The following is a 55,951-nucleotide window of genomic DNA, read 5'->3' on the forward strand; positions in this document are numbered from 1 at the left end:
CCGAAAGACGTCTGGTCGCAGATCTGGTCGAATAATCCCAACGAGCGTCTCAACAGGGAGATCCGTCGCCGGACCGACAGCGTCGGCATCTTTCCGAACCGGGACGCCATCGTCCGCCTCGTCGGCGCGGTCCTGGCCGAGCAGACCGATGAGTGGGCTGAAGGACGACGCTACCTCGGGCTCGAGCTCCTGAATCGCTGCCGTCTGAGCCTCGTCCCCGACACCGGAGAGGAGATCGACACCGAAGACCCCGACCTTGCCCTGTCCGCTTGACCAACCCCAGCTCGATCGATCACCCGAGCGTTACACCACTCCACGGGACTTGACCTTGGGGTCGGCAGCTTCCGTGAGGGCGGACTGCAGCCCGCCGACAAGATGAGCGATCATCGAGTGGTCCTGTTCCAGGAAGCGCAGTGTGTCGCGTAGATGAGGGTAAGCGGCCGCGATCGCAGGGAACAGCTCGCGATCCTCTCCTTCGTGGTGCCCGATGAGTGCCGTGCAGAATCCGTGGCAGAACAAGAGCAGCTCGCGGCCCGCAGCCTCGGGAAACTGGCCGGACGCAGCGGCGTCCTGCGCCACTCGCAACGCCTTGCGCAGGCGATCGTGCACCTGACGCAGCTCCGCAGACCAGGCGACGAGCCTGGTCCGCTCGCCGGTCCCGGGCGGCCCGGACGCTGCTGCCCGGTGGTCAGCGCGAACAGCACGCGCATCCGGATGGTTGTTCCGGGACCCTGGCCCGGTGATGTCGCCCTCAGTCACGTGAGGGCGAAGGGGGCGACATAGACATGTCTTCCTCCTTCAGATCCCACGCCTCCATGCCTGACACGGTCTGCCACCGGCACGCGACGCTCCCCGCAGAATACACGGCCGCTGGCGCAGAACAACACCCATCGGAGCGAGACGTTCCCGTCGTCCAGGCCTTCATGTCGCACCGATCTCGAGGCGCGGCCATTCCTCGAGGTCGCTGAGCAGCCGCCGGTCGTGCGTCGCGACGACGACCGCTGCGCGGGTCGCGCCGAGCGCCTCGGTCAGCTCGTCGACGAGCGGGATCGACAGATGGTTCGTGGGCTCGTCGAGGATCAGCACGTCCGGGCGCTCGGCGAGGCGCAGCGCGAGGTCCAAGCGCCGTCGCTGACCCTGAGAGAGATCGCGCACTCGGGTCCCGACGGAGCCACCGGGCAGCAGCCCGAGGAATCCGAGGGAGGCGGTGTCGCGACCCGAGAGGATGCCTGACGAGCTCAGCCGACCGATGTGCTGCTCGAACACCTCGCCCGCCGTGCGCGACGCGTCGTCGACCTCGGTCTCCTGCGCGACGAGCACCACGCGCGCGCCGTTGCCGGTCCGCACGGACCCGGTCGTCGGCTCCAACCTTCCCGCTAGGGCGGCGAGCAGCGTCGATTTTCCCGCGCCGTTCGGCCCCGTCACGAGCAGGCGATCGCCCGCTGACAGGTCCAGGGTCACGGGGCGCGTCAACCGATTCTCGACGGTGACGTCGTCCGCGCGCAGCAGCACGCCGCGGCCAGGATTCAGGGTCGGGAAGGAGAACGCGAGCGGCGGGGCCGGGACTGCCACGCGGTGGGCCTCCAGTGCCCCCTGCGCTCGCGCGACCGCCTGCACGACGCCCGGCGCGCGGCTCTGGCGCTGGTGCTTGCCGGTGCCCTTCGGCGGACGCCAACCGGTCTGCAGGCGGTCGCGGGCGGACTGGGCGGCGGTGGCTAGGCGCGCGTGCTCGAGCTGCTGATCCGCATGCTCCTGCTCCCACCGCTCGCGCTCCGCGCGCCGCCCCTCCTGCCAGCCGGCGTACCCACCGCCGTAGCGGCGCGGCTGACGATCGCGCGACGGATCCAGGTCCAAGAACTCCTCGCACGTGTCGGCGAGCAGCGCGCGGTCGTGGCTGACGACCACGACGCCACCGCGATGCTCGCGGATCCGCCGGGTGAGGAAATCGAGCCCGTTGGCGTCGAGATGGTTGGTCGGCTCGTCGAGCAGAAGGAAGTCGTGCTCGGCGCCCAGCAGGCACGCGAGCCGCACGCGGTAGCGCTGGCCGACCGACAGGGTGGCGAGGTCGCGCTCACGGTCCGTGCAGGCATCGAGCGCCTCGAGCGCGGCATCGACTCGTCGATCCGCGTCCCAGGCATCGAGCCGGACGGCCTGCTCGAGCGCGTCCGCGTACGCGTCGTCGGCGCCGGCGGCGTTCGACGACAGGGACTCGGTCGCATGCTCCAGGGCACGCAGCGCGGCGTGGGAGGGCGCGACGGCCTCGCCGATCAGGTCGCCGACCGTCGTGCCGGGCGCTACATCGAGCTCCTGCTCGGCGACGCCGATCGAGCCGGCGCCGCGCACCGTGCCCTCGTCGGGAGCGAGCGTGCCGACGAGCAGGTGCAGCAGGGTCGTCTTGCCGCGGCCGTTCTCGCCGACGATCGCGAGTCGTGAGCGCGGCGACACCGTCAGATCGACCGCGTCGAGCACGCGGCGCCCGCCGCGCGTGATGCTGACGCCCGACGCGGTGATCTGTGCGCGATCACCGGCAGGAAGGGCGAGGGAATCCGAGGATCCGTGTTGAGGAAAAGGGGTGAGGGACAAAATCGTCTCCGTGGCTTCGTTGCGGAGCCGGGCGACGATGCGCAGACAGCACGAAACACCGCCCGGCGATGACCGGAACGGCGGAGCGGGGAGCGGATGGACTCGGGCGCCGCCGTCAGGCGGCGCGGCGGAGACGCATCGACGCAATGCCCGCGATATGCGCGGCGGCGAAGTTCCTCATGTGAACAGGATATCAATCCCCCATTATGATCGCCCCATGGCAACTCTGAGCGACGTCGCCGCGCGGGCCGGGGTCTCGGTTTCAGCGGTATCCCGAGTCTTGAGCGATGCGCCGGAGACACGCGTCAGTGACGAGACGCGAGAGCGGATCAAGCAGGCTGCCCGCGATCTCGACTACCGTCCGAACTCGGCCGGTCGAGCGCTGCGGTCAGCGCGCTCAAACGTTATTGCGCTCGTGGTGCCGGATCTCATCAATGCGATCTTCATCGAGCTTGTGCGCGGGGTCGAGGATGCCGCGATCCAGCATGACTATCTCGTCCTGATGGGGCGCACGGAAGACCTCGAGCCCGGCGACGAGCGGGCGCGCAAACTCCTCGGCGAGGGCCGCGTCGACGCACTCCTGTTGCAACCGGGCGACCGGCCGAACGTCGTCGACGCGATCGCAGGATTCGCCGAACAGAAGCCGGTCGTCATCCTCAATTCCGTCGAGGCGAACACGCCGGGATCCGCCACGATGCCCGACGATGTTGGCGCGCGCGTCGCCGTGCGACACCTGATCGACCTTGGACACGAGCGCATCGCCTTCGCCGGCGGCGTGCCCGAGAATCCGACCAATGTGCGCCGCGAGTGCGGCTTTCGTTCCGAGATGGCGTCGGCGGGGCTGGGCGTCAATCCGGATCTCGTCACGTCGTTCGGTTATACGGCCGTCGATGGTGAGCAGGCGGCCGATGCGCTGCTGAGCGACGAGCGCCGACCGACCGCGATCTTCGTCGCGAACGTGAACGCGGCTATCGGCCTGCTGGCCCGCGCCCGCCGTCTTGGCGTTGCGGTTCCGGGCGATGTGTCGGTGGTGGCGTTGCACGACTCGTGGACCGCCGAGAACTCGTGGCCCCCGCTGACGACCGTGAAGATGCCGTGGTACGAGCTCGGACGCCGCGCGTTCGGCGAGGTGCATAGCCGAATACAGGGCGAGGATCCGTCGGGCATCGTCGTGGATGACCCCACTCCCCGTCTCATCGCGCGCGAATCGACCGGGCCGATCGACCCGGGCCGAAGGCCCTAGCGGGTCGCCTCTTGTGCACTGCGCGGATCGTGTGCATAATTACGTGAGCAAACGTTTGAGCGAACGTGGTGCTGTTCACAGAAGAACCACCCATTCACCAGCCGTGGGAGCAATCAATCGATTGTCTCGCCAGGCCGCTGAACCTGGCGAGCCCATCGAAGTGGAGAAGACAAGTGGAAGACCACGTAGACAGGCCGTTGGACGGAATCACGGTCCTGGATTTCAGCCAGTTCCTGGCGGGTCCGGTCGCGGCGATGCGCCTCGCGGACCTCGGCGCGCGCGTCATCAAGATCGAGCGCCCGGGCACCGGCGACATCGGCCGCACCCTCGCGTTCGCGGGCAGCGTTGCCGATGAAGAGACGGTGTCGTTCCACGCGATGAACCGCAACAAGGAGGGCATGACAGCGGATCTGAAGAATCCCGCCGACCTCGACCGCGTGAAGGATCTCATTGCGCACGCCGACGTCATCGTGCAGAACTTCCGTCCCGGCGTGATGGAGCGCATCGGGCTCGACTACGAGTCGGTGCGCGAATTGAATCCGCGCCTCGTCTACGCGAGTGCGACCGGGTACGGCAACGACGGCCCGTGGAAGGATCGCCCCGGGCAGGATCTGCTCGCGCAGTCGCTCTCCGGTCTGCCCTGGTTGAGCGGATCCGGGCATCAGGGGCCCGTGCCCGTCGGTCTGTCGATCGCGGATCACCTGACGAGCTGCCATATCGCGCAGGGTGTGACGGCGCTGCTGCTGCGCCGCGAGCGCACCGGGAAGGGCGGGCTCGTCGAGACGAGCCTGCTCGAGGCGATGCTCGACCTGCAGTTCGAGATGCTGAGCGTGCACCTGAACGACCCCTCGGTCACGGTCGCGCGCGGCGGTGACCGGTCGGGGCACGCCTTCCTCGCGGCACCGTACGGCACGTACCCCACGGGCGACGGATTCCTCGCGCTCGCCATGAACCCGCTCCCGAAGCTCGGCGAGCTGCTCGGCATCGACGAGCTGATCACGTTCACCGAGGACGAGGCGTGGTCGAAGCGCGACGAGGCCGAGGGGCTGCTCGCGGCGCATCTAGCGACGAGGCCCACGCAGGATTGGCTCGACATTCTCGACGCCGCCGACGTCTGGTGCGCGCCGGTGCTCACGCTCGAAGAGCTCGTGGCGCACGACGGGTTCTCCGCGATCGACATGGTGCAGGAGGTCGAGCGCGGCGGATCGCTCACCCGGTCCGGTGAGCAGCTCACCCTGAAGACGACCCGCGGTCCGCTCCGCGTCGACGGTCACACCCTGACGAGCGACGTCGCCTCACCGAAGCTCGGCCAGCACGACGCCGCGCTCCGCGAGGAGTTCGGGTGGGAGGCCGGGGCATGACCGTGCTGCGGGGCATGACGTGGGACCACCCGCGCGGCTACGAGTGCATCGTCGCGGCCTCGGCCGAGTATGCGCGCACGACCGGCGTCGAGATCCGCTGGGAGAAGCACCCGCTCAGCGCCTTCGAAGAGGCGCCGATCGAACAGCTCGCCGCACACAACGACCTCATGGTCATGGATCATCCGCACATTCCGCAGGCGGCCGAGGCGGGGGCGTTCGCGCCGCTCGACGGGCACGGTCACGACGACGCCCTCGCTGCGCTCGCCGCGCAGTCGGTCGGTGCCTCGCACGCCACCTACGCCTATGACGGCCGCCAGTACGGTCTCGCGACGGATGCCGCCGCCCAGGTGGCCGTGTACCGCCCTGATCTCATCGCGGATCCGCCGCGCGACTGGGATGCCGTGCTCGAGCTCGCCGCGGAGGGCCGGGTCGTCTGGCCGTCGAATGCAGTGCATGCGCTGTCGAGCCTCGTGACACTCACCGCGAACGACGGTGCCCCTCCGACGAGCGAGCCCGGCGTCTTCCTCGACGAGGAGGCCGCGCGGGGCGCGCTCGAAACCATGCACCGCCTGGCCGAGCTGGTCCCGCAGGAGAACCTGTCGCAGAACCCGATCGATGTGGCCGAGATGCTCGCGACGAGCGACACCTACGTCTATGCACCGCTGTCCTACGGGTACGTGAACTATTCACGACCGGGCTTTCGCGCGAACCGGCTGCAGCACATCGACATCCCGGCGGGCGCATCGGGCGTATCGGGGTCGCAGCTCGGCGGAGCGGGGATCGCCGTGTCGGCCTCAGCGCGAGATCTCGACGCCGCGCGCGCGTTCGCGATCTGGCTCGCGTCGCCCGACGTGCAGCGCGGGGTCTACTACGACGGCGGCGGCCAGCCCGGTTACGCCCCCGCGTGGGACGACGACCGGCTGAACGATGACAGCCTCGACTTCTTCCGCGGCACTCGGGCGACCCTCGAGGGGGCCTCGGTGCGGCCGCGGTTCAGCGGCTGGCCCGAGTTCCAGAACTGGGCATCGGTCTGGGCGAACCAGGCCCTGCGCCGCGAGATCACCGACGAAGAACTGCTGCGCCGATTCCGGGACGCGGCCGAAGAACTGTTGACGAGGGACTGACATGCGATTCGAAGACCGTTATTTCGACGACTACGAGGTCGGCGAGACGCGCACCACGACGGGGCGCACGATCACCGAGGCCGACATCGTCACGCACGCCGGGCAGACGGGTGACTTCTTCCCGCACCACATGGACAAAGAGTGGGCCGCAACTCAGCCCTTCAAGAAGCGCATCGCGCACGGCACGCTCGCCATGTCGATCGCGGTGGGGCAGACGGCCGGCGACATCAACCCGCAGTCGATGAGCTACGGGTACGACCGCGTGCGCTTCATCGCGCCGGTCTTCATCGACGACACGATCACCGTCACCGCCGAGATCACGGCCAAGCGGGACCACGCCAAGCGTCCGGACGAGGCCGGCTACGTCGATGAGCTCGTCAGCGTCGTGAATCAGGACGGGCAGACCGTGCTCGTGCTCACCCACATCTATCTCGTGAACAAGCGCATCGCGGCCTGATCTCCCCCGCGCGACGGATGTGCGCGGGGGAGAGCACGGCCAGCATGGAAGCATGAACGCCGCAGATCTGTTCTCACCGCACGATGTCAGACCCGGAATCCCGCCCGCCCGCGTGCCGTGGGGATCCGTCGGGATTTTTCTCACGATCGCCATCGTGCTCGGGTGGATCGTGTGCCTCCCGCTCTGGTTCGGCGATGGCCTCGCCTCGCCGATGTTCCAGCTGATTGCAGCGGCGCTCATGGCGACCCCGACGATCGCGGCGCTGATTCTGGTCTTCACAACTGTGCCGAAGGGCGGACGCGCGCGGTACCTCGGCCTTCTGCCGTTCCGGCCGGTCGGCCGCAAGATCCTGCTCTTCCTGCTGTGGCCCGTCTTCTTCCTCGCGATCGCCTTCGGCGCGATGCTCCTCGCCTCGGCCCTCGGGTGGAGCGAGTTCGACGCCGACCTGACGATGCTGCGCGAGCAGCTCGCCGCCCTCGGCACCGACGACGTGCCGCTCTTCCTCACGATGCAGTTCCTCGCCGTGCCGCTGGTCGTGATCCAGGGAACCGTCACCGCGTTCGGGGAGGAGCTCGGGTGGCGCGGCTACCTCACGACCGCCCTGTCGCCGCTCGGCTTCTGGCGCTCCGCGCTCATCATCGGCACGGTGTGGGGCGTGTGGCACGCGCCCATCATCCTGCTCGGCTACAACTTCAACCGCACCGACCTGCTGGGCGTCGTCTACATGGTCGTCTTCTGCCTCGTCGTGGGCGTGCTGCTGCAGTGGAGCAGGTACTTCACCCGCAGCGTGTGGCCGGCCGCCGTCGGGCACGGTGCGCTGAACGCCACGTTCACCTACCCGCTGTTCTGGGCGACGCCCGACTTCGACGCCGTCACCGGATCGGCGCTCGGCGCCCCCGGCTGGATCCTCATGGGCGCGGTCATCGTCATCCTCATCGCCTGCCGGGCGTTCCGCCCCGAGCGCGACTGGACGCCGAAGCGGGATCCGCGGTTTCAGATCTCGTCGAAGGGCACCGAGGCGTAGGCCGCGCGCACGCGGTCGAACGCCGGATGATCCGTCGGCCAGGTGACCTCATCGATCGACGCGATCGGCCGGATCCCCGCACCGGATCCGCTCGCGAACGCCGCGTCCATGCGGGGGAGGTCGTCGAGGGCCACGGTTTCGGACGCCCCACCGACCAGCGTTCGGGTGACGCCCTGCAGGGCATCGCCATCGGCCCAGATGACGTCGCCGTCGTGCACGAAGCCCAGGTTCCAGGTGGGACCCTCGGACAGGCGCCCGGCGGCGTCGACGAAGACCGCGTCGTCGAAACCGGCGCGCTGGGCGAGGCGCCGCTCGTAGAGGGATCCGAAGAGACCCGTGTGCTTGATCTCGGGGCTCTGCCGCCCGAACCGGGTCGAGCGCACCCGCAGCGGTGACGGCGATCCGGACGGTGCGCCGCGGGGCGAGACGAGGATCCGCGGCGACGCATCGGCTCCCGGCCGCTCGAGGGTGAGCGACGGATCGAACAGCGTGACGCGCACGATCACGTTCTCGGGCTCGTCGGCGATCGCCTCGCGGATCCGCCGCCGCACCAGATCCGTGTCGAGCGCGATGTCGAACAGCGCGCGGCCATCGATGACGAGACGGTCGAGGTGTCGGGCCAGGCCGCGCACGCCGCCGCGGTGCACCCGCATGGTCGTGAAGTGCGCGAGGCCCGCGAACGCGAGGGCCCGCATGTCTGCGGCAGAGGGCGGGAGGCCGTCGATCAGCTCCATGGCTCCAGTGTGGCACCCGCACGAGTACGGCACACGGCGCCGATCTGCGGCTTCACCGGCCGGATCCGGGCGCTGCCGCGCCGATCTGCCGTAGTTGTGCACCAGGGGCGCGGCAGAATGGAGCCATGCCGCGCCCGCGCGTCCTGCTCGTGGACAACTACGACTCCTACACCGGCAGCCTCGAGCAGCTGATCTGGGAGGTGTCGGGCGCGCGTCCGCACCTGGTGCAGGCCGATTCCGTCGACCTCTCGGCGCTCGGTGCGTACACCCACATCGTGCTGGGGCCCGGACCGGGCAACCCGCACGAGCCCGCCGACGTGGGGCGGGCGTTCGCGCTGCTCGAACACGCGCGCGTTCCGGTGCTCGGCGTCTGCCTCGGGTTCCAGGAGATGATCATCGCGGCGGGCGGATCCGTGGTGCGCGCCCCGCGCCCCGCGCACGGACTCGTCGACACCGTCGCCCATGACGGATCCGCGCTGTTCGTTGGGGTGCCCGAACGCTTCGTCGCCGTGCGGTATCACTCGCTCATCGCGAGCGAGCCCGTGCCGTTCCGGATCACGGCTCGGGCGCACGACGGGGCCCCGATGGCGGCCGAGTGGCCGGAGCGGCGCTGGCACGGCGTGCAGTTCCACCCCGAGTCGATCGAGACGGCGCACGGGGCGCGGATGATGGAGAACTTCCTCGGGGTGCGGCGGCCCGAGCGCCCGCCGGCCGTGTCGCCCGGGAAGCGCCCGGCGCCCTCCTGGCGCTGCTGGTCGCACCGGATCGACGGCGCCGTCGACGCGGACGCGCTGTTCGCCGACCTCTACGGTGCCGCGCCGAACGCTGTGTGGCTCGACAGCTCGCAGCAGGCTTACGGCATGGGGCGCCACTCGATCATGGGCGCCCCCGAGGGGCCGCGCGACGACGTGCTCTCGGGCCCCGACGTGTGGAGCGAGCTCGACCGTCGCCTGAGCGCCCACCCGGTTGCCCCGGCGCCGGGGCTTCCGTTCGTCGGCGGATACGTCGGGCACATGCCGTACGACGCCAAGTCGATCGGGACGGGCGGCGATCTCGCGGCCCAGCTCGTGCACCTCAGCCGCTTCGTCGTGATCGACCACGCGGATCCGTCCGTCACCGTGGTCGCGGTGGGGCCCAACGAGGACCGGGAAGACGCGCTCGCGTGGATCGGCGCGACGCGGGAGCGGATCCGGCGGGTGCCGCGTCTGCGGCCGGTGCCTGCCGCGGCACCCGCGGGCACCGCGATCGCCTCCGTCACACGCGACGGCTACGTGCAGCATCTCGCGCAGGTGCGTTCCTGGCTCGAGGCCGGCGACTCGTACGAGGCCTGCTACACGTACCGATTGCGGTTCCCGTTCGACGGATCCGGATTCGACGCGTACCGGCGGCTGCGCCGAGCCAATCCCGCGCCCTACTCGGCCTACCTCCGGCTGCCCGGTCGCGAGATCCTGTCGTGCTCGCCGGAGCGGTTCCTGCAGGTCTCCGCGGACGGCGACGCCGAGAGCAAGCCCATCAAGGGGACTGCGCGGCGGCGTGCCGGTGCCGACGATCACGCGGCGGCGTCGGCGCTCGCCGCGGATCCGAAGACGCGCGCCGAGAACCTCATGATCACGGACCTGCTGCGCAACGACCTGGGCCGCATCAGCGCGCGCGGATCCGTCGAGGTGCCCTCGCTGATGGCGATCGAGAGCTACGCGAGCGTGCACCAGCTCGTGACGACGGTGCGCTCGCGCCTCGAGGTGAGCGGGGTGCGCGCGGCGCAGGCGCTCTTCCCTCCCGGATCCATGACCGGCGCGCCGAAGCGGCGCACGGTCGAGCTGCTCGACGAACTCGAGGCGGCCCCGCGCGGCGTCTACTCCGGCGCCCTCGGGCACTTCTCGCGATGCGGATCCGTCGACCTCTCGGTGGTGATCCGCACGGCCGTGGTGGAAGCGGGCGAGGCGTCGATCGGCACCGGCGGCGCCATCACCTTCGACAGCGACCCGGAAGCGGAGCTCGACGAGACGATCGCGAAGAGCGGGGCGGTGCTGGCCGCGTTCGGGATGGGGCATCCGTGGGGGTGATTGTGTCCCAAAAGAAGGATTCTTATCCTGTTCGTGCTTTGATTGCGCAATTATGTATACACTCGGGGCATGGTCACCGTTGAGCAGCAGTCCCCCGGGAAGGCGAGCGATCGCGCGTATGCGACGCTGCTCGACGAGATCCAATCCGGTACGCTGCCGGCCGGCGCTGTGGTCGCCGAGGCCGAGCAGGCCGCTCGGCTCGGCGTGAGCCGCACGCCGATGCGCGAGGCGCTCCGCCGCCTCGCCACCGACGGCCTGATCGTGCAGCAGTCGCCGCGCGTCACGGTCGTCGCGGGCATCGACAAAGCCGATATTCGCGCCCTGTTCGAGATCCGCCGCGCGCTCGAAGAGTCGGCCGCCCGGCTTGCCGCTGAGCGCGGCGATGCGGCCGTGTTCCGCGCGATCGCCGACGAGCTTGCGGGCGTGCACCTCGAGAGGGACGCCGACCGCGACCGGTACTACGAGCTCATCGGCCGGCTCGACCGGGCGATCGACGACGCCATCGCCAACGACTACATCGCATCCGCTCTCCGCACGGTGCGCGCCCACCTGGTGCGCGTCAGGCGCCTGGCGCGCGACCACCCCGAGCGGCTCGCGGCGTCCGTCGCAGAGCACCGCACGATCGCCCGGGCGATCGCCGACCGCGACGGATCCCTCGCTTCCCATGCGACGCACGTGCACCTGCACAACGCGCTCGCGAGCATTCTGCAGAACCCCGACATCGAAGGATGACCATGACCGTCTTGCACCCTGTTCGCACGTACCGCAGCGACGAGAACCTCCCCCACGACGAGCAGCTCGCATGGAAGATCGCCCAGGTGGCCGTCGATCCGGTCGAGGTCGAAGAAGCGGTGACGGAGATGATCATCAACCGCGTGATCGACAACGCCGCCGTTGCGGCGGCGTCGCTGACCCGCGGCCCGATCTGTTCGGCACGCGCGCAGGCGCTCGATCACCCCGTCTCGCGCGGCGGTGACGGATCCACGATCTTCGGTCTTCCGCTCGGCACCTGCACGAGCCCCGAGTGGGCGGCGTGGGCGAACGGCGTCGCGGTGCGCGAACTCGATTACCACGACACCTTCCTCGCGGCCGAGTACTCGCACCCCGGTGACAACATCCCGCCGATCCTCGCCGTCGCCCAGCACGCCGGATCCGACGGCCGCGCGCTCGTGCGCGGCATCGCGACCGGCTACGAGATCCAGATGGACCTCGTGCGCGCGATCAGCCTGCACAAACACAAGATCGACCACGTCGCCCACCTCGGCCCGTCGGCCGCGGCCGGCATCGGCACCATGCTCGGCCTCGACGCCGAGGTGATCTTCCAGGCCGTGAGCCAGGGCCTGCACACGACGACGGCCACGCGGCAGTCGCGCAAGGGCGAGATCTCGACGTGGAAGGCGCACGCCCCGGCCTTCGCGGGCAAGATGGCCGTCGAGGCGGTCGACCGTGCGATGCGCGGCCAGACCTCGCCATCGCCCATCTACGAAGGTGAAGACGGCGTCATCGCCTGGCTGCTCGACGGACCCGAGGGCCGCTACGAGGTGCCGCTGCCCGCCCCCGGCGAGCCCAAGCGCGCGATCCTCGACTCGTACACGAAGGAGCACTCGGCTGAGTACCAGGCGCAGGCATGGATCGACCTTGCGCGCCAGCTCGGCACCGACCGCCCCGAGCTGCGCGACCCCGCGAACATCTCGAGCATCGTGCTGCACACCTCCCACCACACGCATGTGGTGATCGGATCCGGATCCGGCGACCCGCAGAAGTACGACCCGACGGCGTCGCGCGAGACGCTCGACCACTCGATCCCGTACATCTTCACCGTTGCGCTGCAGGACGGCGGCTGGCACCACGTCGACTCGTACGCCCCCGAGCGCGCGGGCCGCACCGACACGGTCGAGCTGTGGCACAAGGTCACGACGGCGCTCGACGAGGAGTGGACGCGCCGCTACCACTCGGAGGACCCGGACGAGAAGGCCTTCGGCGGCCGCGCCGAGATCACGCTCACGGACGGATCCACCGTGACGGCCGAGATCGCCGTCGCCGACGCGCACCCGCTCGGCGCGCGCCCCTTCGCCCGCGCGAACTACGAGAACAAGTTCCGCCTGCTGGCCGAGCCGGTCCTCTCGTCCGAGGAGATCGAGCGCTTCCTGAGCCTCGCCGCTCGCCTGCCCGAGCTGACGCCGGCCGAGGTGCGCGAGCTCTCGATCGTCGCCAACCCCGGAGTGATCGACGCCGCCCCGAGCCCGAAGGGTCTGTTCTGATGTTGAACGCGACTGTTCCGGCCCATGTGAAGCGGCAGAAGTTCCGGGAGAAGCTGGAATCCGGGGAGCTCCTGCGCTTCCCCGGCGCCTTCAACCCGCTGTCGGCCCGCCTCATCGAGCGCAAGGGCTTCGAGGGCGTGTACATCTCGGGCGCCGTGCTGTCCGCCGATCTCGGGCTGCCCGACATCGGCCTCACCACGCTGACCGAGGTTGCTGACCGCGCCGCGCAGATCGCGCGGATGACGGATCTGCCCGCGATCGTCGACGCCGACACCGGCTTCGGCGAGACGATGAACGTCGCGCGCACGATCCAGACGCTCGAGGACGCCGGGCTCGCCGGGTGCCACATCGAGGACCAGGTCAACCCGAAGCGCTGCGGCCACCTCGACGGCAAGGAGGTCGTCGACGAGGAGACGGCCCTCAAGCGGATCCGCGCGGCGCGCGACGCCCGCCGCGACCCGAACTTCCTCATCATGGCGCGTACCGACATCCGCGCGGTCGAGGGCCTCGACGCGGCGATCGATCGCATCCGGAAGCTCATCGACGCCGGCGCCGACGCGATCTTCCCCGAGGCGATGAAGAACCTCGACGAGTTCCGTGCCGTTGTGGAGGCCGTCGACGTGCCCGTGCTCGCGAACATGACCGAGTTCGGAAAGAGCGACCTGTTCACCGTGGACCAGCTGCGCGAGGTCGGCGTGCGCATGGTGATCTGGCCCGTCTCTCTGCTGCGCATGGCGATGGGGGCTGCAGAACGCGCCCTCGACACGCTGATCGACGAGGGTAACCTCGAGAGCCAGCTCGGAACGATGCAGCACCGGGCCGACCTCTACGACCTGATCGACTACGAGTCGTACAACCAGTTCGACTCCGGAATCTTCAACTTCCAGATCACGAAGGAGTGAGCATGTCCGAAGACATCAAGAAGGGTTTGGCCGGCGTCATCGCTGACAGCACAGCGGTCAGCAAGGTGAACCCCGAGACCAACAGCCTGCTCTACCGCGGATATCCCGTGCAGGAGCTCGCACAGACCCAGCCCTTCGAGGCGGTCGCCTATCTGCTCTGGAACGGCGAGCTGCCGACCGATGAGCAGCTCGCGGCCCTCCGCGAGACGGAGCGGAAGCACCGCGCTCTCGCGCCCGAGGTGAAGGCTGTCATCGACGGCCTCCCGCTCGAGGCACACCCGATGGACGAGCTGCGCACGGCGCTCAGCGCGATCGGCGCGAGCGACACGGCCGGATCCGCGTCCGTACTCGACTCGACGGGGACGCCCGAAGAGAACCTCGAGCGCAGCGTTCGCCTGTTCGCGGCGCTCCCGGCGATCGTCGCGTACGGCCAGCGCCGTCGACGCGGCGAGTCCAGCATCGAGCCGCGCAGCGACCTCGACTACTCGGCCAACTTCCTCTGGATGACGTTCGGTGAGGAAGCCCATCCGGCGGTTGTCGACGCGTTCAACCGCTCGATGATCCTGTACGCAGAGCACTCGTTCAACGCCTCGACCTTCACGGCGCGCGTGATCACGTCGACGATGAGCGACCTGTACTCGGCCGTCGTCGGTGCGGTCGGTGCACTGAAGGGCCCGCTGCACGGCGGTGCGAACGAGGCCGTGCTGCACATTTTCGACGAGATCGGTTCCGCCGACAATGTCGTCCCGTGGCTCGACAAGGCGCTCGCCGAGAAGCGCAAGATCATGGGCTTCGGACACCGCGTGTACAAGCGCGGCGACTCGCGCGTGCCGACGATGAAGGCCGCGCTCGACACGCTCATCGAGCACTACGACCGCCGCGATGTCGAGGCGCTCTATGACACGCTCGAGAGCGAGTTCGTGAATCGCAAGGGCATCTATCCGAACCTCGACTACCCGTCGGGGCCGGCGTACAACCTGATCGGCTTCGACACCGTGACGTTCACGCCGTTGTTCGTCGCCTCGCGCGTGACGGGCTGGACGGCGCACATCCTCGAGCAGCAGGCGTCCAACGCGCTGATTCGCCCGCTGTCGGCGTACAACGGCCCCGACGAGCGCCACATCGACGGGTACGTTCCGTCCGAGGCCGAGCTCGACGCGGCGAACCGCGAGGAGGAGTCGGCGTGACCGAGAAGGTCGCGATCGTCGCGGGGGCCCGCACACCGATCGGCTCGTTCGGCGGCGTCTTCGCGGGCACCGACGCATACCTGCTCGGCGCAGCCGCCGTCCGCGGTGCACTTGAACGTTCGGGCGTCGACGGATCCGCCGTGGGTGAGGTCGTCATGGGATGCGTCGGTCAGTACGGCCCGGACGTCTATAACGCGCGCCGGGTCTCGCTCGAGGCGGGGCTCGCGACGAATGTCCCCGCGCTGACGGTGAACCGGCTGTGCGGATCCGGCCTGCAAGCGATCTGGTCGGGTGCACAGGAGCTGCTCTGGGGCGGCGTCGACGTCGTCGTCGCCGGCGGCGACGAGAGCATGTCGCGCACGCCGTTCCTCGACTATTCGTCGCGCGGCAACTCGCGTCTTGGGCACCGCCAGGCGCTCGATGGTACGGTCGCGATCCTCACGGATTCGTTCAGCGGCCAGCACATGGGCATCACGGCCGAGAATGTCGCCGCGAAGTACGGCGTCTCGCGCGCGGACCAGGACGCGTTCGCGCTCGAGTCGCAGCGCCGTGCCGCGCAGGATCAGGCTCGTGCGGCGTTCGCCGAGGAGATCGTCGCCGTCACGACCGCGGGCCGCAAGCCCGTCGAGGTGACCGGTGACGAGCACCCGCGGCCCGACACGACGCTCGAGGTTCTCGCGGGCCTGCGGTCGGTGTTCCAGAAGGACGGCACCGTCACGGCCGGCAATGCATCGGGCGTGAACGACGGCGCCGCGGCAACCGTGCTGATGCGTGAGAGCGACGTCCGGGCGCAGGGGCTCGACGCGCTCGCGACGATCGAGGCGGTCGCCACGGCCGCTCTGGATCCGGAGTACATGGGCTATGCGCCGACGCTCGCGCTCGCGAAGCTGTGGGAGCAGACGGGGCTGTCGCCCGATGAGGTCGACGTGATCGAGCTCAATGAGGCGTTTGCCGCTCAGGCGCTCGCGGTCATGCGTGACGCGAAGCTGGATCCCGCCAAGGTGAACCCGTACGGCGGCGCGATCGCGCTCGGTCACCCGGTCGGCGCGACGGGCGCGATCCTCACGGTGCGCGCGGCGATAGACCTGAAGCGGCGCGGCCTGCAGTACGCCGTCGTCACGATGTGCATCGGCGGAGGCCAGGCGTTGGCGGCGTTGCTCAAACGCTGGTAGGCGAGCACCTTCAACGCGCTCCTTCCCCGAGACGGGGGAGGAGCGCGTTGCTCTTTTCAACGGGTGTCCATTTTCCTCTAGATACGCATCATGATCATCAATAGAGTGGAAGGAGCCGGACCGACCGGTGCGATTCAGTCAAGGGAGACGAATCTGTGAAAGCTGCGCTCATCAATACGATCGCGACGCCGTACGAGTTGGCCGACGTCGAGGTCGGAAGCCCGACCGGTCGTGAGGTGCTCGTCGAGGTGAAGGGCTCCGGCCTGTGCCACAGCGACCTGCATCTCGCCGATAACGACTACGGCATGCCGCTGCCGCTGATGCTGGGCCACGAGATCGCGGGTGTCGTAACGGAAGTCGGCCCCGATGCCACGATGGTTAAGGTCGGCGACCACGTCGTCGCATGCGTTGTCCCGTCGTGCGGGCGCTGCGTGCCGTGCTCTCTCGGCAACCCGACGGCGTGTGAGAACGCCGGGTCGTTCGGGCGCGACGAAGGAGCACCCGCGCGGTACACCCGCGACGGGGAGCCGGTCACGCAGGCGTTCGGCATCGGCGGATTCTCCGAGTATGTGCTCACGCATCGGCGAGCGGGTCCACGCGACCGCGGCGGATCGACTGGCTCAGGTCCGGCACATCCTCCCAGTCGTCGTACTGATCGCCGCCGTTCTCGGTGGTATCTATTCGGGCGTCACGACGGTCACGGAGGCGTCCGCGCTCGGTGCGCTCGGGGCACTCGTCCTCGCGCTGATCTACCGCGGCCTGACGTGGCGCTCGCTCTTCGAGGCGCTCAAGCGCACGGTGTGGGTGACGGCGATGATCATGGCGATCGTCATCGGCGCGAACATTCTGTCGTTCGGCCTCGCGACCACCGGAGCGGCCCGGGCCCTGACCGCGTGGGTCACCGCGTCGGCGCCGTCGGTGGGCGTCTTCCTCCTGCTCGTGTTCGTCCTGCTGTTCGTGCTCGGCATGTTCATGGAGGGGCTGTCCATGATGATGCTCACGATGCCGATCCTGTTCCCGCTGCTTCAGGCCTACGACGTGAACATGGTGTGGTTCGGAGTCGTGCTGGTGGTGCTCATCGAGGTCGGCCTCATCACCCCGCCCGTCGGCATGAATCTCTTCGTATTGCAGGGCGTCACGGGCGAGAAGATCAGCACGATCGCGCGCGGCGCGGTGCCGTACCTCATCATCATGCTGGCGTTCGTCGGGCTGCTCTGGGCGTTCCCCGCGATCGCGATGTGGTTGCCGAACGCGATGGCGTCGTGATCTGACGCGAACGAGGGGCGAACCGAATCAATCGGTCCGCCCCTCGTTCGCGTTCGGTCCTACGAGTTCGTCCAGACGGGCGCGCGCTTCTCCGCGAAGGCGGTGGCGCCTTCCTTGGCGTCGTTCGATTTGCGGATCGGATTCACGATCGGCCACTGGCGCGCGAACTTCTCCTCGAGCGGCCAGTCCGGGCTCTCCTGGATGACCCGCTTCGATGCCTGCAGCGCGAGCGGGGCGTTCTGAGCGATCCGGTCCGCCAGATCGAGCGCAGCGTCGAGCGCGCCGCCCGCGGCAGCGACCGTCGTGAGCAGGCCGTAGCCGTGCGCCTCCTCGGCGGGCAGCATGCGACCGGTCAGCACGAGCTCCATGGCGCGGTGGTACGGGATCCTCTGCGCGAGCCGCAGCAGACCGCCCGCGCCGGCCGTCAGGCCGCGCTTGGTCTCGGGTAGCCCGAAGTTCGCCGTGTCATCGGCGACGATCAGGTCGCACGCGAGCGCGATCTCGAAGCCGCCGCCGAGCGCGTATCCCTCGACGGCCGCGATCAGCGGCTTGCACGGGGGACGCTCGACGAGGCCGGCGAATCCCTTGCCCTCGATGATGGGGATCTCCCCGCGGGCGAACCCCTTGAGGTCCATGCCCGCGCAGAAGAATCCGCCGGCGCCGGTCAGCACGGCGACCGAGAGGTCGTCGCGACGGTCGAGCGCCTCGAGCGCCTCGCCGAGCGCGGTCGCGAGCTCGAGCGAGATCGCGTTGCGCGCCCGGGGGCGGTTCAGCGTCAGAACGAGGACGCGGCCGCGCTCTTCGACCAGGAGAACGGGTTCAGTCTCGTCGGTCATCGCGGGGGCATCCGGATCGCGCCGTCGAGTCGGATCGTCTCGCCGTTCATCATCTGGTTCTCGATCATGTGCGCCGCGAGCTTCGCGTACTCGTGCGGCTGGCCGAGGCGCGAAGGGTTCGGCACCGCCTTGGCGAGCGAGGCGCGCACCTCTTCCGAGAGGCGCGCCAGGATCGGGGTGTCGAACGTGCCGGGGGCGATCGTGGCGACGCGGATCAGCTTCGACGCGAGATCGCGCGCGGCCACGAGGGTCATGCCGACGATGCCCGCCTTCGCCGACGCGTAGGGGATCTGGCCGATCTGGCCCTCCCACGCGGCGACCGATGCCGTGAGGATGCACACGCCGCGCTCGCCGTCGACCGGCTCGTTCTTCGCCATGCGCGCCGCGGTCAGGCGCAGCACATTGAACGTGCCGATGAGGTTGATCCGCACGATCTTCTCGTACGTCTCGAGGGATCCGGGATTGCCGTCGCGATCGACGAGACGGATCGGGCCGCCGATGCCCGCACAGTGCACGAGCGCGCGCAGCGGCGCGACCTTCTCGGCTGCGTCGAGCACGGCCTCGACCTGATCCGTCTCGGTGACATCGGCAGGCACGAAGGTGCCGCCGATCTCCTTGGCGCGCTCTTCGCCCGCCGAGGTCGGCAGATCGAGGATGACGACGTGCGCGCCCTGCTCAGCGAGCTTCTGCGCCGTGGCCCAGCCGAGGCCCGAGGCCCCGCCCGTGACGACGGCGGATGATCCCTTGACGTCCATATTGAGGTCCGTTCTCTTGAGAGTGGCGGCTCAGAGCCGTTCGATGATCGTGGCGTTCGCCATGCCGCCAGCCTCGCAGACCGCCTGGAGGCCGAAGCGGCCGCCGGTGTCCTCGAGCGCGTGCAGCATGGTGGTCAGAAGGCGCGTTCCGGTCGCGCCGAGCGGGTGCCCGAGAGCGATCGCGCCGCCGCGCGGATTGACGACGCTGTGGTCGAACCCGAGCTCCTGCATGAACGCGATCGGCACGGGTGCGAAGGCCTCGTTGACCTCGACGTGCGAGATGTCCGATGGCGTCAGTCCTGCGCGCTCGAGCGCGCGACGAGCTGCGGGGATGGGGCCCGTCAGCATGAGCAGCGGATCCGCACCGACGACGCTCATGGCGTGGATCCGCGCGCGCGGCGTGAGCCCGAGCTTCTCGGCCGTTCCTGCCGACATGATGAGGCTCGCCGACGCGCCGTCGGTGATCTGCGACGAGTTGCCCGCCGTGATGCTCCAGTCGATCTCGGGGAAGCGCTCGGCGAGCTCGTCGGTGCGGAACACCGGGTTCAGCTCAGCGAGGCGCTCGGGCGTCGTGTCCGGGCGCACCGTGCTGTCGACCGTGATCGTCGTCGTACCGTCCGAGACGGGCACGATCTCGCGCGCGAAGTCGGATGCGGCCGCGCGGCGGTGCGACTCGGCGGAGTACGCATCGAGCTGCGCGCGCGAGATGCTGTATCGGGCGGCGACGAGCTCGGCCGACACGCCCTGCGACGTGAGGCCTGGCGCGTAGCGCTCGGCGACCATCCGCCCGTACGGGTCGGCGCCCTGGCGGGCGGATCCCATCGGCACGCGGCTCATCGACTCGACGCCGCCCGCGATGACGATGTCGGCCTGATCCGACATGATGGCCTGCGCCGCGAAGTGCACGGCCTGCTGGCTGGATCCGCACTTGCGATCGATCGTGGTCGCCGGCACGTGCTCGGGAAACCCCGCGCCGAGCCAGGCCATGCGGCCCGGCGTTCCCGACTGCTCGGAGACCTGCGAGACGCAGCCGATCATCACGTCGTCGACGGTGCCCGGATCGAGAGCGCTGCGCGAGACGAGATGCTGCAGGGTCTGTGCGAGCAGGTCGACGGGGTGAATGGACGATAACGGCGCGCCCTGTTTACCTCGTGCGATCGGTGTACGGATCGCATCGACGATCACGGCGTCGCGGGATGACATCACTGGCATAGTAATTGTTTATCATGATTTGCACTGATTTACATCCCACCCTTGTCACGGGGTACGGTGGTCCCATAATCTATGTTCATCAATCGCATGCAAAGGAGCGTGGAAAATGACGACCGTCACGGTTGACGAAGTGCAGGAGATCCGCGAGCTCGCCGCGTCGGTCGCGCGCGACGTATTCGAACCCATTGCCGAGGAGCTGGATGTCAACAGACAGCCGATCAGTGTCGAGCAGCGCAAGTAGCTCGGCGAGCTCGGCTTTCTGGGGATGGCTCACGAGGAGAAGTACGGCGGCGCAGGGGCGCCGTTCTCGCACGCCCTCGCGGTGATCGAGGAGTTCGCGAAGATCTGCCGACCTGCCGCGTTCCAGATCTTCGAGGCGAACACCGGCCCCGCGCAGGTCATCGCGAAGGTGGCGTCGGAGGAGCAGCGTCAGCGCTGGCTGCCCGACATCATCAGCGGCGAGAAGACGATGGCGGTGGGCATCTCCGAGCCCGACGCCGGATCCGCCGCGACGGACATGAAGTCCCGTGCGACCCCCGGTGAGAACGGCGGCGTCGTGCTCAACGGATCCAAGCGGTGGATCTCGAACGGCGGCGAAGCGGATCTCTACCTCGTGTACTGCCGTCTGAGTGATGCGCCGGGCAGCAAGGGCATTGGCGCCGTCGTGATCGAGAAGGGCGATGCCGGGTTCACGTTCGGCGCTCAGGAGCGACTGATGGGCTTCCGCGGCATTCCGTCGGCCGACCTGTACTTCGATGGGGTCATCGTGCCGGCGGAGAACATCGTCGTCCCGGCGGGCGGGTTCGGCAAGCTGTTCCAGATCTTCTCCCTCGAGCGCATGGGCAACACGACCATGAGCCTCGCGATCGGACAGGCGGCGCTCGATAAGTCGCTCGCCTATGCGCAGCAGCGCCAGGCGTTCGGCCGCGACATCATCGAGTTCCAGACGATCCAGACCGCGCTCGCCGACATGGCGCTGCAGGTGGAAGCCGCCCGGCTGCTGCGCGACCGCGCTGCCGCGTCGATCGATGCCGGTGACATCAACGGGCTGCACGTCTCGCTTGCGAAGTGCACGGCCAACGAGATGGCGAAGCGGGTCACGGATCTGGCGATCCAGGTGCACGGCGGGAACGGCTATACAGAGGAGTATGGCCTCGAGCGCCTGCACCGCGACTCGCACGGCTGGGCGATCGCGGGCGGAACGCCGGCGATGCAGCGCACCCGCATCGTGTCGGAGCTCACCGGCCGTCGTTTCAATCAGCGCCCATAAGAGAGGCACGCCGTGGCAGACAACCTGGATCCCCGTTACGACGCGATCCGCGCCGAAGCGCGCGGAATCGCGCAGAGTCTTGCGCCGTATGCGGCCGAGGCCGATGAGCTCGACGTCGTGCATGAGCCGATGCGTGAGGCGGTGCGGGCATCCGGCCTGGGGCGCCTCGTCGTGCCGGCGGCGTATGGCGGCGAGTCGGACGTGCTCGATCCCTTGGCGATCGCGATCGTGCGCGAAGAGTTCGCCGCCGTGTCGGCGCACCTCGATTCGCTTTACGGAATGCAGGGCGTCGGGAGCTACTCGCTGACGATCGGCGGTTCCGACGAGCTGAAGGCCGAATGGCTGCCGAAGGTGCGCACGCTCGATGCGATCGCGGCGATCGCGCTGACGGAGCCCGAGATCGGTTCGGATCTGCGCAGCGTGACCACGACGATTCGCGAAGACGGTGACGAGCTCGTCATCTCGGGCGTGAAGTCGTTCATCACGAACGCGCCGGTGGCATCGTTCTTCAACGTGTTGGCGCGAGAGGGCGACGGGTACTCGATGGCGTTCGTGCCGGCAGGTGCGCCCGGGCTCTCGGTCACGAGCGGCCCCGATCTCATCGCGCCGCACATCATCGGCGAGGTCACCTTTGATGAGGTGCGCGTGCCGCGGGGGAACCGAATCGGCGAATCGGGCACGGCGTTCACGCTCATGTTGCAGACGCTCGCCGTGTTCCGCGTCACGGTCGCGGCCGCCTCGCTGGGGATCGGCCGCGCGGCGCTCGAGGAGGCGGTGAAGCACGCCACCACACGGGAGCAGTTCGGCAAGCCGCTGCTCGCGCTCGGATCCGTGTCGCAGAAGCTGGCGCTCAGCTGGGCCGAGCTCGAGGCCGCACGCTCCCTGACGTACCAGGCCGCGGCGCAGGCGGCGTCGAACCCGCTTGCGCATATCGCCGATACGTCTATGGCGAAGATCGTGTCGACCGAGACCGCCGGCCGTATCGCCGACCGCGCGGTGCAGACGATGGGCCGGTTCGGGCTCGTGCGCGGCAGCGACATCGAACGCCACTACCGCAACTCCCGCCCCGGGCGCATCTACGAGGGGTCGACGGAAGTGCTGCTCGACTCGCTCGCACGTCAGCTCGGCAAGCGCGCGAAGGCCGCCGAAGAAAGCGGAGGATCGTTCCTATGATCATCGACGCTCACACCCACATCTGGCCTGACAAGATCGCCGATATCGCGCTCACGGCCAATCCTGTGCCGGGGCTGGAGCCGCGCGGCGACGGCAAGGTGTCGGGTCTCGATGAGTCGATGCTCCATACGGGCGTGGACCTCAGCTGCTGCCTCGCGATCGCCAACGAGGCGCGGCATGTGCACCGCGTGAACGAGTTCGTGGCCGGGATCGCGAGCACGACCCGCTTCCCGGTCGGCACCGTGCACGTCGACCTGCCGGTTGAGGAGAACATCGAGAGCCTGCGCCGCAATGGCATCACGGCCGTCAAGATCCACCCGCTCTTTCAGCGGTTCGCGCTCGACGACCCGCGATTGTGGGACATCTTCGAGGCGTTCGGCGATGAGTTCTCGGTCATCGCGCACGTCGGAGCGGGGGGAGACGAGTTCACCAACTCGCTCTCGAGCCCCGATATGGTGCGCCGCATCACGCGTCAATTCCCCGATCTGCGACTCGTCGCATGCCACTTCGGCGGTTACAAGCTGTTCGATGACGCCGAGGAGCTGCTGGCGGGAACCGATGTCGTGCTCGAAACGTCCTGGCCGCCGTCGCTCGCGCTGCTGCGGCCCGAGCGCGTGAAGAAGCTCATTCGTCACCACGGATCCGAGCGGATCGCGTTCGGATCGGACTGGCCGATGACCGCCCCCAAGGCCGAGCTCGAGGCGCTCGACAGCCTGGGCCTCACCTCGGATGAGGTCGAGAACGTCCTCGGCGCGACGCTCGCGCGCGTGTACCGGCTCGGCGCGTAGCCCGCCGAGCCGGCAACGCCCGTCAGTGCCAGCTGATCGGGGAGTTGACCGTGTCGGGATACTTCTTCTGCACGTACTTCGTGTAGTCGCTGATGTGGTCGCGCATCGCTTCGGCCGCCTCGAACGAGTCATGCGCGGCGAGCGCGTCGTACACGCGCACGTGCGCGGCGTGCACGGGACCGCGGCGGTGACGCGGATACTCCACGCCCATCGACGTGCCGTCGAGGATGCCCGTGAGCGCGTCGATGAGGTGCGCGAAGAAGTGGTTGCCGGAGGAGTGCGCGACGATGTCGTGGAACTCCTGGTTCGTCTCGGTGAACACGTCCTCGTCGTCGAGGTGCGCGCCCATCGTGTCGATGTTCTTCTTCAATCGGACGAGATCCTCGTCGCTGATCCGCTTCGCTGCGAGCCGTGCCATCGCCGGCTCTACGCTGTTGCGCGCTTCGACGATGTCGCGATACGGCGCGTTCTCGAACTGCAGCAACAGCGTCAGCGACGTCGCGAGACCGGTTCCGTTGGCCTGCTCGACCACCGGGCCGCCGCCCGGACCGGGCTTCAGCGTGATCATGCCCTGCAGCTCGAGGAATCGCAGCGACTCGCGAAGCGTGCCGCGGCCGATCTGATACTGCTCGAGCATGACCTTCTCGGGCGGCAACCGGTCGCCGGCAACGTTGCCGCGCTGTTGGATGTCCGCGACGATCTGCTGAGCGACGAGAAGTGCCGTCTTCTGGGGACGCAATGTCACCTGGCTCATCGGAAGCCCCCTGTGCTTCATATATCCGCCCTGCCGGGCGGGCGTTCGGGTCACGAAACTATTTGTTGCGACCGTCGATTTTTGTCAACTATACGCATGCTGAACCATATCGTGCGCATAGATTAATCAGCGTTCCGTCGCGCCGGATTCGGAGACGGCTCCCGCGGCGACGAGCGAGGCGATCGCGTCGCCGTCGATCCCGAGCCGTTCGGCCAGCACTTCGGCCGTGTGCTCGCCCACGGAGGCGAGTCCGTCGTAGACCGGGCCGTCGTATCCGTCCATGTGCAGAACGGGGCCCGGAACGAGGGCGCCCGCGCCGAGCGGCGTCGACGTGACGGCCGACAGGGTGCGCTCGAGGAAGTGCGGATCGCCGACGATGTCGCTCGAATCGTTGACTCCCGCCGCGACGACCTCGTGCGCGTCGAGGATCGCGAGCACCTCGGGGCGCGGCATGGACGCGACCCACTCGCGCACGGTCTGCTGCACGATCTCATTGTTCGCCATGCGCGCCTCGTTCGTGGCGTAGCGGGGGTCGTCCTTGAGGTCGCTCCGGCCCATCGCATCGAACAGGCGCATCGCGATCGACTGCGCCGATGCGGCGATCGACAGCCAGCCGCCGTCGGAGGCCTGGTAGATGCCACGGGGGCTCGCGGCGCCGGAGGCGTTGCCGTGGCGCTGCATGATCTCGCCCGTGGTGGTGTAGTTGAGGATCGCGTCGCCCAGGATGAACATCAGCGGTTCGTGCAGCGCGACGTCGACGACGGATCCCTCACCCGTCGCGGAGCGGCGGTACAGCGCCATCGCGGATCCGAACGCGGCGGAGATGCCGGCGATCGAGTCGGCGAATCCGAACGGCGGGGCCGTGGGCGGCGTCTCGGGCCAGCCGTTGAGGAAGGCGAATCCGCTCGTCGTCTCCGCGACGGTGCCGAAACCGGGGCGCGCCTTGTACGGCCCCGTCTGGCCGAAGCCGGAGACCCGTGTGAGGATCAGACCGGGGTTGTCCGCGGCGAGCGTGTCGTAGTCCATGCCCCACTTCTCGAGACGACCGGGGCGGAAGGATTCGATGACGATGTCCGACTGGGCGATGAGGTCGCGGACGACCTTCTGGCCCTCGGCGGAGCGCAGGTTCACGCCGACCGAGCGCTTGCCGGAGTTCAGTCGGACGTATCCGATCGACTGCCCGTCCTTCTGCGGCTGCCATTGCCGAGCCATGTCGCCCGCGTTCGGGTCTTCGACCTTGATGACGTCGGCGCCGAAGTCGCGCAGCATGCGGCCCGCGGTCGGGGCGGCATACATGGATCCGAGTTCGAGAACCTTGACCCCGGCGAGCGGAGCAGTACGTGTATTCGTCAAGATGGCACTTCCTTGTGCGTGTCGATCGCGGTAGCGCGGAGGGAAGCGGCGGGTCGCATTCGCGGCCTGCATGACTGATACTAATGATAGTCAGGAATTACGTCGGATGCGAGGAGGCGTCAGAATGAGCGGCGACAGGTTCGATCTTCAGGGACGTGTGGCGCTCGTCACGGGCGGATCCCGCGGGCTCGGTCGGGCGATGGCCGAGGCGTTCGCGGAAGCGGGCGCGACGGTGGTCATCGCGAGCCGCAATCACGACTCGTGCGTCGAGGCGGCCGCCGAGATCCGCGAGAAGACGGGCGCGACCACGCTCGGAATCGGGGCGCACGTCGGCAAGTGGGACGACCTGCCCGCCCTCGTCGACCGCGTGTACGACGAGTACGGCAAGCTCGACATCCTCGTGAACAACGCGGGGATGTCGCCGCTGTACGATTCGGTGCCCGAGATCTCGGAGGCCCTGTTCGACAAGGTCGTCGACGTGAACCTCAAGGGCCCGTTCCGACTGTCGGTGCTCGCGGCCGAGCGCATGAGCGCGGCCGGCAGCGGATCCATCATCAATATCTCGAGCGCGGCGTCGCTCCGGGCACGCGAACACGTGCTGCCGTACGCGATCGCGAAGGCCGGCGTCAACGCGATGACGGTCGGGCTCGCGCACACCTACAGCCCGGCGGTGCGGGTGAATACGATCCTCGCGGGCACGTTCTTCACCGACGTGTCGAAGTCGTGGGATATGGAGGCGTTCGCAGCGCGCGCCGAGACCTTCGCGATGGGCCGCGGCGGCCAGCCGGACGAGATCGTCGGCGCCGCGCTGTACCTCGCGAGCGACGCGTCGTCGTACACGACGGGCGCCCTGATCCCCGTGGACGGCGGCCAGCCGTGAGCGTCGACCTGGGCGTCTCCGGCGGCGTCGCGACGCTGAGCCTCGACCGGCCCGATGAGTTCAATGCCATCGATATCGGGCTTGCGCGCTCGCTCGAACGGCGCGTGAACGAGATCGCGGCCTCCGACGCCGAAATCGTCGTCCTTCGGGCCTCGGGGCGCGGGTTCTGCGCGGGCGGCGACGTGCGCGCGATGGCCGCGGCCGCGGATCCGTCCGCGTACCTCGACCAACTGGTCGAGGCGGCTCACCGGGCCCTGACCGCGCTGCGTGCGCTGCCGCAGCCGGTCGTTGCGCGGGTGCAGGGGGCGGTCGCCGGCGGCGGCATCGGCCTCATGCTCACGGCTGATATCGCGATCGCGTCGGAGAAAGCGCACTTCACCCCGGCCTACGGTGCGATCGGGCTGTCGCCTGACTGCGGCGGCACCGCTCTGATCGCGGACGCGGTCGGTGACCGCCGCGCGCGGGCGTTCTTCCTCCTCGGCGATCGGCTGAGCGCGGACACCGCGGCCGAGTGGGGGCTCGTCACCCGCACCGTTCCGGCCGAGTCGCTGGACGAGGCCGTCGACGGCGCGGTTCGGCAGATCCTGGCGCAGGGCGCCGACGCCCCACGCGCGACGAAACGCCTGCTCGGCTTCGACGGCACTTATGCGGAGCGGCTTGCGGCGGAGCGCCTCTCGATCGTCGACACCTCCCGCACCGCGCACGCCCGCACCCAGATCACCGCCTTCGCAAACCGCTGACGTCCCCCGCACAACGCAGTCGATCCTCGGGCCCCGGCGGCAGAAAACAGGCCTTCCCGGTCTCGGCCGGACGGACTGACTGCGCCCTGCTGCGCCGATGCGCGAGGCCGAAACGCGTGCCAGGGTGGAGGTATGACACGCATCTCTCTCGGAATCGCGGGATCGCTCGGCCCGGAGAAGGCGGCGGAGATCGCGCCGTACGTCGAGGCGGCGGGCTTCCATGCCCTGTGGATCAACGAGACCCAGGGCATCAACGCCCTGGAGGTCGCGGCCGCGGTCGCGAAGGAGACCGATCGCCTCGTCGTCGCAACCGGCGTCATCGCCGTTGATCACCGCCCCGCCAGCGAGATCCTGGACGACCTCGCGCGCCTCGAGATCCCCGCCGAACGCCTCGTCGTCGGCATCGGATCCGGCCAGAAGCGGGAGGGCGCCCTCGCCCGGATGGAGCAGACGCTGGCCGACCTGCGCGCGGCGACGACCGCCCGCCTCGCGGTCGGGGCGCTCGGGCCGAAGATGCGCCGCCTCGCGGCCGAGCACGCCGACGCCGCCGTGCTCAGCTGGCTATCTCCGGAGGAGGCCAGCGCGCAGTCGGACGAGCTCCACGCCCGCCAGCCGCGCGGATCCGCCGTCCTCTATGCCCGCACGAGCGCGGTGCCCGAGGCCCGTGCGCGGCTCGAGAAGGAGGCTGCGGCCTACGCCGAGCTGCCGGCCTACGCACGCCACTTCGCCCGCCTCGGAATCGACCCGCTCGACACGGTGATCTCCTCGCCCGAGGACCGCGACCGATACCGCGGCACCATCGACGAGCTCGTCCTTCGTGCCGTCACCCCCGCTGACCGGGCCGGGGAGTACCTTGACTTCCTGCCGCTCGCGCACTGACCGGCGCCCCCACACGCAGCCCTACGCCGGGGCGATCTGCACGACCGTGTGCTTGAACTCCGGCATGCCGCTCACCGGGTCGACCGCCGAGTTCGTGAGTAGATTCGCGCTCTCGTCGCCCGCGAAGTGGAAGGGCACGAACACGGTGTCGGGGCGGATGTCGGCCGTGAGGATCGCCCGGGCCACGAGGCTTCCCCTCGCGTTCGCCACGCGAACGCCGGCGCCGTCCGCGATGCCGCGATCGGCCGCCGTCGCCGGATGGATCTGCGCCGTGACGATCGCGTTGGCGTCGTTGAGCTCCGGCACGCGCCGGGTCTGCGCGCCCGACTGGTAGTGCTCGAGGATCCGCCCGGTCACGAGGTGCAGGTCGCGCCCGCTCGGCCGCTCATGCTGCGCTGGCCGCACGGCTACGAGCCGCGCGCGCCCGTCGTCGTGGGCGAAGCGGTTGAGGAAGAGCCGGGGCGTGCCGCCGGAGCCGGCCGGATACGGCCAGTGTGCCTCGATGCCCGTGTCGAGGAGGTCGTGCGAGAGCCCCGAGTAGTCGCTGACGCCGCCGGCCGACGCGCGCGCGAGTTCGTCGAAGACCTCGGCCGGGTCGAGCGACCATTCGCCGGGCGCCTGGAGTCGCGCCGCGAGCTCGCGCAGGATCCAGAGCTCGCTGCGCGCACCGTCCGGCGGCATCACCGCGCGCCGACGCCGGATCACCCGCCCCTCGAGGTTCGTCATCGTGCCCTCCTCCTCGGCCCACTGCAGCACCGGCAGCACGATGTCGGCGAGCGCCGCCGTCTCCGACAGGAAGAGGTCGCTCACCACGAGCAGGTCGAGCCTTTTCAGCGACTCGCGCACCGACTGGACGTTCGGGGCCGACACCACGACGTTGGCGCCGCCCACGAGCAGCATGCGCAGGCCGCCGGGCAGCCCGCAGGTCTCCAGCATCTGGGTCGCGGGGATCCCGGCGCCCGGAATCGACGCCGGGTCCACGCCCCACACTCCGGCCACGTGCGCGCGAGCGGCCGGATCGGTGATCTTGCGGTAGCCGGGCAGCTGGTCGCACTTCTGCCCGTGCTCGCGCCCGCCCTGGCCATTGCCCTGGCCCGTGAGCGTGCCGTATCCGGATCCACGCCTGCCCGGCAGCCCCAGCAGCAGCGCGAGGTCGATCGCGGCGGTGGCCGTGTCGGTGCCGTCGAGGTGCTGCTCGACCCCGCGGCCGGTCAGGATGTACGCGCTCTTCGCCGCCGCGAGCCGGCGCGCGATATCGCGCACGACCGCGGCGGGCACCCCCGTCACCTCCGCCGTGCGCTCCGGCCACCACGAGGCCGTGGCGCGGCGCACCGCCTCGTACCCCGTCGTCCGCTCGGCGAGATACCCCTCGTCGGCGAGGCCCTCGGCGATCACGACGTGGCTGACGCCGAGCAGCAGCGCCATGTCGGTCGCGGGCGAGGGCTGCACGTGCAGCCCCGCGCCGTCGGCGGTCAGGCGGGCGGTCGACGAGCGCCGCGGATCCACAACGATCAGACCGCCGCGCGCCCGCGCGCCCTGCAGGTGCTGCACGAAGGGCGGCATCGTGTCGCCGACGTTCGAGCCGATGAGCAGCACCGCGTCGGCCGTATCGAGGTCGGCCAGCGGAAACGGCAGCCCGCGGTCGAGGCCGAACGCGCGGTTCGCGGCGGCGGCGGCCGACGACATGCAGAACCGGCCGTTGTAGTCGATGCGGCTCGTGCCGAGCCCGATGCGCGCGAACTTGCCGAGCTGGTAGGCCTTCTCGTTCGTGAGCCCGCCGCCGCCGAAGATCCCGACGGCGTCGGCGCCGTGGGCCGCCTTGAGGCGCCGTGCCTCGCCCGCGATCGCGTCGAGCGCGGCCTCCCAGGTGGCCGGTTCGAGAGCGCCATCGGATCCGCGCATGAGCGGGCTCGTCAGCCGGTCGTCGCGCCCGAGCAGCTCGGCCGACGTCCACCCCTTCTTGCAGAGCCCGCCGCGATTGGTCGGGAAGTCGCGCCCCGCCACCTCGAGCTTCTCGGGGCCGGGCGTCAGCGTCATCGCGCACTGCAGCGCGCAGTACGGGCAGTGGGTGTCGGTCATACGTGCTGTCCCTGCCACTCGTCGATCATCTCGGCGATCCGCGCGCGGCAGCCGCCGCATCCGGTGCCGGCGCGCGTCGCGCATCCGACGGCGTCGACGGTGTCGCACCCGTCCGAGACCGCGTCCTCGATGCCGCCGGCCGTGACGGCGTTGCAGATGCACACCGTCTCGTCGCGCCCCGTCGCGCGCACCGGCTGTTCGGCCGCGTCGAGCCGCAGCAGCAGCGACCGGTCGCTCGGCAGCTCGCCGCGTCGTTGGAACAGCAGGCTCAGCTCGGCCGCGGCGCGGGGCATGCCGACCGCCACGAACCCGTCGAGCACGCCGTTGGTCGTCGACATCGCGACGTAGGTGCCGTGGCGCGGGTCGGCCCAGGAGGCGACCTCGCCGGATCCGGGCGCGAACGGATCCGGCACGATCTCCCCGCCCTGCACGAGGTCGACGTGCCGCGACTTCAGCAGCACGATGCCGGGCGAATCCTCCGCGAAGGGACTCGGATCCTCGCCCGCGATCAGCGCGCCGGCGAGCCATTCCGCCTGCCGCCACCCGGCGCCGACGAGCCCCGCGGGCCCGCCCGGCACCTCGCGCTCGTGCGCGTAGCGGCGCGGATCCGCGACGTGCGCGACGTCGCCGATCGCGCGGATCCGCGGGTCCGACCACGAGCGCAGGCGATCGTCGACGAGGATCCCGCGCGAGGTGCGCAGGCCCGCGTCGCTCGCGAGGCGGGTGCGCGGGCGGACTCCGCACGAGAGCACCAGCAGGTCGGCTTCGATACGGCGCCCGTCGCTCGAGACGAGCGCGTGGAACGCGCGCCCGCCGCCCGACTCGCGGGTGATGATCGCCTCGGCGCGCACGTTCGCGACGATGTCGACTCCCGCGCGGTCGATGAGGGCGGTGACGACGTGGGCGGATCCGCGATCGAGCTGGCGCGGCATCGGCGCGGGCCCGACATGCGCCAAGCGCGGGCGCGCCCCCACGTCGGCGAACAGCAGCGCCGTCTCGAGGCCGAGCACCCCGGCGCCCAGCACGGCGATCCGCCCGCCGGATGCGACGACTGTTCGGGCGCGCTCGGCGTCGCCGATCGAGCGCATGGCGATGACCCCGCCGGTCAGCTCGGGGTCGAGGCCATCGCGAGTCGGATCCCGGCGCTCGAGCCCGTTGATCGCCGGCACCGTCGCCTCGGCGCCCGTGGCGAGCACGAGCTGGTCGTACGGCACCCGCCCGCCGTCACCGAGCACGACCTCGCGGGCGCCCCGGTCGATCCGCGCGGCGCTTCTGCCCGAGAGCACCCGCACCCCGCGCGCGGCGAGGTGGTCGAGGTCGGCGATCTCGAGCGACTCGCGCGAGACCTCGCCCGTCGCGTACTCGGCGATCATGATGCGGTTGTACGGGGCGCCGGGTTCGGCGCCGATCACGGTCAGCGAGAGGCTGCCCTCGTCGATCGCGGGCAGCAGCTCCTCGGCGAACCGCACGCCGACGGGGCCGAACCCGACGAGGACGACCCTCACACGATCCGCCGGTCGAGCGCGTCGCGCGGCACGAGGTAGACCGCCGCGGTGATCAGGCCGAGCGCCAGGTAGCAGCCGACGAAGCACCAGAACGCGAGCGCGTACGAGCCCGTCGACTGCTGCGACAGGTTCAGCACCTGCGGCACGAGGAACCCGCCGTACGCGCCGATCGCCGAGATGAGCCCGAGGGCCGCCGCACCCTGTCGCCGGGCGCCGACGCTGTGCTCTTCGCCCGCCGTCGCCGCCCCGCGCGCCGCGAAGATCGCCGGGATCATGCGGTACGTGGCGCCGTTGCCGATGCCCGTGGCGCAGAACAGCGCGACGAAGCATGCGAGGAACGCCCAGAACCCGCCCCGCGGCAGGGCGAGGATCAGTGCCACGGTCGCGGCGGCCATCGCGGCGAACGCGCACACGGCGACGATCGCGCCGCCGAAGCGGTCGGCGAGGCGGCCGCCGTAGGGGCGGGCGAGGGATCCGACGAGGGCGCCCAGGAACGCGAGGGAGACTGCCGCGGAGCCGATGTGGAACGTCGAGAACTGCGGGAACACGTCGGCGATCAGTTTCGGGAATACGCCCGCGAAGCCGATGAACGAGCCGAAGGTGCCGACGTACAGCAGCGCCATGATCCAGAGGTGCGGCTCGCGCAGCGCGGCCGCGGTGCCGGCGGTGTCGCTCTTGGCCTCGGAGAGATTGTCCATGTAGCGCCACGCGCCCCAGACGGCGACGACGATCAGCGGCACCCAGATCCAGCCCGCGAGCTCGATGCGCAGCGTGGCGGCCGCGCCGAGCGTCACGACGATCGGCACGAGGAACTGGGCCACGGCCGCGCCGATGTTGCCGCCCGCGGCGTTGAGGCCGAGCGCGTACCCCTTCTCGCGCTGCGGGAAGAAGAAGGTGATGTTCGCCATCGAGCTGGCGAAGTTGCCGCCGCCGAGGCCGCCGAGCGCCGCGATCACGAGCAGCACCGCATACGGGGCATCCGGGAAGTTCACGACGATCGCGAGCCCGATCGCGGGGATCAGCAGCAGCGCCGCGGAGATCATCGTCCAGTTGCGCCCGCCGAACCGCGCGACGGCGAAGGTGTAGGGGAAGCGCAGGGTGGCGCCGACGAGGCTCGCCACCGAGATCAGCCAGAACTGCTGGGCCGAGGTCAGCGAGAATCCCGCCTCGGGCAGCATCACGACCGTGATGCTCCACAACTGCCAGATCACGAATCCGAGGAACTCGGCGAACACGCTCCACGCGAGGTTCCGCTGCGCGATCGCACGGCCTCCCGACTCCCACTGCCCGGCGTCTTCGGCGTCCCATCCGTCGATCCAGCGCCCCGGGCGGAAGCGCAGTTGAGCGGTGCGGTCGGTCGTCGCGGCCTGAATCATTGCTCCTCCTGAGGATCGGTGTGAGGCCGACGCTACGGACGCCGTGTTTCGCGCCGAGGGGCACGGCGGTGACGCGCGTGTGACGCTTTCTTCACACGTCGCGCCACCGATCCGGGAGGATCCGGAAACACGGGCGAAACGCTCACGCGAGCGCCGCACGGTAGCGCTCGGCGACGATCTCGGCGACCCGCGGATCCGTGCCGACGGGTGCAGTGACCGCGTCGGCGCCGGCGGCGGCGACGAGATCCGCGAAGTGGCCGGGTGCGAGCACATAGCTCGCGGCCACGACCTGTCGGGCGCCCGCCGCGCGCGCCGCGGAAACGGCGTCGGCCGCGCGCGGGGTCGCGCCGTAGGCGAAGCCGACGCTCACGGGAAGGTCGACGAGCTCGGCGAGCGCGTCGCGCATCTCGCGTACGCACGCGGCGGATTCGGGCCGCGAGGATCCCGCCGCGGCGAGCACGACGGCATCGGCGGGGCCGAGCGCCCGCACCCGCTCGGCGAGGATCGCCGCGAGCGCGGGGTGCGGCCCGAGAGTCTGCGCCGCGACCGCGTCCGTGCCCTCGGCGACGGCGCGGCCGATGTCGACCTGCGTGTGGAACCCGGGCGAGAGCAGCAGCGGCACGACGATCGACGGGCCGGGCAGCGCCGCCACGACCTCATCGACCCGCGGGTGCTGCACGTCGACATAGGTCTCGGCGTGCGGCACATCGAGGATCTCGGCCGCGCGCCGCGCGATCCCCGAGATCACGGCGCGGCCGGGCAGGGAAGCGGTGCCGTGCGAACAGCACACGAGGGTCGGTGTCGTCATGATTCCTCCGAGACGGTCAGCCGGTAGCCGCGCTTGACGACGGTGGCCACGAGGTCGGGGTGCCCGAGCGCTTCGCGGAGCCGCGCGATCGCCATCTCGACCGCGTGCGTGCTCTGCCGGGATCCGGGCAGCGCGCCCAGCAGTGCGGCGCGCGGTACGACGGATCCGCCCGCGGCCGCAAGCGCGTCGAGCATCGCCGAGGTCGCGGGCGAGAGGGGAACGAACTCGCCGCCCAGAACGGCGCCCGCGCTGCGCAGTGCGAGGCGGCCGCGGGGCGTCGGCAGGCCGCCCTCGGTGTCTCCGAAGTGCGCCACGACGCCGCGCACGAGAGATCCGAGGCGGCCGCGCTGCGCGATGAGGCACGGGAGGCCGGCCGCCTCGAGCGGACCGGCGGTGATCGGCCCGACCGCCGCCATCAGCAGCCGGCCGCGCAGAGCGAGCTCGCGGATTCGGTCGAGCTCGCCGGCGCTCGCCGCCGCGTCGAGCCACGCGGATGCGCCGGGCGCCGAGGTGAACAGCACGGCGTCGACCGCGCCGGCGGCGCCCGATCGCACCGACCGCGCCACGAGATCCGGATCCTCCGGCGGGCCCCACCGGTAGACCGTGAGGCTCGCGACGTCGGCGCCCGCGGCGGTGAGCAGCTCGTCGAGGCCGTCGGAACCCGATCCGTGGTGCTGCACGGCGATCAATAGGCCGCTCAGATCCTCCATGCGCAGGCGGTCGCCGACCTCGCGCGCCGTCTCGGAGCCGGCGACCCAGTCGGTCTCGAGCCCCGCCTGCAGCACCGCGCCGCGCGCCTTGGGGCCGCGGGCGACGATGCGCGCGCCCGCCAGCGCGGTCAGCAGGTCGTCGGCGATGCCCGCCTCGTGGGCGGCCTCGATCCAGCCGCGGAAACCCACACCCGTCGTGGCGATCACGATGTCGGGAGGGGCGGCGATCAGCGCGCGGGTGGTGGCGAGCAGCGCCTGGTCGTCGACGTGCGACAGGATCGTCAGGGCCGGCGCGCGCTCCACGACGGCGCCGTGCCGCTCGAGCGCGGCCTGCAGCTCGCTGGAGCGGCGATCGGCCGCGATCACGATGCGGCACCCCGTGAGCGCCGAGAATCCGTGGGGGCCGGGCGTCATGCCCTGATCGCCGCGGGGATCAGCAGACCGGCTCGGGCGACGCGGCCGAGGACGATCACGGCGGGGTTGCGCACGGCCGCCTCGCGCGCCGCGACCGCGGCCGTCGCGAGCGTGGCCCGCACGGTGCGCTGGTCGTCCGAGAACCCGCGCTCGACGAAGGCGACCGGCAGATCGGCCGGGGCGCCGCGGCCGAGGGCGTCGCGGGCGAGACCTGCGAACGCGCCGACCCCCATCAGCACGACGGTCGTCACGGCCGGATCGGCGAGGGCCGCCATCGTCGCAGCAGTCACGCCCGACTGACCGTTGATGAGGTGCATCGCGGATGCGGTTCCCCGGTGCGTGACGGGGATGCCCGCCGACAGCGGCACCGAGACAGCGCTCGTCACGCCCGGCACGACCTCGACGGCAACGCCGGCCGCGAGGCAGGCCGAGACTTCCTCGCCCCCGCGGCCGAAGACGAAGGGATCACCGCCCTTCAGCCGCACGACCCGCTTTCCGGCGCGGGCGTGCCGCACGATCAGGTCGTTGATGCCGTCCTGATCGACCGCGTGGCGGCCGGGGGCCTTGCCCACGTGCACGATGACGGCATCGGGGTCGAGCTCGTCGAGCACGCCCGTCGCGCCCAGGCGGTCGGCGATGACGACGTCGGCCTCGGCGAGCAGGCGCCGCGCGCGCAGCGTCAGAAGGTCGACAGGTCCGGGACCGCTCCCCACGAGCGCGACGGATCCCGCGGCCGCGGTGCGCCGCCGGCGCAGCGGGGCGGAGCCGGACTCCATCACCTCGCGGAGAACGGCGTGCACGGCGGCCGCGCGGCGCGGATCCACACCCGTGTCGCTCGTGACCCCCACGACCACGTCGCCCGCGCGGGACGACGCGGCCATCCGCGCGGATCCGTGCGCGCCGTCGGAGGAGTTCACGCAGAACACGCGGCGCTGCTCGCACCACGCGGCCACCCGGGCATCGACCGCCGCATCGCCCGTGGCGGCGTGCGCGAGCCAGGCCTCGTCGAGGTCCGACTCGGCGATCCGCCGGGGCAGCCAGCGAATGCCGTGCTCGGCGACGAGCTGCGCGGTCTCGGCGCCGAGCTCCGGGGCGACGACGAGGACGTCGGCCCGCTCGTCGATGAACCGGCGGATCCGGCGGGCCGCAACGGCGCCGCCGCCCGCGAACACGACGCGGCGGCCGATCAGGCCGAGCCCCAGGATGATCGTCATCTCATGCCCTCCGTCTCACGAGCACGTGCCCGTCGTCGATCGCTACCGGATACGTGTGCAGGTGCCGCTCGTCGTCGCCGCCCGTGCGCAGCACGTGGCCGGTGACGAGGTCCCACGCCTGTTTGTGCAGGGGAGAGACGACCGTCGGCACCTCCGTGCCGTCCTCGAACGCCGCGGATCCGACGAGCCCGCGCGAGATCACGTGCGCGCCGGTGTACGGATCGCGGTTCGTCACGGCGCGCACGGCGCCGTCGGCCAACAAGAACAGCGCGACCTGCGTGCCGTCGTCGAACAGGGCCGCGCGCCCGCGCTCGGGCGTCAGGTCGGCCACGGCGCACACGCGCACCCAGGTCGTCGTCGCTTCTGCCACCGTCGTCATCGCCGTACCTCCAGGGTCGTGCCCGCGATCAGAACCGATCCCGATTCCCGCTCCTCGGCGGAGGCGGGGCGCACCTGCCCGCGCTCCGCGACGTACGCGAGCGACGGATCCGGGGTGTCGGGCGCGTTCACGAACGAATGGAAGCGCGCCAGCTTGTCGGGATCCCGGAGCGTCGCCGCCCACTCGTCCGCGTAGCCGTCGACGTGGCGCGCCATCGACGCGTCGAGGTCGTCGGCGATGCCGAGCGCGTCGTCGAAGACCACGCCGCGCAGGCCGTCGAGGCCGCCCTCGAGGTCGGCGACCCACGGGGCCGTGCGCTGCAGGCGGTCGGCCGTGCGGATGTAGTACATGAAGAAGCGATCGATCGCGCGGATCAGCTGGTCGTCGTCGAGGCCCTCGGCGAGCAGATCAGCGTGGCGCGGCGTGAACCCGCCGTTGCCGCCGACGTACATGTTCCAGCCGTTCTCGCTCGCGATGACGCCCACGTCCTTGCCGCGCGCCTCGGCGCACTCGCGGGCGCACCCGGAGACGCCGACCTTGAGCTTGTGGGGCGAGCGCAGCCCGCGGTAGCGCAGCTCGAGGCGCACCGCCATGCCGACCGCGTCGAGCACGCCGAACCGGCACCAGGTGGATCCGACGCACGACTTCACCGTGCGCAGCGACTTGCCGTAGGCCTGGCCCGATTCGAAGCCCGCGTCGACGAGGCGCTGCCAGATCTCGGGCAGCTGCTCGAGCCGGGCGCCGAACATGTCGATGCGCTGGGCGCCGGTGAGCTTCGTGTACAGCCCGAAGTCGCCGGCGATCTCGCCGATCGCGATGAGGCCGGCGGGCGTGACCTCGCCGCCCGGCATGCGCGGCACGACCGAGTACGAGCCGTCCTTCTGCATGTTCGCCATCACGTGGTCGTTCGTGTCCTGCAGCGCGGCCGACTCGCCGTCGAGCACGTGCTCGCCCACGAGGCCGTGCAGGATGCTCGCGACGGTGGGTTTGCAGATATCGCAGCCGCGCCCGCGACCGAAGCGCTCGATGACGCCGCTGAAGGTCGTGAGCTGCGAGACGGCGATCGCGTCGAACAGCTGCCGGCGCGAGAGGTCGAAGTGCTCGCACATCGCGGTGCTGACGGCCTTGCCCATCAGGGTGAGCTGGCGGCCGACGATCTTGCCCACGGCCGCGACGCAGCTGCCGCACGTCGCGCCCGCCTTCGTGCAGGCCTTGACCCCGGCCGCGTCCGTGCAGCCCTCCTCGGTGACCGCCCGGCGGATCCGGCCCGCCGTCACCGACGAGCACGAGCACACGATAGCGTCGTCGGGCAGATCGGTGCTCGGGCGCTCGCCGCTGCCCGCCGGCGCGAGGAACGCCGCCGGATCCGCCCCGAGCGGGCCGCCGACGAGCGGCCGCAGGGATCCGTACTCGGCCGCGTCGCCGACGAGGATCCCGCCGAGCAGCGTGGTGGCATCGTCGCTCAGTACGAGCTTCTTGTACACGCCGCCGACGGGATCCGAATACGTCACGTCGAGCGCGCCCGGGGTGTCTCCGCACGCATCGCCGAAGCTCGCGACGTCGACGCCCGAGAGCTTCAGCTTCGTCGACTCGTCGTAGCCGTCGAACGCGGCGGATCCGCCGAGCAGCCGATCGACCGCCACCTCGGCCATCTGATAGCCGGGGGCGACGAGGCCGACCGAGCGCCCGCCGTAGCTCGCGACCTCGCCGATCGCCAGGATGTGCCGATCCGACGTGCGGCACCCGTCGTCGATCGCCACGCCGCCCGTCGGCGCGCACTCGAGCTGCGCATCGCGGGCGAGGATATCGTCGGCGCGCACGCCGACCGTGAAGACGACGACGTCGACGGCATCCCACGAGCCGTCGCTCATCTCGGCGCCGACGACCTCGCCCGTCGGGCCCGGGTCGATGCGGCTCGTTCGCGAGGAGGTGCGCACCCCGATGCCGCGCGCGTCGATGAGGCGGCCGAGCACCTCGCCGGCGCCCCGGTCGAGCTGGGCCGACATCAGGTGCGAGCCCGAGTGCACGACCTCGGTGGCGACCTCGAGGCCCTGCAGCGCGCCCGCGGCCTCGAGCCCGAGCAGCCCGCCGCCGACGACCTTGCCCACGAGCGGGCGCCCGAGCGCCGCGCCGCGCGCCTCGACGAACGCCGCGAGCGACTCGAGGTCGTCGAGCGTGCGGTACACGAAGCACCCGGGCAGGTCGGCGCCGTCGATCGCGGGGCGCGCGGCGTAGGATCCTGTCGCCAGCACGAGCGCGTCGTACGCGATCCGTCGGCCGGCGACCGTGCGGATCTCGCGCTGGGCGCGGTCGATCCGGGTGACCCGCTCGCCCGTCAGGATCGCGACCCGCGGATCCTCGAACGCCGCTCGATCGAGCGTGAGCTCGTCGCGGCTGGCGCCCGCGAACCAGCGCGTCAGCCCGACGCGATCGTAGGGGAGAGCGGCCTCGTCGCCGACGACCGTGATCCGCCACGAATCGTCTGCCCGCGAGAGCGCGCTCTCGACGAAGCGGTGCGCGACCATCCCCGCTCCGACGACGACGATGTGCGTGTGCGGCGTGTGCTGAGCGGTCATGCGATCCTCCGTGCGGTGTTCGAGGTCGTGCTCACGCTATGGCGCGTATGTTTCGGGCTGCGTGGCCGGAATGTTTCCGTCAGACGACGAATGCTTCACGGGTCCCGGGCGGTGATCGTGAGTGCGGAACGCGCGACATCGCGACCGCATGCCGGTAGCGTCGTAACCCTCACGTGAATGGAGAGCACACGATGACCGACGAGCCCGACGAGAGCTCGCACCCCGACACGGGGATGTTTTCCGCAGCGACCGGCCTCATCCCGATCCCGACGGGCGTGATCCGTGTCCCCGACAGCGTGCGCGGGGCATCGTACGAGACGTCGCACACGCACCCGGGCGATAAGCTCTCGGCCGCACGCCGCTTCGGCTACGTGCTGCTGCTCGGCGCGCTCACCGCGCTCGGCCCCTTCACCGTCGACCTGTACCTGCCCGCGTTCCCGATGCTGCAGTCCGAGTTCGATGCGAGCGAGGGCGCGGTTCAGCTGACGCTCACGGGCACCATGGTCGGCTTCGCGCTCGGCCAGCTGGTCGTCGGGCCGCTGAGCGACGTCTTCGGGCGGCGCACGCCGCTGCTCATCTCGACCGTGCTGCACCTCATCGCGAGCACGTGCGCGATCTTCGCGCCGAACCTCGCGGTGCTCGGCGCGGCCCGCGTGCTCATGGGCATGGGCGCGGCCGGAGGAGCGGTCGTCGCGATGGCGATGGTGCGCGACCTGTTCGGGGGCCGCCGTCTCGTCGTGATGCTCTCGCGTCTCGCGCTCGTCACGGGCGTGGCGCCGGTGATCGCCCCGCTCATCGGATCCGCGATCCTCGAGGTGCTGCCGTGGCGAGGGATCTTCGTGGTGCTCGCCTCGTACGGCGCCCTCATCATCATCTGCGCGGTGACGGCGCTGCCGGAGACGCGACCCAAGGGCGATCGTGCGACGGTCGAGAAGGTCTCGATCCGCCACCGGTATCGCGTCGTGTTCTCGGATCGCGTGTACGTCGGGGTGCTGATCATCGGGGCGATGACGTTCTCCGGGCTGTTCTCGTATCTGTCGAGCTCGTCGTTCCTCTTCCAGCAGAACTATGGGCTGTCGACGATGCAGTACGGGCTCGTGTTCGCCGCGAACTCGATCGGCCTCATCATCGGCAACCAGATCGCGGCGCGGCTGGCCGCCCGCTTCGGCCCGCAGTGGGTGCTTGCGTTCTCCACGGGGGCGCTGCTCGTCTCGGCCATCGCCATCCCCGTGTGTGCCGCGCTGATCGCGGGGCCGTGGGGCGTCATCGTGCCGCTGTTCGTGTTCATGACCTCGTGCGGGTTCACGTTCCCGTGCGCCCAGGTGCTCGCCCTCGACCGGCACCCGGAGGCCGCCGGCACGGCCGCGAGCGTGCTGGGCGCCGCGAACAACGGCGTCGCCGGCCTCATCTCCCCGCTCGTCGGCGTCGTGGCGGCGTGGACGGGCGGCATCACCCCGGCGTCGATGGCGTCGATCATGATCGCGTGCGCGATCGTCGGCATCGTGGCGCTGTGGCTCGTCGTTCGCCCGAAGACGCTCGGACAGCTGTCGGAGTAAGGCTCAGCGCAGCTCGGGGCGGTCCTTCAGCTCGGGCTGCGCCGTGGTCGACTGCACGATCGTGTCGTCCATCGAGGGCTGCTGCGGGATCGCGGTCGTGATGATGTCGATCGGCCGGGTCTCGTCGAGAGCGAGGCGCAGCCCGCCCCGCTCGGAGCGGTGCAGCCGACCGGATCCGACCAGCCAGAAGAGACCGATGAGCGCCGCGATGACTCCGGCCACGCCTCCGACGATGATCGCCGTGCGCGGTCCCCACGCGTCGGCGACCGCGCCGATGATGGGGGCGCCGATGGGTGTGGATCCCATCATGACGGCGAGGTACAGCGCGAGCACACGGCCGCGCAGAGCGGGATCCGTGGTCGTCTGCACGTAGCCGTTCGCGGTCGTCAGGAAGCTGACGGTGCAGAAGCCGATGAGTATGCACACAGCGGCATATGCCAGGTACAGGGGCGTCAGCGCGGCCGCGATCTGGAACACGCCGAATGCGCCTACCGCGACGATCGCGACGCGCACCCGCGCCCTGGCACGGCGCGCCGCGAGCAGAGCCCCCGCCAGGGATCCGACAGCGAGCGTCGAGCTGAGCAATCCGTACCCGTCGGCATCACGGCCGAACTCGACCGCCATGGTCGACGCGAAGATCGGGAAGTTCATGCCGAACGCACCCATCAGGAACACCATGATGAAGACGACGAGCAGGTCGGGACGACCCCAGACGTATTTCACGCCCTCGGAGAGCCTGCCCGTTCCCTTCTTCGAGTAGGTTCTCGGCTGCAGCTCGTTCTTGCGCATGAGCAGGATCGCGGCGAGCATCGCCCCGAAGGTCGCGGCATTGATGATGAAGACCCAGCCGCTGCCGACGGCGAGCAGCAGCACGCTTCCGACGGCGGGCCCGATGAGTCGTGCCATGTTGAACGACGCCGAGTTCAGCGCCACCGCGTTGGACGCCTGTTGCCGGCTGACGACATCGGTGACGAATGCCTGTCGGGCGGGGTTGTCGATCGCGTTCGCGACGCCGACCGCGAGCGCAATGCCCAGCATGATCGGCAATGTGAGCAGATCCGTGAGCAGCAGCGTGCCGATGAGCACGGACAGGAGCGCGAGCGTCGACTGCGTGACCAGCAGCAGCTTTCGTCGATCGAATCGGTCGGCGATCCATCCCGAGACGCCGGCGAGTACGAGCGGCGGGCCGAACTGGCATGCCATCGTGAAGCCGACGGCGGTCGCGTCGTGGTCGGTCAGCTCGGTGAGTACGACCCAGTCCTGTGCCGTCGCCTGCATCCACGCGCCGACGTTCGAGACGAGCGCTCCGATGAACCACACGCGGTAGTTGAACACCCGCAGAGAGCGGAACATGGTGCTCACCGGTGCACCTCCCGGAGGATGATCGCGGCGGCCTCGTGCAGGGTGCGCCGCTCGTCCTCGTCGACGCGGCCGAGGATCCGCGCGAGCCAGCTGTCGCGGCGGTCGATCGTCTCCCGCACCACGGCCGATCCGTCGTCGGTGATCGCGATGCGCACCTTGCGCCGGTCCTCGGTGTCGGACACGCGCGTGACGTAACCGGCGTCCTCGAGGGAGTTCACGGTGCGGTTCATCGACGGGGCGCTCACGCCGTCGCGCTCGGCGAGCGCCGTGAGGGTGTGCGGCCCGTGCAGATGAAGGTTCACGAGCACGGCGAACTGCGCGTCGGTCATCGTCGTGACGGACCGCTGCTGCCGGAGCCTGCGGGCGAGGCGCATCGCGGCGGTCCGAATGTCGGACGCTTCGGAGGGGATGGGATCATCAGCCATGAGATTAATTAGCATAACTCATTAGTTTTGATAACTAAAGTTTCTGCAATGATCGAAGCATGCCTTCGTTCGTCGACCACCTCGGCACCCGGATCGTCTACGACAGGGTCGCCCCCGACGGCGAGTCCCGCGGGGCCGTGCACGTGCTGCACGGCGTCGGCGAGCACTCCGGCCGCTACGCCGCGCTGCTGCAGGCGCTCGCCGCGGCCGGATGGACGGCGTACGCGGACGACCACCGCGGCCACGGGCGCACGGGCCTCGAGCAGCACGGCGATCTCGCGAAGCTCGGCCGCCTCGGTCGCGGCGGGTACCGTGCGGCGGTCGACTCCGCCTGGCGGATGTCGCAGATCGCACGCGACGAGACGCCGGACGGGCCGCTCGTGATTCTCGGGCACTCGTGGGGATCCTTTCTCTCGCAGCAGCTCGTGAACGAGCATCCGGGTGCGTACGACGGCGTCGTGCTCGTCGGATCCGCGCTGCGGTGGCCCGGGGTGCTGAACGCCGCCCCGCTCAACAAGCGCTGGGACCACCCGGGCGGCAAGGGGAACGAGTGGATCAGCGAGGATCCCGCGGTGCAGGACGCGGCGCTCGCCGATCCGCTGACGGTGCAGAGGTCGCTCCTCGAGCTGTTCGGGCTGCCGAACGCGCTGCAGTTGTACGGGCTGCCGTCGAAGGACCTGCCCGACATCCCGACCCTGCTGCTCGTGGGGCGCGACGACAGCGTCGGCGGACCGCGAGCGGTGCACAAGCTCGCCGAGGCGTACCGCACGCGCTCGGGGTTCACCGACGTGATCACGCGGGTGTACGACGGGCGGCACGAGATCCTCAACGGATATCAGCAGGAGAGCGTGCGCGCCGACATCCTGGCCTGGCTCGACGCGCGGTTCCCGCGCGGGTAGCCCGGCTACGCTGGAATCATGCACGGTGAGTACAAGGTTCCGGGCGGCAAACTCGTCGTCGTCGACCTCGAGGTGACCGACGGCCGGATCAGCGAATTCGCGCTCGCCGGAGACTTCTTCCTCGAGCCCGACGACGCCCTTCTCGACATCAATCGCGCGGTCGTGGGGCTTGCCGAGACCGCCGACGTGCCGACGATCGCCGCCGCGATCCGCCGTGCGCTGCCGGAGGGGGCGCAGCTGCTCGGGTTCACGCCAGAATCGGTCGGCACGGCCGTGCGCCGCGCGCTCGTGACGGCCTCGACGTGGAGCGACTTCGAGTGGGAGCTCGTCGACGACCCGGCCGTGTCCCCGATGATGAACCTCGCGCTCGACGAGGTGCTCACCGAGCGGGTCGGCGCGGGGCTGCGCAAGCCCACGCTGCGCATCTGGGAGTGGGACCGCTCGGCCGTCGTCATCGGCTCGTTCCAGTCGTACAAGAACGAGGTCGATCCCGCGGGAGCGGAGCGGTACGGCTTCGACGTGATCCGCCGGATCTCAGGCGGCGGCGCGATGCTCATGGGCGCCGAGCAGATCATCACGTACTCGCTCTATGCCCCGGCCTCGCTCGTCGCGGGGCTGACGTTCGCCGACTCGTACGCCTTCCTCGACGACTGGGTGCTGCAGGCGCTCAAGTCGATCGGCATCGAGGCGAGCTACCAGGGGCTCAACGACATCACGAGCCCCGCGGGCAAGATCGGCGGCGCGGCGCAGAAGCGTCTCGCGAACGGCGGCATCCTGCACCATGCGACGCTCAGCTACGACATCGACGGCCAGATGATGACCGAGGTGCTGCGCATCGGGCGCGAGAAGCTCAGTGACAAGGGCACGACCTCGGCCGCGAAGCGGGTGGACCCGATCCGCAGCCAGACCGGCATGGAGCGCCGCGCGATCCTCGATGCCTTCATGGATCAGTTCCAGGGGTTCACGGGCGCGACCCGCGGGCACATCACCGACGAGGAGTATGCGGCCGCCGAGGCGCTCGTGGAGACCAAGTTCTCGACCGACTCGTGGCTGCACCGCGTTCCGTGAGCGACACCGACTCCTCCGCGCAGCGCGGGCTCAGCATCGCGGCGCCCGTCGCGATCCATCACGGCGACAACCTCGAGATCACCCAGAAGCTGCCCGACGGCGCGTTCACGATGATCTACCTCGATCCGCCGTTCAACACAGGCCGGAAGCGCCAGCACACGACGCAGCGCGCGACGCATGCGCCCGACGCCGTGCGGGCGCAGGACGTGCCGCCCGCGACGGGCGACGCGCTGTTCGACGACGAGTTCCTCGCGGCCACCGACAACCCGATCTGGAACGGCTTCCACGGCCGCAAGTACGAACGGGTGCGGCAGACGCTCACGACGTTCGACGACCGGTTCGACGACTACTGGGCGTTCCTCGAGCCGCGGCTGGCCGAGGCCTGGCGGCTTCTGGCCGACGACGGCACGCTGTACCTGCACCTCGACTACCGCGAGGCGCACTACGCGAAGGTCATGCTCGATGCGGTGTTCGGCCGCGACCACTTCCTGAACGAGATCATCTGGGCCTACGACTACGGCGCGAAGAGCCGGTCGCGCTGGCCGACGAAGCACGACACGATCCTGGTCTACGTGAAGGACCCGGAGAAGTACTTCTTCGACTCCGACGCCGTCGACCGTGAGCCCTATATGGCCCCGGGGCTCGTGAGCGCCGAGAAGGCGGCGCGCGGCAAGCTGCCGACCGACGTATGGTGGCACACGATCGTGCCGACGAGCGGGCCGGAGCGCACGGGCTATCCGACGCAGAAGCCGGAGGGGATTCTCGAGCGCATGGTCAAGGCCTCCACCCGGCCGGGCGACCGCGTGCTCGACTTCTTCGCGGGCAGCGGCACCACGGGCGCGGTCGCGAGCCGGCTCGGGCGCCAAGCGGTGCTCATCGACGGCAGCCCGCGGGCGATCGAGGTCATGCAGGAGCGCATGCCCCACGCCGTCGTCATCCGCTGACCCGGTTCTGTCGGAACGGCGCGCGGGGCGGCTCGGGTTCCGTCGGAGGAACAACCTGCGGGGGCCGGTGTCAACCCGATCCGCCCAGATGTTCCGACAGAACCGGGTCAGCCGAGCGGCCGCACCCCGGCGTACCCGTCGGAAACCGTCGCGGAGCGCTCATCGAACACCCGCGTCTCGGGCCATCCGGCCCAGGGTGCGGTATGCGAGTCGATGAATCGCACCGCCGAGCCGTGGATCTCGTCGGCGAGAGCATGCGGAGGCTCGTCCCCGGCCACCGCCGCGACGCCGTGCGCCCCCAGCACGTCGAAGAAGAACGGCACATCGAGGCAGTGGAACGCCCACCCGCGGGTGGGGGAGCGCCAGGAGAACCGGTAGCCCCAGGTATTGCCCGGGTCACGCGCGTCGCCGACGCGCCGCACGTGCCGGCGGAAGCCCATGTCGCTCACGTACCGGCCGACGCGTTCGACAGTGCCGCGCACGTCGGGGGTCGCGGCGCGGTACGCCCGAGCGCGGGACCCGTCGAGCCCGAGCAGCGCGAGCACGGGAGCCGCGGGGACGCGGCGCAGATAGCGGGCGTAGGGATCGAGCACCATGGTGAACTCGTCGTCGGCCGATCCGATGACGAGCGGAATCCCGCGCCCCGATCCGCCGCGCAGCGCGGCCAGCGTCGGGCGATCGATGAGCTCGCCGTCGACGACCGGACCGATGTGCAGCCCGCTCGCCACCGACTGCCGCAGCCCCGCGAGCCCGCCCGCACCGGCCACGAGCGGCACCTGCGCCCGCGACAGCACGCCCGCATCGACAGAGCCGAGCCCCTCGGCGCTGTTGGCAGCGCCGAGGGCCCGGGCGAGCGCATCTCCGAGTGCCTCCGCCTCGTCGCGCCCGATCAGCGACAGCGTCGGCGACATGCACCACACGGCGTGGAACAGGTGGTGCGTCGCCGGCATGCCGAGCAGCGTGAGCACGGCGCCGCCGCCGGCCGACTGCCCCGCGAGCGTGACGCGGGAGGGGTCGCCGCCGAACGCGCGAATGTTCTCCTGCACCCACTCGAGCGCGAGGATCCAGTCGCGCACCCCGCGATTCTGCTCGGACCCGCGCACCCACCCGAACCCGGGGAAGGCGATGCGATACGACAGCGTCACCGTCACGACGCCGTCGCGGGCGAACGCGGCGCCGTCGTACCAGGGGCTCGCGATCGACCCGGAGGCGTACGCGCCGCCGTGGATATACACGAGCACGGGCAGCCCGTCGGCCGCGGGATCGGGCGTGAACACATTGACGTTGAGCGTCGAGGTCCCCGGCACGCTCGGCTCGGGGATCAGTGTCGCGCCGGTGCCGCCGCGCTGCGGGGTCGCGCCCTGGCTTGTGGCATCGCGCACGCCGTCCCACGCCGGGTGCGGCCGGGGCGCGCGGAACGCGAGCTCGCCGACGGGCGGCGCGGCATACGGGATCCCCGTGAAGGTCGCGCAGTCGCCGCGCCAGAACCCGCGCACCCGGCCCGCCAAGGTGCGCACGACCGGATCCTCACGATCGCTCGCGGGCGAGTTCCGCCGGTCGATCAGCGGCACGCCTCCGACCAGGCGGGGCGCGGAACGGATCATGACCATACCGTAACCCCTGCCGCCGACGGCGCGCGGCGGATACTGTCGTCTCGTGAGCGCAGACCTCCCCACGATCCCCGGCAACGGGATCCGCACGTTCGTCGCGCTGCTGGTCAACACGGCGGTCGCGAACGTGTCGACGTCGTTCATGTGGTTCGGGCTCACGTTCTGGATCTACATCGAGACCCGCAACGTGCTTTCCACGGCGCTCATCGGCGCCGCGCTCATGCTGTTCGTGGCGCTGACGAGCATGTTCTTCGGCACGCTCGTCGACCGGTACCGCAAGAAGCCGGTGATGGCGTGGGGAACGGGGATCGCGCTCGTGATCTTCGTGGCGGATGCAGTGTTCTTTTTCGCCGTCGGCGCCGACGCGATCGCCGACCTCTCGCGGCCGTGGTTCTGGATCTTCGCGGTCGTCATGCTGGCGGGCGCCGTGATCGAGCAGCTGCGCAGCATCGCGATGTCGACGGCCGTCACTCTGCTCGTGCCCGACGCCAGGCACGCGAACGCGAACGGTGCGGTGGGCGCGGTCGAGGGGCTGTCTATGCTCGTCACGAGCGTTCTTTCCGGGCTCGCGATCGGTTTCCTCGGCATGGGCTGGACGCTCGTGATCGGGATCAGCGCGGTCGCGATCGCGTTCTGCCACCTTCTGCTGCTGCGGATCGACGAGCCGCGCATCGTGCGCACTGAGGGAGATGCGGCGCCGACCGGATGGGTTGACCTCCGCGGCGGCTGGCGTGCCGTTCGCGCCGCCGACGGCCTGCTCTTCCTCATCTTCTTCTCGATGCTCAACAACTTCATCGGCGGCGTGTACATGGCGCTGATCCCCGCGGTCGAGGCGGCGGAGCAGACCGTCATCCAGCGGGTCGTGCCGTATCGCCAGCAGGGACGCGTGTTCGGGTTCGCGCGCATGTTCGAGGCGGCCGCGGCGCCCGTGACATCGCTGATGATCGGTCCGCTCGCCGAGTTCCTCGTGATCCCGTATATGCGCACCGACGCGGGTCAGGCGAAGTGGGCCTGGCTGCTCGGCGAGGGAGATTCGCGCGGGATCGCGCTCATCTTCGTCGTGGGCGGATTCCTGGCGGTCGTCCTGGCCCTCGGTGCGATGCTGATGCCGCAGTATCGGTCGATCGTGCGGCAGTACGCCCGCGCCGCGCCACCGGCGCATTCATAGCAATCGCATAGCGCCGGGCCGGGCGGTGCACGTATGGTCGAGCCATGCCCACGGTGAACGTCGACGAAAGCATGATCGCTCTCGCCAGGGAACTGCGCGACGAGATGCAGCAGTTCCTCAACGAGTACAGCTTCGGCATGCGCGAGATCGAGACCAAGCTCGAGATTCTGCGCGACGACTTCTCCCACCAGCACTCGTACAACCCGATCGAGCACCTGTCGAGCCGACTGAAGGGCGTCGAATCGATCCTCGAGAAGGTGCAGCGCCGCGGCATCCAGCCGAACTTCACGGCGATCCGTGAGGGGATCACCGATATCGCCGGCGTGCGCGTGACGTGCAGTTTCGTCAACGACGCGTACCGGTTGTTCGAGCTGCTCGTCGGTCAGGACGACATCGGGCTCATCGCCGTGAAGGACTACATCGCCGAGCCGAAGAGCAACGGGTACAAGAGCCTGCACGCCATCATCACGGTGCCCGTGTTCCTCCCGCGCGGAACGGTGCGGGTGCCGGTCGAGGTGCAGTTCCGCACGATCGCGATGGATTTCTGGGCGAGCCTCGAGCACAAGATCTACTACAAGTACGACAAGCAGGTGCCGCAGCAGCTGCTCGACGAGCTGCGCGAGGCGGCGCTGACCGCAAGCGATCTCGACGAGCGCATGGAGCGCCTGCACCGCCAGATCCGCGGATCCGAAGAGCCCGTTCCCGCGCCGCAGCAGATCACCTCGCGCGGCACGCACGAGGCGTGACGCAGAGGCGCCCCGTGGGGATCGGTCCACGGGGCGCCTGGTCTTATCACGAGGGAGGCTACTCCTCCGCGCCCGTCGCACCGAGCAGTTCGCGCACGCGCGCGGACACACGGTGGAATTCAGGATCCTCGAGCGTCGCCGCGTAGTCGCGGCGCTTCGGGAGGTCCACGATGTGCTCCTCGACGATGCGGCCGGGGCGAGGGCTCATCACGACGACGCGGCTCGCGAGGTAGACGGCCTCGGCGACCGAGTGCGTGACGAGCATGACGGTCGTGCCCGTCTCGGCCCAGATCCGGTTGAGCTCGACGTTCATGCGCTCGCGGGTGAGCGCGTCGAGGGCGCCGAAGGGCTCGTCCATGAGCAGCACGTTCGGCTCGTGCAGCAGCGCGCGGCAGAGCGAAACGCGCTGCTGCATTCCGCCCGACAGCTCGTGCGGCAGGGCCTTCTCGAAGCCCTTTAGCCCGGTCATCTCGATCAGCTCGTCGGCCCGGCGCCGCGCCGTGCCGGCATCCATGCCGCGCATCTCCGCCTGCAGCAGGATGTTGCCGCGCACGTTGCGCCATTCGAGAAGGGCGGCGCGCTGGAACACGTAACCGATGTCCTGACGCGGCGCCGTGACCTCGGATCCGCGCAGGTGCACGGATCCGGTGGTCGGCAGCGTGAGCCCCGCGACGGCCTTCAGGAGCGTCGATTTTCCGCAGCCCGACGGGCCCGCGATCGTGACGAACTCGCCCTGCTCGACGTTCAGGTCGATGCCCTCGAGCGCCGAGACGTGGCTGCGCTTCGACGAGAAGGTGATGCCGACGTCAGTGACCGCGACGGTGGTCGATGTCTGTGTGGCGGCGCTCATGGTCACTCCGGCTGGAACGCGTCGGTGAAGTACGAGTCGACGGACGCGCCCTCTTCGGTGAGTCCGGCGCCCGAGAGGACCTCGATCGTCGACTCCCAGTCCTCGGCGGCGTTGGTGCCGGGCGCCTCGCCGGCCGTGGCGTCGGTCTCGAGGAGCAGCATGGTCTCTTCCCACTGATCCTGGAGCACGGCGGCGTCGGGCATCTGCGGGTCCTTGCCGTCCATCGCGGCGACGGCGGCCTCCGGATCCTCGGACGCGGCCGTGAACGCCTCGCTCGTCGCCTGCACGAGTGCGTCGACGAGCTCGGGATCCGACTCGATCGTGCCGGCCGGCGCGATGAGGCCGTTGCTGTAGAAGTTGAGGCCCGCGTCGGAGTAGCGCAGGTACGTCATGTCCTTGCCGCTCTGTCCGGCGATCGTGGGGCCCTGGTCGTGGGCGAACCCGATGAGGCCGTCGACCTGACCGGACAGCACCGCGGCGATCTTGCCCGCGGGGTCGAGGTTCTGCTGCTTGACGTCCGACTCCTCGAGTCCGACCGACTCGAGGTACAGCGGGAAGGTCGTCGTGGGCGCATCGCCGGCCGAGACGGCGATCGTCTTGCCCTTGAGGTCTTCGGGCGTTTCGATGCCCGAGTCGGCGAAGACCTGCACCGCCGACGGCGTCGTCTGGAGGAACACGCCGACGCTCTGGATCTTCACGCCCTTGTCGATGTTCGCCATCACGGCGGGGCTGTCGGCCCAGCCGAAGTCGACCTGCTCCTGGCCGACGGCCTGCGCCGTCTTCGTGGACCCCTGGCCCGCCTCGATCTGGAGGTCGATGCCGTGCTCCTCGAAGATGCCCTGCTCGATGCCGTAGTAGAACGGGGCGTGCTCGCCGTAGGGGTACCAGTTGAGCATCAGCGTGACGGTCTGGGTGCCGTCGGAGTTCTCTTCAGCGGGCGCGTCGGATCCGCCCGAGCAGCCGGCGAGCGCAATGGCGCCGGCGCCGAGCAGTGCGATAGAGGTGAGAGTGCGTTTGGTGAACATGAGTTCCATCTCCTTCGATGGGTGTCGAGGTGTGTCAGGCGGACGCGCGGACGGAAGCGGAGCCGCTCCCGCGCCGGGACGCGTGCCAGGGGATGAGGAAGCGCTCGGCGATCTGGATGATCGCGAACAGCAGCACGCCCATGAGGGACATGATGATGAGCGCCGCGAAGAGCATCGCCGTGTCGAGGTTGCCGTTGGCCTGCAGGATCACGTAGCCGAGGCCCTCGTTCGCGCCGACGAACTCACCGACGACCGCACCGGTGACGGCGAGCGTCGCCGCGACCTTGAGGCCGCCGAGCAGCTCGGGAAGCGCGGCGGGGAGGCGCACCTTGAGGAAGGTCTTGATGCGGCCGGCGCCCATGGTCGAGGTGAGCTGGAGGATCTCCGGATCGACCGAGCGCAGGCCCGACAGGCCCGAGATGACGACCGGGAAGAACGCCATCAGCACGGCGACGAGGATCTTGGGGCCGACGCCGAAGCCGAGCCACACGATGAACAGCGGCGCGATCGCGATCTTCGGGATGACCTGCGCGAACAGGATCACCGGGTAGAGCGTCTTCTCGAGGCCGCTCGAGTAGACCATGATGACCGCCACGAACAGACCGAGCACGACCGCGATGATGAAGCCGATGACGGTCTCGTAGGTCGTCACCCAGGTGTGCTGCCAGAGGTAGGCGCTGTTGTCGGCGAACGCCGCCCAGGTGTCGGAGGGCGAGGGGAGGATGTAGGGCGCAACCGAACCCGACTCCGTCGCGATCCACCATGCGGCGATGACGGCGATGAGGAAGACGATCGGGTGCCAGCTGTTGAGCCACCATCGCAGGAGGGCGGGAGACTTCTTCTCGCGGCGCGCGTCGGCGGCCGCCAGAGTCTCGGTGGCGTTCTGGGATGCTGTGGTCATTGATGCTCCACATCGTCGTGAAGGGGTGTCGTCGCTGTGCGACGTCGGATTGGGAAAGCGCTATCCTCTGGCGTCCAAGGTAGACACTCTTCGCGGGAGAAGTCAATTGCTTGCGGCGTTTCGGGCAGCGAGGGGCGCTTCTCGGAGGGCATTGGGGCCGAGTCTTGTCTTCGAGCATCGCATCCTTATAACGTTACAAAGCGAAGATGGCGACACCCGGCATCGCGGCCGGCACGACCGATGAAGGAGATTCGATGGAGAATTCGGCATTCTGGCGCAGGCGAGGAACCCGCTGGGGAGCGTGCGTCGTTGCGGCGTCCCTGGCGTTCGCGATCCCGAACGTCGCGCTCGCGGCGCAGGCGGATGACCGTCCAGCCGATTTGGTGACAGTGCCGTCGCAGTTCGAGAAGAACCTCGACCGCGGTCTCGCCGCGGCGACGACCGACGACGGCGTGTTCGTCAGTTGGCGCCTGCTCGGCAGCGAGACGACGGGCGCGACCGGCGCGAGCATGACCGGTCCGAACTTCGCGCTCTACCGCGACGGCGAGCCCATCGCGACGGTCACGGACAGTACGAACTACCTGGATCCGCACGGCGACTCGTCGTCGGAGTACGCCGTCGCGCCGATCGTGAACGACGTGGAGCTCGAGCGCAGCGAACAGGTGACGCCGTGGGGCGGACAGTACGCCTCGATCCCGATCCAGAAGCCCGAGGGCGGGCGCATGCCCGCGGGCGTGCTGCACCCCGAGGGCGAGGAGTACACGTACGCCGCGAACGACATGTCGGTCGCCGATGTGGACGGTGACGGCCAGTATGAGTACGTCGTCAAGTGGTACCCGTCGAACGCGAAGGACGTGTCGCAGCGCGGCTACACGGCGTCGACGATCATCGACACGTACGAGGCCGACGGCACGCTGCTGCACCGCATCGACCTGGGCAAGAACATCCGGTCGGGCGCGCACTACACGCAGTTCATGGTCGAAGACTTCGACGGCGATGGCCGCGCCGAGATCATGCTGAAGACGGCGCCGGGCACGACCGTGACCTCGAACGGCGAGGAGGCTCCGATCACGCTTCCCGCCGACGACATCGACGCGGGCGTGACGAACGACGACGACTACCGGCTGTCGGCCGATGAGTACGCGGACCACCTCGCGGGCATGCTCCGGGGCTGGGCCGACCGCGAAGAGGTGACCTCGGGCCAGTGGCCGGCGACAGTCGAGGCCGCGCTCGGCATCGACGACCGGTACGACTACCCGCTGTCGGAGAGCGACGCGAGCGCGCTCGCCGGCTACATCATTGACACGTGGGCACCCAGCCGCAGCGACAAAAACCGGCTGGACGAGTTCGAGGGATTCATCCTCGACGGACCCGAGTACCTGACGGTGTTCGACGGCGCGACGGGCGAGGAGCTCGACACCGTCGACTACACCCCGGCTCGCGGCGACGACGGCCTCCTCTGGGGCGACTACGCGATGTCGCGCGTCGAGCCGGGCAACCGCGTCGACCGCTTCCTCGCCGGAGTCGCGAACCTCGACGGCGAATCGACCTCGGCCATCTTCGCGCGCGGCTATTACACGCGCGCTGTGATCGCCGCCTACGACTGGGACGGCACGGATCTCACGACTCGCTGGGTCTCCGACAGCGGCCACGTGCCCATGACCAACCCGTTCAACGACGGCCCGCACGGCGGCATCGGGTCAGATCCGGAACTCGGCACCCTCGCCGGACAGGGCTTCCACTCGCTGTCAGCGGCGGACGTCGACGGCGACGGCAAGCAGGAGATCGTGTACGGCTCGGCCACGCTCGACGACGACGGATCGCTGCTCTACAGCTCGCGGGACACGCTCCCCGCGGAGAGCGCGGATCCGGGCGCCGAGGCGAAGCTCGGTCACGGCGACGCGATGCACGTCACCGACATCCTGCCCGAGCGCGATGGCCTCGAGATCTTCTCGGTGCACGAGGGTGCGGCGTGGGCGCCGTACGGCTGGGCGCTGCGCGATGCGGCGACGGGCGAGGTGCTCGACGGCGCGTACTCGGGTCGCGACACCGGTCGCGGCATGATCGGCGACATCAACGCCGAGCACCCCGGCCTCGAGTACTGGCCCGGGCCGGACTTCGGCGGCTACACGGCGGGCACGAACATGTCGATCCGCTGGGCCGCCGATATGACGACGCAGATCGTCGCCGGCGGCGAGGGCGAGCCCGTGACCATCCAGGACGGCCGGGCGAACACGTTGCTCGACGTGACCGGGACGTCGACGAACAACGGCACGAAGGGCAACCCGTCGCTCGTCGCCGATGTCCTCGGCGACTGGCGCGAGGAGCTGCTCGTGCGCGACGCCGACAGCACTGAGATCCGCGTCTACATGTCGACGGATGTCACCGACCGCAAGCTGACGACGCTGATGCACGACCCGCAGTACCGGGTCGAGGTTGCGCGCCAGAACACGGCCTACAACCAGCCGAGCTACACCAGCTACATGCTGGCGAGCGATATCGACTATTCGCAGGTGCCGGTGTTCACGACGCCTATTGCGGCCGAAGCGCCGGAGTTCGTGGAGAAGCCGGGCCTCGGGCGCGACGGCTACGTGATCCCGGAGACGGAGCACGTGACCTACTACGCGGACGGCGAGCCGGTCGAGGCCGGGTTCCACCGCGAGAAGCGATCGGTCGAGATCACCGCCATCGCGGATCCGTGGTTCCGCACGGCGGGCGACGCGACCTGGTCGCACACCTTCCGCACCGGACGGTGACCTGAACCGAGGCGCCCCGGCCCTGGTGGGGGTCGGGGCGCCTCGCGTTTCGGGAGGAGAATCGGGCTGACTGCGGAGGATCGGGGCGATCGGATCCGTCGTTACGCGACATCTCCTTCTGAACCGACCGCGACCCACCCCTTCGCCCCGACCTCGACCGAGGCCTCGCCGATCCTCACCGCGCGCGATATCTCATCGAGGTTCGCGATGAGCATCGTCGCGGCGGATCCGATCGCCCAGACCTCGCCATCGCGCGCCGTCACGAGCGGGCCCTCGAGCGCCGCGAGGGCGCGGATCGCGTCCGCGACGGGGTAATCGGATCCGACGGCCGCACGGATGCCGCGCGGTCCCCGCTCCTCGAAGAACGACACGGACGCAACGCCCGGAACGGCCAGCGCCGCGGCGCTCGCGATCGTCCACGTCGCGAGCTCCGGATCCCGCTGCCGCTCGTCGTCGGCGTCGAGCAGCTCGGGCCCGTATCCCTCGGAGAGATCCGTGACCGACGGGCGCGGCGGATCCGTCGTGGCGACGTTGTTGAGGTGCGCGCGCAGGGACACGGGGCCGACGTGCACGGGGGACCCGGCGATGCGCACGGCCTGCTGGGCGATGAGGCGCTGCATGCCGATGGCCTGCTCGAGCTGCAGCACCTCGCGGGTGTGGAACATCGGCGTCGTGCTGAACGCGACGCCGTCGAGGCCGGGCGGAACCAGATGCTGGCCGCGATTCAGCTCGGTGAAGTGCGAGCGGGTGCCGCCGATGATCGGCACGTCTCGCGCGCCCAACGCCGTTCGCAGGAGCCGCAGCGATTCGTCGTCGGCCATGTGCTCGTGCGGATGCGTGGGCGGCTGGAACGCCGTGATCCGTGCGAGGGGGACCTGCTCGAGGGCGGCGATGGCATCTTCGAGCGCCTGCTCCGCCGCCTCCAGCGGCAGCACCAATCGCACGTCGAGCGGCAGGCCGCTGGCGGTCGCGCGCTGGATCACGGCCGGCCATCCGGCCCAGCCGAGGTCGACCTCGACGAGGGTGTCGTGCCCGACCGGATCCGCGGATCCTGCACCCGGCGCCGTCGACGCCCCCACCGAGAACGTGACGGGCCCGGTTTCCTCGAGGCGGAGTTCGCCGAGCGCCTGAGATGTGGGCGAGGGCCTGACGGAGCCGCCCGATTCGTCAGGTGCTGGCCGAGAAGTCAGGGTCTCGGCAACCGTCACCGTCACCCGCTGCGTCACCGGCCCGTCGAGCAGATAGGGAAAGGGATCCGCCAGCGCGCGGTTGTAGGTCTTGAACGAGGCGTCGGTCCAGTTGCGCTGGTCCTCCATCTCGAACGCATCGCCCTCGAACGCCACCGTCACGCCCTCCGACGACAGGGCTCGGATGTCGTAGGCCGGCTGGTGAGGCACGATATCGCGCGGGAACTCGATCTGCGAGACCTCCCCGGACGTGTGCGTCACGGTCAGCGGATCCCCCGAAACGGCCGCCGGGTGCAGCACGACCAGGCCGGTGCGGTTGGTCCAGAACTCGCGGTCGGCCGCGGCCTCGAACGTCACCGATAGGGAGTCGCCGTCG

Annotated in this window: 51 protein-coding genes and 2 pseudogenes (1 of these 53 cut by a window edge); 29 read left to right on the forward strand and 24 right to left on the reverse strand. The window is 69.9% G+C overall.

Annotated elements, in window-relative coordinates:
* On the forward strand, nucleotides 1-273 hold a 273-nt coding region (locus G510_RS16065), incomplete at its 5' end, for a transposase (protein ID WP_036322534.1).
* 30 nt (nucleotides 274-303) lie between these two features.
* Here G510_RS16065 and G510_RS19095 read toward each other — a convergent pair.
* Nucleotides 304-579 (reverse strand): hemerythrin domain-containing protein, encoded by a 276-nt coding sequence (locus G510_RS19095; protein ID WP_245563264.1) that lies wholly within the window; start codon nucleotides 577-579, stop codon nucleotides 304-306.
* Nucleotides 580-921: 342 nt separating this feature from the next.
* Entirely contained in the window at nucleotides 922-2,583 is a 1,662-nt protein-coding gene (locus G510_RS0108480) for an ABC-F family ATP-binding cassette domain-containing protein (protein ID WP_029153287.1), read from the reverse strand.
* A 217-nt stretch (nucleotides 2,584-2,800) separates the two neighbouring features.
* Between G510_RS0108480 and G510_RS0108485 the strand changes: the two genes are divergently transcribed.
* The 5 genes from G510_RS0108485 to G510_RS16075 all read left to right on the forward strand — a co-directional run bounded on the left by G510_RS0108485 (nucleotide 2,801) and on the right by G510_RS16075 (nucleotide 7,792).
* Nucleotides 2,801-3,826: a LacI family DNA-binding transcriptional regulator gene (locus tag G510_RS0108485; protein WP_029153288.1), complete on the forward strand. Its 1,026-nt coding sequence runs from the start codon at nucleotides 2,801-2,803 to the stop codon at nucleotides 3,824-3,826.
* Nucleotides 3,827-3,999: 173 nt separating this feature from the next.
* Nucleotides 4,000-5,187 carry a CaiB/BaiF CoA transferase family protein gene (locus G510_RS0108490; RefSeq protein WP_029153289.1) on the forward strand — a complete coding sequence of 396 codons (1,188 nt, stop codon included), beginning with the start codon at nucleotides 4,000-4,002 and terminating at the stop codon, nucleotides 5,185-5,187.
* Nucleotides 5,184-6,311 (forward strand): ABC transporter substrate-binding protein, encoded by a 1,128-nt coding sequence (locus G510_RS0108495; protein ID WP_029153290.1) that lies wholly within the window; start codon nucleotides 5,184-5,186, stop codon nucleotides 6,309-6,311. The genes G510_RS0108490 and G510_RS0108495 overlap by 4 nt, the downstream gene beginning before the upstream one ends.
* 1 nt (nucleotide 6,312) lies before the next feature.
* Nucleotides 6,313-6,768, forward strand: coding sequence for a MaoC family dehydratase (locus G510_RS0108500; RefSeq protein ID WP_029153291.1), 456 nt, complete (start codon nucleotides 6,313-6,315; stop codon nucleotides 6,766-6,768).
* 52 nt (nucleotides 6,769-6,820) lie between these two features.
* Nucleotides 6,821-7,792, forward strand: coding sequence for a CPBP family intramembrane glutamic endopeptidase (locus tag G510_RS16075; protein WP_051216605.1), 972 nt, complete (start codon nucleotides 6,821-6,823; stop codon nucleotides 7,790-7,792).
* On the opposite strand, the gene G510_RS0108510 is transcribed toward G510_RS16075, so the two are convergent.
* Complete coding sequence (locus G510_RS0108510) at nucleotides 7,762-8,526, reverse strand: aminotransferase class IV (protein WP_029153292.1); 765 nt, start codon at nucleotides 8,524-8,526, stop codon at nucleotides 7,762-7,764. The two genes, G510_RS16075 and G510_RS0108510, sit on opposite strands and share 31 nt — an antisense overlap.
* 125 nt (nucleotides 8,527-8,651) lie before the next feature.
* On the opposite strand from G510_RS0108510, the gene G510_RS16080 reads away from it, so the two are divergent.
* The 6 genes from G510_RS16080 to G510_RS0108540 all read left to right on the forward strand — a co-directional run bounded on the left by G510_RS16080 (nucleotide 8,652) and on the right by G510_RS0108540 (nucleotide 16,111).
* Complete coding sequence (locus G510_RS16080; protein WP_036322536.1) at nucleotides 8,652-10,589, forward strand: chorismate-binding protein; 1,938 nt, start codon at nucleotides 8,652-8,654, stop codon at nucleotides 10,587-10,589.
* A 69-nt stretch (nucleotides 10,590-10,658) separates the two neighbouring features.
* Nucleotides 10,659-11,321 carry a GntR family transcriptional regulator gene (locus G510_RS0108520; RefSeq protein ID WP_029153293.1) on the forward strand — a complete coding sequence of 221 codons (663 nt, stop codon included), beginning with the start codon at nucleotides 10,659-10,661 and terminating at the stop codon, nucleotides 11,319-11,321.
* Between the two features lie 2 nt (nucleotides 11,322-11,323).
* Nucleotides 11,324-12,850, forward strand: a complete 1,527-nt coding sequence (locus tag G510_RS0108525) for an MmgE/PrpD family protein (RefSeq protein ID WP_029153294.1) — start codon at nucleotides 11,324-11,326, stop codon at nucleotides 12,848-12,850.
* A complete protein-coding gene (prpB, locus tag G510_RS0108530) occupies nucleotides 12,850-13,752 on the forward strand; it encodes a methylisocitrate lyase (protein ID WP_029153295.1) in 903 nt (300 codons plus the stop codon). Before G510_RS0108525 ends, prpB begins: the two co-directional genes overlap by 1 nt.
* Nucleotides 13,753-13,754: 2 nt before the next feature.
* The gene (locus G510_RS0108535; protein ID WP_029153296.1) at nucleotides 13,755-14,939 is read left to right on the forward strand and encodes a bifunctional 2-methylcitrate synthase/citrate synthase; all 1,185 of its coding nucleotides are present in this window, start codon (nucleotides 13,755-13,757) and stop codon (nucleotides 14,937-14,939) included.
* Complete coding sequence (locus tag G510_RS0108540) at nucleotides 14,936-16,111, forward strand: thiolase family protein (RefSeq protein ID WP_029153297.1); 1,176 nt, start codon at nucleotides 14,936-14,938, stop codon at nucleotides 16,109-16,111. Before G510_RS0108535 ends, G510_RS0108540 begins: the two co-directional genes overlap by 4 nt.
* A gap of 134 nt (nucleotides 16,112-16,245) precedes the next feature.
* On the opposite strand, the gene G510_RS18830 is transcribed toward G510_RS0108540, so the two are convergent.
* The gene (locus G510_RS18830; RefSeq protein ID WP_029153298.1) at nucleotides 16,246-16,506 is read right to left on the reverse strand and encodes a hypothetical protein; all 261 of its coding nucleotides are present in this window, start codon (nucleotides 16,504-16,506) and stop codon (nucleotides 16,246-16,248) included.
* Here G510_RS18830 and G510_RS19100 point away from each other — a divergent pair.
* Nucleotides 16,390-16,635, forward strand: a pseudogene (locus G510_RS19100) (alcohol dehydrogenase catalytic domain-containing protein); the annotation flags it as partial. The gene G510_RS18830 and the pseudogene G510_RS19100 sit on opposite strands and share 117 nt — an antisense overlap.
* 43 nt (nucleotides 16,636-16,678) lie before the next feature.
* Nucleotides 16,679-17,377, forward strand: coding sequence for a TRAP transporter large permease subunit (locus G510_RS18675; RefSeq protein WP_051216606.1), 699 nt, complete (start codon nucleotides 16,679-16,681; stop codon nucleotides 17,375-17,377).
* 59 nt (nucleotides 17,378-17,436) lie between these two features.
* On the opposite strand, the gene G510_RS0108555 is transcribed toward G510_RS18675, so the two are convergent.
* The 3 genes from G510_RS0108555 to G510_RS0108565 are packed head-to-tail and all read right to left on the reverse strand — an operon-like array spanning nucleotide 17,437 to nucleotide 20,171.
* Nucleotides 17,437-18,213, reverse strand: coding sequence for a crotonase/enoyl-CoA hydratase family protein (locus G510_RS0108555; RefSeq protein WP_029153299.1), 777 nt, complete (start codon nucleotides 18,211-18,213; stop codon nucleotides 17,437-17,439).
* Nucleotides 18,210-18,968, reverse strand: a complete 759-nt coding sequence (locus tag G510_RS0108560; RefSeq protein WP_029153300.1) for an SDR family NAD(P)-dependent oxidoreductase — start codon at nucleotides 18,966-18,968, stop codon at nucleotides 18,210-18,212. The genes G510_RS0108555 and G510_RS0108560 overlap by 4 nt, the downstream gene beginning before the upstream one ends.
* A gap of 30 nt (nucleotides 18,969-18,998) precedes the next feature.
* Nucleotides 18,999-20,171 carry a thiolase family protein gene (locus G510_RS0108565; RefSeq protein ID WP_157560485.1) on the reverse strand — a complete coding sequence of 391 codons (1,173 nt, stop codon included), beginning with the start codon at nucleotides 20,169-20,171 and terminating at the stop codon, nucleotides 18,999-19,001.
* Nucleotides 20,172-20,286: 115 nt separating this feature from the next.
* On the opposite strand from G510_RS0108565, the gene G510_RS19010 reads away from it, so the two are divergent.
* From G510_RS19010 to G510_RS0108580, 5 genes and pseudogenes are all read left to right on the forward strand, one after another.
* Complete coding sequence (locus G510_RS19010; protein WP_281167436.1) at nucleotides 20,287-20,421, forward strand: hypothetical protein; 135 nt, start codon at nucleotides 20,287-20,289, stop codon at nucleotides 20,419-20,421.
* 12 nt (nucleotides 20,422-20,433) lie between these two features.
* Nucleotides 20,434-20,631: pseudogene (locus G510_RS19015) on the forward strand (acyl-CoA dehydrogenase family protein); the annotation flags it as partial.
* 18 nt (nucleotides 20,632-20,649) lie between these two features.
* Nucleotides 20,650-21,450, forward strand: a complete 801-nt coding sequence (locus G510_RS16090; RefSeq protein WP_281167437.1) for an acyl-CoA dehydrogenase family protein — start codon at nucleotides 20,650-20,652, stop codon at nucleotides 21,448-21,450.
* A 12-nt stretch (nucleotides 21,451-21,462) separates the two neighbouring features.
* Nucleotides 21,463-22,623: an acyl-CoA dehydrogenase family protein gene (locus G510_RS16095; RefSeq protein ID WP_051216607.1), complete on the forward strand. Its 1,161-nt coding sequence runs from the start codon at nucleotides 21,463-21,465 to the stop codon at nucleotides 22,621-22,623.
* Nucleotides 22,620-23,411 (forward strand): amidohydrolase family protein, encoded by a 792-nt coding sequence (locus G510_RS0108580; RefSeq protein WP_029153302.1) that lies wholly within the window; start codon nucleotides 22,620-22,622, stop codon nucleotides 23,409-23,411. The genes G510_RS16095 and G510_RS0108580 overlap by 4 nt, the downstream gene beginning before the upstream one ends.
* A 22-nt stretch (nucleotides 23,412-23,433) precedes the next feature.
* Here the strand turns inward: G510_RS0108580 and G510_RS0108585 are convergent, their stop codons facing one another.
* Complete coding sequence (locus G510_RS0108585) at nucleotides 23,434-24,165, reverse strand: FadR/GntR family transcriptional regulator (RefSeq protein ID WP_036322539.1); 732 nt, start codon at nucleotides 24,163-24,165, stop codon at nucleotides 23,434-23,436.
* A gap of 126 nt (nucleotides 24,166-24,291) precedes the next feature.
* Nucleotides 24,292-25,518, reverse strand: a complete 1,227-nt coding sequence (locus G510_RS0108590; protein ID WP_029153304.1) for a CaiB/BaiF CoA transferase family protein — start codon at nucleotides 25,516-25,518, stop codon at nucleotides 24,292-24,294.
* Between the two features lie 124 nt (nucleotides 25,519-25,642).
* On the opposite strand from G510_RS0108590, the gene G510_RS0108595 reads away from it, so the two are divergent.
* From G510_RS0108595 to G510_RS0108605, 3 genes are all read left to right on the forward strand, one after another.
* Nucleotides 25,643-26,398 (forward strand): SDR family NAD(P)-dependent oxidoreductase, encoded by a 756-nt coding sequence (locus G510_RS0108595; RefSeq protein ID WP_029153305.1) that lies wholly within the window; start codon nucleotides 25,643-25,645, stop codon nucleotides 26,396-26,398.
* Nucleotides 26,395-27,138, forward strand: coding sequence for an enoyl-CoA hydratase/isomerase family protein (locus G510_RS16100; RefSeq protein WP_036322541.1), 744 nt, complete (start codon nucleotides 26,395-26,397; stop codon nucleotides 27,136-27,138). The genes G510_RS0108595 and G510_RS16100 overlap by 4 nt, the downstream gene beginning before the upstream one ends.
* Before the next feature lie 132 nt (nucleotides 27,139-27,270).
* Nucleotides 27,271-28,017, forward strand: a complete 747-nt coding sequence (locus tag G510_RS0108605) for an LLM class flavin-dependent oxidoreductase (protein ID WP_029153306.1) — start codon at nucleotides 27,271-27,273, stop codon at nucleotides 28,015-28,017.
* Nucleotides 28,018-28,038: 21 nt separating this feature from the next.
* Here G510_RS0108605 and G510_RS16105 read toward each other — a convergent pair whose 3' ends face one another.
* The 8 genes from G510_RS16105 to nirB form a co-directional block, all read right to left on the reverse strand.
* Nucleotides 28,039-30,096, reverse strand: coding sequence for a molybdopterin oxidoreductase family protein (locus G510_RS16105; protein ID WP_036322543.1), 2,058 nt, complete (start codon nucleotides 30,094-30,096; stop codon nucleotides 28,039-28,041).
* Entirely contained in the window at nucleotides 30,093-31,601 is a 1,509-nt protein-coding gene (locus tag G510_RS18530) for an FAD-dependent oxidoreductase (RefSeq protein ID WP_029153307.1), read from the reverse strand. The genes G510_RS16105 and G510_RS18530 overlap by 4 nt, the downstream gene beginning before the upstream one ends.
* Entirely contained in the window at nucleotides 31,598-32,977 is a 1,380-nt protein-coding gene (locus tag G510_RS18535; RefSeq protein ID WP_029153308.1) for an MFS transporter, read from the reverse strand. The genes G510_RS18530 and G510_RS18535 overlap by 4 nt, the downstream gene beginning before the upstream one ends.
* Nucleotides 32,978-33,119: 142 nt before the next feature.
* Complete coding sequence (locus G510_RS0108625) at nucleotides 33,120-33,785, reverse strand: sirohydrochlorin chelatase (protein ID WP_029153309.1); 666 nt, start codon at nucleotides 33,783-33,785, stop codon at nucleotides 33,120-33,122.
* On the reverse strand, nucleotides 33,782-34,909 hold the full coding sequence (locus G510_RS0108630; RefSeq protein WP_029153310.1) for a uroporphyrinogen-III synthase: 1,128 nt from the start codon (nucleotides 34,907-34,909) through the stop codon (nucleotides 33,782-33,784). The genes G510_RS0108625 and G510_RS0108630 overlap by 4 nt, the downstream gene beginning before the upstream one ends.
* The gene (gene cobA, locus G510_RS0108635) at nucleotides 34,906-36,123 is read right to left on the reverse strand and encodes a uroporphyrinogen-III C-methyltransferase (protein ID WP_029153311.1); all 1,218 of its coding nucleotides are present in this window, start codon (nucleotides 36,121-36,123) and stop codon (nucleotides 34,906-34,908) included. Before cobA ends, G510_RS0108630 begins: the two co-directional genes overlap by 4 nt.
* Before the next feature lies 1 nt (nucleotide 36,124).
* Complete coding sequence (nirD, locus tag G510_RS0108640) at nucleotides 36,125-36,502, reverse strand: nitrite reductase small subunit NirD (RefSeq protein ID WP_029153312.1); 378 nt, start codon at nucleotides 36,500-36,502, stop codon at nucleotides 36,125-36,127.
* Nucleotides 36,499-39,078 (reverse strand): nitrite reductase large subunit NirB, encoded by a 2,580-nt coding sequence (nirB, locus tag G510_RS0108645; protein WP_029153313.1) that lies wholly within the window; start codon nucleotides 39,076-39,078, stop codon nucleotides 36,499-36,501. The genes nirD and nirB overlap by 4 nt, the downstream gene beginning before the upstream one ends.
* A 191-nt stretch (nucleotides 39,079-39,269) precedes the next feature.
* On the opposite strand from nirB, the gene G510_RS0108650 reads away from it, so the two are divergent.
* Nucleotides 39,270-40,634, forward strand: coding sequence for a multidrug effflux MFS transporter (locus G510_RS0108650; RefSeq protein ID WP_084644282.1), 1,365 nt, complete (start codon nucleotides 39,270-39,272; stop codon nucleotides 40,632-40,634).
* A gap of 3 nt (nucleotides 40,635-40,637) precedes the next feature.
* Here the strand turns inward: G510_RS0108650 and G510_RS0108655 are convergent, their stop codons facing one another.
* Both G510_RS0108655 and G510_RS0108660 read right to left on the reverse strand, forming a co-directional pair.
* Nucleotides 40,638-41,987: an MFS transporter gene (locus G510_RS0108655; protein ID WP_029153315.1), complete on the reverse strand. Its 1,350-nt coding sequence runs from the start codon at nucleotides 41,985-41,987 to the stop codon at nucleotides 40,638-40,640.
* A gap of 5 nt (nucleotides 41,988-41,992) precedes the next feature.
* Nucleotides 41,993-42,421 (reverse strand): MarR family winged helix-turn-helix transcriptional regulator, encoded by a 429-nt coding sequence (locus G510_RS0108660; RefSeq protein ID WP_029153316.1) that lies wholly within the window; start codon nucleotides 42,419-42,421, stop codon nucleotides 41,993-41,995.
* Between the two features lie 59 nt (nucleotides 42,422-42,480).
* Here G510_RS0108660 and G510_RS0108665 point away from each other — a divergent pair, with 59 nt between their 5' ends.
* The 3 genes from G510_RS0108665 to G510_RS0108675 are packed head-to-tail and all read left to right on the forward strand — an operon-like array spanning nucleotide 42,481 to nucleotide 45,332.
* Nucleotides 42,481-43,320 carry an alpha/beta fold hydrolase gene (locus tag G510_RS0108665; protein WP_029153317.1) on the forward strand — a complete coding sequence of 280 codons (840 nt, stop codon included), beginning with the start codon at nucleotides 42,481-42,483 and terminating at the stop codon, nucleotides 43,318-43,320.
* 18 nt (nucleotides 43,321-43,338) lie between these two features.
* Nucleotides 43,339-44,388: a lipoate-protein ligase LplAB gene (gene lplAB / locus G510_RS0108670; protein WP_029153318.1), complete on the forward strand. Its 1,050-nt coding sequence runs from the start codon at nucleotides 43,339-43,341 to the stop codon at nucleotides 44,386-44,388.
* Nucleotides 44,385-45,332, forward strand: a complete 948-nt coding sequence (locus G510_RS0108675) for a DNA-methyltransferase (protein WP_245563265.1) — start codon at nucleotides 44,385-44,387, stop codon at nucleotides 45,330-45,332. Before lplAB ends, G510_RS0108675 begins: the two co-directional genes overlap by 4 nt.
* A 107-nt stretch (nucleotides 45,333-45,439) precedes the next feature.
* On the opposite strand, the gene G510_RS0108680 is transcribed toward G510_RS0108675, so the two are convergent.
* The gene (locus tag G510_RS0108680; protein ID WP_084644286.1) at nucleotides 45,440-46,936 is read right to left on the reverse strand and encodes a carboxylesterase/lipase family protein; all 1,497 of its coding nucleotides are present in this window, start codon (nucleotides 46,934-46,936) and stop codon (nucleotides 45,440-45,442) included.
* A gap of 52 nt (nucleotides 46,937-46,988) precedes the next feature.
* On the opposite strand from G510_RS0108680, the gene G510_RS0108685 reads away from it, so the two are divergent.
* Together G510_RS0108685 and G510_RS16110 are read left to right on the forward strand one after the other, a co-directional pair.
* Complete coding sequence (locus G510_RS0108685; protein ID WP_029153321.1) at nucleotides 46,989-48,110, forward strand: MFS transporter; 1,122 nt, start codon at nucleotides 46,989-46,991, stop codon at nucleotides 48,108-48,110.
* Between the two features lie 44 nt (nucleotides 48,111-48,154).
* Nucleotides 48,155-48,856, forward strand: coding sequence for a GTP pyrophosphokinase (locus tag G510_RS16110; protein WP_051216609.1), 702 nt, complete (start codon nucleotides 48,155-48,157; stop codon nucleotides 48,854-48,856).
* 58 nt (nucleotides 48,857-48,914) lie between these two features.
* Here the strand turns inward: G510_RS16110 and G510_RS0108695 are convergent, their stop codons facing one another.
* The 3 genes from G510_RS0108695 to G510_RS0108705 are packed head-to-tail and all read right to left on the reverse strand — an operon-like array spanning nucleotide 48,915 to nucleotide 51,632.
* A complete protein-coding gene (locus G510_RS0108695) occupies nucleotides 48,915-49,706 on the reverse strand; it encodes an ABC transporter ATP-binding protein (RefSeq protein ID WP_029153322.1) in 792 nt (263 codons plus the stop codon).
* Between the two features lie 2 nt (nucleotides 49,707-49,708).
* Nucleotides 49,709-50,731: an ABC transporter substrate-binding protein gene (locus G510_RS0108700; protein WP_029153323.1), complete on the reverse strand. Its 1,023-nt coding sequence runs from the start codon at nucleotides 50,729-50,731 to the stop codon at nucleotides 49,709-49,711.
* 34 nt (nucleotides 50,732-50,765) lie between these two features.
* Nucleotides 50,766-51,632, reverse strand: a complete 867-nt coding sequence (locus tag G510_RS0108705; RefSeq protein WP_029153324.1) for an ABC transporter permease — start codon at nucleotides 51,630-51,632, stop codon at nucleotides 50,766-50,768.
* A 254-nt stretch (nucleotides 51,633-51,886) separates the two neighbouring features.
* On the opposite strand from G510_RS0108705, the gene G510_RS16115 reads away from it, so the two are divergent.
* On the forward strand, nucleotides 51,887-54,388 hold the full coding sequence (locus G510_RS16115) for a rhamnogalacturonan lyase (protein WP_051216614.1): 2,502 nt from the start codon (nucleotides 51,887-51,889) through the stop codon (nucleotides 54,386-54,388).
* Between the two features lie 101 nt (nucleotides 54,389-54,489).
* On the opposite strand, the gene G510_RS0108715 is transcribed toward G510_RS16115, so the two are convergent.
* Nucleotides 54,490-55,951, reverse strand: partial view of a D-apionate lactonase family protein gene (locus G510_RS0108715; RefSeq protein WP_029153325.1) — the 3' portion only. Its footprint extends 257 nt past the window's final position; 1,462 of the gene's 1,719 nt are visible here — the last part of the coding sequence; the start codon falls outside the window, past its right edge — the gene reads right to left on this strand; the stop codon is at nucleotides 54,490-54,492.

The sequence above is a fragment of the Microbacterium gubbeenense DSM 15944 genome (genome assembly GCF_000422745.1).
Classification (GTDB): Bacteria; Actinomycetota; Actinomycetes; order Actinomycetales; family Microbacteriaceae; genus Microbacterium; species Microbacterium gubbeenense.

What these genes read in the sequence shown, in the direction of transcription:
- G510_RS0108655 (WP_029153315.1), bottom strand. Translation starts at nt 41,987, where the DNA reads ATGTTCCGCTCTCTGCGGGTGTTCAACTACCGCGTGTGGTTCATCGGA.
- G510_RS0108650 (WP_084644282.1), top strand. Translation starts at nt 39,270, where the DNA reads ATGACCGACGAGCCCGACGAGAGCTCGCACCCCGACACGGGGATGTTT.
- G510_RS0108565 (WP_157560485.1), bottom strand. Translation starts at nt 20,171, where the DNA reads ATGTCATCCCGCGACGCCGTGATCGTCGATGCGATCCGTACACCGATC.
- G510_RS0108625 (WP_029153309.1), bottom strand. Translation starts at nt 33,785, where the DNA reads ATGACGACACCGACCCTCGTGTGCTGTTCGCACGGCACCGCTTCCCTG.
- G510_RS18535 (WP_029153308.1), bottom strand. Translation starts at nt 32,977, where the DNA reads ATGATTCAGGCCGCGACGACCGACCGCACCGCTCAACTGCGCTTCCGC.
- G510_RS0108680 (WP_084644286.1), bottom strand. Translation starts at nt 46,936, where the DNA reads ATGATCCGTTCCGCGCCCCGCCTGGTCGGAGGCGTGCCGCTGATCGAC.
- G510_RS0108535 (WP_029153296.1), top strand. Translation starts at nt 13,755, where the DNA reads ATGTCCGAAGACATCAAGAAGGGTTTGGCCGGCGTCATCGCTGACAGC.
- G510_RS0108630 (WP_029153310.1), bottom strand. Translation starts at nt 34,909, where the DNA reads ATGACGCCCGGCCCCCACGGATTCTCGGCGCTCACGGGGTGCCGCATC.
- G510_RS0108665 (WP_029153317.1), top strand. Translation starts at nt 42,481, where the DNA reads ATGCCTTCGTTCGTCGACCACCTCGGCACCCGGATCGTCTACGACAGG.
- G510_RS0108560 (WP_029153300.1), bottom strand. Translation starts at nt 18,968, where the DNA reads ATGGACGTCAAGGGATCATCCGCCGTCGTCACGGGCGGGGCCTCGGGC.
- G510_RS0108525 (WP_029153294.1), top strand. Translation starts at nt 11,324, where the DNA reads ATGACCGTCTTGCACCCTGTTCGCACGTACCGCAGCGACGAGAACCTC.
- G510_RS0108580 (WP_029153302.1), top strand. Translation starts at nt 22,620, where the DNA reads ATGATCATCGACGCTCACACCCACATCTGGCCTGACAAGATCGCCGAT.
- cobA (WP_029153311.1), bottom strand. Translation starts at nt 36,123, where the DNA reads ATGACGATCATCCTGGGGCTCGGCCTGATCGGCCGCCGCGTCGTGTTC.
- G510_RS0108595 (WP_029153305.1), top strand. Translation starts at nt 25,643, where the DNA reads ATGAGCGGCGACAGGTTCGATCTTCAGGGACGTGTGGCGCTCGTCACG.
- G510_RS0108520 (WP_029153293.1), top strand. Translation starts at nt 10,659, where the DNA reads ATGGTCACCGTTGAGCAGCAGTCCCCCGGGAAGGCGAGCGATCGCGCG.
- G510_RS18675 (WP_051216606.1), top strand. Translation starts at nt 16,679, where the DNA reads ATGTGCTCACGCATCGGCGAGCGGGTCCACGCGACCGCGGCGGATCGA.
- prpB (WP_029153295.1), top strand. Translation starts at nt 12,850, where the DNA reads ATGTTGAACGCGACTGTTCCGGCCCATGTGAAGCGGCAGAAGTTCCGG.
- G510_RS0108660 (WP_029153316.1), bottom strand. Translation starts at nt 42,421, where the DNA reads ATGGCTGATGATCCCATCCCCTCCGAAGCGTCCGACATTCGGACCGCC.
- G510_RS0108485 (WP_029153288.1), top strand. Translation starts at nt 2,801, where the DNA reads ATGGCAACTCTGAGCGACGTCGCCGCGCGGGCCGGGGTCTCGGTTTCA.
- G510_RS0108555 (WP_029153299.1), bottom strand. Translation starts at nt 18,213, where the DNA reads ATGACCGACGAGACTGAACCCGTTCTCCTGGTCGAAGAGCGCGGCCGC.
- nirB (WP_029153313.1), bottom strand. Translation starts at nt 39,078, where the DNA reads ATGACCGCTCAGCACACGCCGCACACGCACATCGTCGTCGTCGGAGCG.
- G510_RS16075 (WP_051216605.1), top strand. Translation starts at nt 6,821, where the DNA reads ATGAACGCCGCAGATCTGTTCTCACCGCACGATGTCAGACCCGGAATC.
- G510_RS19010 (WP_281167436.1), top strand. Translation starts at nt 20,287, where the DNA reads ATGACGACCGTCACGGTTGACGAAGTGCAGGAGATCCGCGAGCTCGCC.
- nirD (WP_029153312.1), bottom strand. Translation starts at nt 36,502, where the DNA reads ATGACGACGGTGGCAGAAGCGACGACGACCTGGGTGCGCGTGTGCGCC.
- G510_RS0108695 (WP_029153322.1), bottom strand. Translation starts at nt 49,706, where the DNA reads ATGAGCGCCGCCACACAGACATCGACCACCGTCGCGGTCACTGACGTC.
- G510_RS0108500 (WP_029153291.1), top strand. Translation starts at nt 6,313, where the DNA reads ATGCGATTCGAAGACCGTTATTTCGACGACTACGAGGTCGGCGAGACG.
- G510_RS0108585 (WP_036322539.1), bottom strand. Translation starts at nt 24,165, where the DNA reads ATGAGCCAGGTGACATTGCGTCCCCAGAAGACGGCACTTCTCGTCGCT.
- G510_RS0108495 (WP_029153290.1), top strand. Translation starts at nt 5,184, where the DNA reads ATGACCGTGCTGCGGGGCATGACGTGGGACCACCCGCGCGGCTACGAG.
- G510_RS16080 (WP_036322536.1), top strand. Translation starts at nt 8,652, where the DNA reads ATGCCGCGCCCGCGCGTCCTGCTCGTGGACAACTACGACTCCTACACC.
- G510_RS16105 (WP_036322543.1), bottom strand. Translation starts at nt 30,096, where the DNA reads ATGACCGACACCCACTGCCCGTACTGCGCGCTGCAGTGCGCGATGACG.
- G510_RS0108700 (WP_029153323.1), bottom strand. Translation starts at nt 50,731, where the DNA reads ATGTTCACCAAACGCACTCTCACCTCTATCGCACTGCTCGGCGCCGGC.
- G510_RS16090 (WP_281167437.1), top strand. Translation starts at nt 20,650, where the DNA reads ATGGCGGTGGGCATCTCCGAGCCCGACGCCGGATCCGCCGCGACGGAC.
- G510_RS0108605 (WP_029153306.1), top strand. Translation starts at nt 27,271, where the DNA reads ATGACACGCATCTCTCTCGGAATCGCGGGATCGCTCGGCCCGGAGAAG.
- G510_RS0108510 (WP_029153292.1), bottom strand. Translation starts at nt 8,526, where the DNA reads ATGGAGCTGATCGACGGCCTCCCGCCCTCTGCCGCAGACATGCGGGCC.
- G510_RS16110 (WP_051216609.1), top strand. Translation starts at nt 48,155, where the DNA reads ATGCCCACGGTGAACGTCGACGAAAGCATGATCGCTCTCGCCAGGGAA.
- G510_RS0108705 (WP_029153324.1), bottom strand. Translation starts at nt 51,632, where the DNA reads ATGACCACAGCATCCCAGAACGCCACCGAGACTCTGGCGGCCGCCGAC.
- lplAB (WP_029153318.1), top strand. Translation starts at nt 43,339, where the DNA reads ATGCACGGTGAGTACAAGGTTCCGGGCGGCAAACTCGTCGTCGTCGAC.
- G510_RS16115 (WP_051216614.1), top strand. Translation starts at nt 51,887, where the DNA reads ATGGAGAATTCGGCATTCTGGCGCAGGCGAGGAACCCGCTGGGGAGCG.